The sequence below is a fragment of the Streptomyces sp. NPDC046985 genome (assembly GCF_040644415.1).
Classification (GTDB): Bacteria; Actinomycetota; Actinomycetes; order Streptomycetales; family Streptomycetaceae; genus Streptomyces.
The window spans coordinates 172051-217316 of sequence record NZ_JBEYWK010000014.1; the positions used below are offsets into that span (position 1 = coordinate 172051).

23 protein-coding genes and 5 pseudogenes (1 of these 28 running past the window's edge) are annotated in these 45266 nt (G+C 68.8%); 8 read left to right on the top strand and 20 right to left on the bottom strand.

Annotation, left to right across the window (positions count from 1 at the left end; genetic code table 11):
* Nucleotides 1-4829: the 5' portion of a DNRLRE domain-containing protein gene (locus ABZ861_RS19790; RefSeq protein ID WP_361631827.1), read on the bottom strand. Its footprint begins 1249 nt before the window's first position; 4829 of the gene's 6078 nt are visible here — the first part of the coding sequence; its start codon is at nucleotides 4827-4829; its stop codon lies off the left edge, out of view.
* Nucleotides 4830-5842: 1013 nt separating this feature from the next.
* Nucleotides 5843-6008 (bottom strand): annotated as a pseudogene (locus ABZ861_RS19795) (IS30 family transposase); the annotation flags it as partial.
* A gap of 316 nt (nucleotides 6009-6324) precedes the next feature.
* On the opposite strand from ABZ861_RS19795, the gene ABZ861_RS19800 reads away from it, so the two are divergent.
* Nucleotides 6325-6696, top strand: a complete 372-nt coding sequence (locus ABZ861_RS19800) for an NTP pyrophosphohydrolase (protein WP_361631773.1) — start codon at nucleotides 6325-6327, stop codon at nucleotides 6694-6696.
* A gap of 212 nt (nucleotides 6697-6908) precedes the next feature.
* Here the strand turns inward: ABZ861_RS19800 and ABZ861_RS19805 are convergent, their stop codons facing one another.
* The 9 genes from ABZ861_RS19805 to ngcE all read right to left on the bottom strand — a co-directional run bounded on the left by ABZ861_RS19805 (nucleotide 6909) and on the right by ngcE (nucleotide 19117).
* A complete protein-coding gene (locus tag ABZ861_RS19805) occupies nucleotides 6909-8450 on the bottom strand; it encodes an amino acid permease (protein WP_361631775.1) in 1542 nt (513 codons plus the stop codon).
* 158 nt (nucleotides 8451-8608) lie between these two features.
* The gene (gene dxs, locus ABZ861_RS19810; protein ID WP_361631777.1) at nucleotides 8609-10540 is read right to left on the bottom strand and encodes a 1-deoxy-D-xylulose-5-phosphate synthase; all 1932 of its coding nucleotides are present in this window, start codon (nucleotides 10538-10540) and stop codon (nucleotides 8609-8611) included.
* Nucleotides 10541-10738: 198 nt separating this feature from the next.
* On the bottom strand, nucleotides 10739-12031 hold the full coding sequence (locus ABZ861_RS19815; RefSeq protein WP_361631779.1) for a sugar ABC transporter permease: 1293 nt from the start codon (nucleotides 12029-12031) through the stop codon (nucleotides 10739-10741).
* Complete coding sequence (locus ABZ861_RS19820; protein ID WP_361631781.1) at nucleotides 12028-12819, bottom strand: ATP-binding cassette domain-containing protein; 792 nt, start codon at nucleotides 12817-12819, stop codon at nucleotides 12028-12030. Before ABZ861_RS19820 ends, ABZ861_RS19815 begins: the two co-directional genes overlap by 4 nt.
* A 185-nt stretch (nucleotides 12820-13004) precedes the next feature.
* Nucleotides 13005-14105, bottom strand: a complete 1101-nt coding sequence (locus ABZ861_RS19825) for a substrate-binding domain-containing protein (RefSeq protein ID WP_361631783.1) — start codon at nucleotides 14103-14105, stop codon at nucleotides 13005-13007.
* 130 nt (nucleotides 14106-14235) lie between these two features.
* Nucleotides 14236-15450, bottom strand: coding sequence for an ROK family transcriptional regulator (locus ABZ861_RS19830; protein ID WP_361631785.1), 1215 nt, complete (start codon nucleotides 15448-15450; stop codon nucleotides 14236-14238).
* A gap of 276 nt (nucleotides 15451-15726) precedes the next feature.
* Nucleotides 15727-16650 (bottom strand): carbohydrate ABC transporter permease, encoded by a 924-nt coding sequence (locus ABZ861_RS19835; protein ID WP_361631787.1) that lies wholly within the window; start codon nucleotides 16648-16650, stop codon nucleotides 15727-15729.
* 2 nt (nucleotides 16651-16652) lie between these two features.
* Nucleotides 16653-17579, bottom strand: coding sequence for a sugar ABC transporter permease (locus ABZ861_RS19840; protein WP_361631789.1), 927 nt, complete (start codon nucleotides 17577-17579; stop codon nucleotides 16653-16655).
* Nucleotides 17580-17671: 92 nt separating this feature from the next.
* Nucleotides 17672-19117 carry an N-acetylglucosamine/diacetylchitobiose ABC transporter substrate-binding protein gene (gene ngcE, locus ABZ861_RS19845; protein ID WP_361631791.1) on the bottom strand — a complete coding sequence of 482 codons (1446 nt, stop codon included), beginning with the start codon at nucleotides 19115-19117 and terminating at the stop codon, nucleotides 17672-17674.
* A 464-nt stretch (nucleotides 19118-19581) separates the two neighbouring features.
* Here ngcE and ABZ861_RS19850 point away from each other — a divergent pair, with 464 nt between their 5' ends.
* Nucleotides 19582-23385, top strand: coding sequence for a GH92 family glycosyl hydrolase (locus ABZ861_RS19850; protein WP_361631793.1), 3804 nt, complete (start codon nucleotides 19582-19584; stop codon nucleotides 23383-23385).
* Nucleotides 23386-23448: 63 nt separating this feature from the next.
* On the opposite strand, the gene ABZ861_RS19855 is transcribed toward ABZ861_RS19850, so the two are convergent.
* The 3 genes from ABZ861_RS19855 to ABZ861_RS19865 form a co-directional block, all read right to left on the bottom strand.
* Nucleotides 23449-26733: a GH92 family glycosyl hydrolase gene (locus ABZ861_RS19855; RefSeq protein WP_361631795.1), complete on the bottom strand. Its 3285-nt coding sequence runs from the start codon at nucleotides 26731-26733 to the stop codon at nucleotides 23449-23451.
* 804 nt (nucleotides 26734-27537) lie between these two features.
* Nucleotides 27538-28227, bottom strand: a complete 690-nt coding sequence (locus tag ABZ861_RS19860) for a hypothetical protein (protein ID WP_361631797.1) — start codon at nucleotides 28225-28227, stop codon at nucleotides 27538-27540.
* Between the two features lie 68 nt (nucleotides 28228-28295).
* Nucleotides 28296-34499, bottom strand: coding sequence for a DNRLRE domain-containing protein (locus ABZ861_RS19865; protein WP_361631799.1), 6204 nt, complete (start codon nucleotides 34497-34499; stop codon nucleotides 28296-28298).
* A gap of 486 nt (nucleotides 34500-34985) precedes the next feature.
* Here ABZ861_RS19865 and ABZ861_RS19870 point away from each other — a divergent pair.
* Together ABZ861_RS19870 and ABZ861_RS19875 are read left to right on the top strand one after the other, a co-directional pair.
* Nucleotides 34986-35458: pseudogene (locus tag ABZ861_RS19870) on the top strand (winged helix-turn-helix domain-containing protein).
* Nucleotides 35455-36034 (top strand): annotated as a pseudogene (locus ABZ861_RS19875) (transposase). Before ABZ861_RS19870 ends, ABZ861_RS19875 begins: the two co-directional pseudogenes overlap by 4 nt.
* 39 nt (nucleotides 36035-36073) lie before the next feature.
* On the opposite strand, the pseudogene ABZ861_RS19880 reads toward ABZ861_RS19875, so the two are convergent.
* A pseudogene (locus ABZ861_RS19880) lies at nucleotides 36074-36846 on the bottom strand (transposase).
* A gap of 304 nt (nucleotides 36847-37150) precedes the next feature.
* Between ABZ861_RS19880 and ABZ861_RS19885 the strand changes: the two are divergent.
* Nucleotides 37151-37921 carry a transposase gene (locus ABZ861_RS19885; RefSeq protein ID WP_361631801.1) on the top strand — a complete coding sequence of 257 codons (771 nt, stop codon included), beginning with the start codon at nucleotides 37151-37153 and terminating at the stop codon, nucleotides 37919-37921.
* Between the two features lie 149 nt (nucleotides 37922-38070).
* The gene (locus ABZ861_RS19890) at nucleotides 38071-38346 is read left to right on the top strand and encodes a hypothetical protein (RefSeq protein ID WP_361631803.1); all 276 of its coding nucleotides are present in this window, start codon (nucleotides 38071-38073) and stop codon (nucleotides 38344-38346) included.
* Here ABZ861_RS19890 and acnA read toward each other — a convergent pair.
* Both acnA and ABZ861_RS19900 read right to left on the bottom strand, forming a co-directional pair.
* A complete protein-coding gene (gene acnA, locus ABZ861_RS19895) occupies nucleotides 38309-41026 on the bottom strand; it encodes an aconitate hydratase AcnA (RefSeq protein ID WP_361631805.1) in 2718 nt (905 codons plus the stop codon). The genes ABZ861_RS19890 and acnA overlap by 38 nt on opposite strands.
* Nucleotides 41027-41307: 281 nt before the next feature.
* Nucleotides 41308-41505 carry a hypothetical protein gene (locus tag ABZ861_RS19900; RefSeq protein WP_361631807.1) on the bottom strand — a complete coding sequence of 66 codons (198 nt, stop codon included), beginning with the start codon at nucleotides 41503-41505 and terminating at the stop codon, nucleotides 41308-41310.
* A gap of 421 nt (nucleotides 41506-41926) precedes the next feature.
* Between ABZ861_RS19900 and ABZ861_RS19905 the strand changes: the two genes are divergently transcribed.
* Together ABZ861_RS19905 and ABZ861_RS19910 are read left to right on the top strand one after the other, a co-directional pair.
* Nucleotides 41927-42124 (top strand): DUF4236 domain-containing protein, encoded by a 198-nt coding sequence (locus tag ABZ861_RS19905; RefSeq protein WP_361631809.1) that lies wholly within the window; start codon nucleotides 41927-41929, stop codon nucleotides 42122-42124.
* A 64-nt stretch (nucleotides 42125-42188) separates the two neighbouring features.
* Nucleotides 42189-43718: a UDP-N-acetylglucosamine 1-carboxyvinyltransferase gene (locus ABZ861_RS19910; protein WP_361631811.1), complete on the top strand. Its 1530-nt coding sequence runs from the start codon at nucleotides 42189-42191 to the stop codon at nucleotides 43716-43718.
* A gap of 150 nt (nucleotides 43719-43868) precedes the next feature.
* Here ABZ861_RS19910 and ABZ861_RS19915 read toward each other — a convergent pair whose 3' ends face one another.
* The 3 genes and pseudogenes from ABZ861_RS19915 to ABZ861_RS19925 all read right to left on the bottom strand — a co-directional run.
* Entirely contained in the window at nucleotides 43869-44504 is a 636-nt protein-coding gene (locus ABZ861_RS19915) for an integrase (protein WP_361631813.1), read from the bottom strand.
* Between the two features lie 67 nt (nucleotides 44505-44571).
* Nucleotides 44572-45090, bottom strand: a complete 519-nt coding sequence (locus ABZ861_RS19920; protein ID WP_361631815.1) for a hypothetical protein — start codon at nucleotides 45088-45090, stop codon at nucleotides 44572-44574.
* A gap of 94 nt (nucleotides 45091-45184) precedes the next feature.
* A pseudogene (locus tag ABZ861_RS19925) lies at nucleotides 45185-45266 on the bottom strand (IS5/IS1182 family transposase); the annotation flags it as partial.

Below are 45266 nucleotides of genomic sequence, written 5' to 3' on the forward strand. Positions count from 1 at the left end.
CCGGTCTCGTCCTGGCCGACGGTGAGGGTATAGCCGCCGGGCAGGACTTCGCTGTCCAGTTCGCCGTCCGCGTCGTAGGTCGCAGCGAAGGCGCCGGCGGCCGAGTCGGTGCGCGAGGTCTCCAGACCACGCGGGTCCTTGGACGTGTCGTACGCGTAGGTGGTGGTCGACGGGGCGGAGTCGGTGGTCTTCACCGGTCGGCCGAGCGAGTCATAGCTCGTGGCGGCGGTGTTGCCCGCGCCGTCGTTGTAGGAGATCTGCCTGCCTAGGACGTCGTAGGTGTGGGTGATCGTCTGCCCGCTGGAGGTGACCGTGGCCACCTTGCCGGTGCTGGTGTCGTAGGTGGTGGTGCTGTCCGGCACCGCCGTGCCCACACCACCGCTGACCGATGTCGCCGTGATCCGTCCGGCGGCGTCGTGGTCGTTGGTGGTGGTACGGGTGACGCTGTTCGCGGCTTCCGTGGTCTTAGCAGTGTTGCCCCAGCGGTCGTACTCGCTGGTTTTGGTCGGCAGTTGCGTGGGGTTGGAACCGCCGCCTGTGATGGCGCCTGCCGGGCCCGTGGAACACAACAGGTCGGCCCACTCCGGCTTGCCGTTACACGCGCCGGTGCCGGTCGCGGAGTAGTACACGGTCACCGTGGCCCCGGCGTCCGAACCGGACGACTTCGGGAGGGTGGTCTTGACCACCCGGCCCTGTGAGTCGTACTGCGTGGTCTCCCTCAGTGCCAGACCGGATGGATCGGTGATCGTGGCCGTGGGCAGAGCCTTGGCCCAGTCGTACTGAATCCTGACGGTACGCACATCAGCATCCGACGGGTAGCCGTCCACGTGTGCACCGACCTGCGTAGTGGTGACCTGGTCGACGGCAGCGGCCGTGCCGTCGGTCGGCCGGCCCTCGTCGTAGGTGTTCACCGTATGCTGCCGCGCCGTCACCTGCGTGCCGGCTGAGAGGTCCGCACCGCCAGTGGCCGCCTTCAAAGCGGACGTGAGCTTCACCTGATGCAGCGGCCCGTACTCGTCCGTCTCCGTCAGCCCGTCGGCGGAGTAGACCGTGCGTGTGGACAGCAACCCCGCCCGGTCAGCCGACGTCATCTGGTCGATGCTCAGCGCCACCTGCTCCGCCAGCCCGCCACCGCTAGTGGCCAACGCCAACTCACGGTTGCGAGCGGATAGTTGACGGACAATGTGACCGAAGCGGTCATACTCGGCAGCGGTGATGTGTCCGCCCGGTGTGGCTGAGTTCACCTCGCGGCCTGAGGCGTCAGTGTAAGTGAGGGTCGCCCGTTTGTAGTCGGAGGCGGCCAGGCTTGAACCGGTGTTGGACGCTGGCACCGAGTCTGCCGGGAAGACGGCGGTAGCATCCGTCGGCACGTCCGATTGTCCCCAGGACGCGACATCCGAGGCGTCCATCGCGTTGGGCGCCTTGCTTCCGGTCAACGGCACGTCATAGACGACGCTGGTGGTCGCCGTCGTACCGTCCGGGGTGCTCTTAGTGCCCGCCGCCAGATTGGGGCGGGAAGCTTTGAGCAGCATGCCGTCACCGGCGGTGACGGCATCGCCGGCCTTGCCGTAGGCGAACGTCCAGGGAAGTTCACCTGGCGGGGTCAGGGTGGCGATGCGGCCCGCTGAGTCGTAGGTGTAGGCGATCTTCAGAGCAGGGCTGATCCGCGGGTCCCACTCCTCGCACAAGCGACCGGAGTTGTTATAGGAGTACTGCGCGACCACCGTGGCACTCGCCGCCGGGGCACCCGGATCGGTGGCCCACTCCTTGATCTGCTTCACCTGCCCGGTGTAGTCCCCCAATGCGATGGACGTGGCGGTGGTGGAGGCCGCATAGACGAACTCCATCATCCGGCAGCCCTTGGTCGACGGCGTGGTCTCACACGTCGACGCGGACACAGCCGAGGTGGGAGCGATCACGTACTTCGGGCGGGCCAGAATGCTGGTGCCCGAGGTGACCTTCTCTGAGACCACCTTGGTGGTGGAGTCGTCGGTCGGCAGATAGGTGCTGGAGACCTGCCAGGTGGTGGCCGCCGCGTCCACCTTGGCGAACGTGGTGGCCGCGCCGTCATGGTCTTTGAGCGTGAAGGAACCCGTCAGCGAGCCGGCCAGAGCCAGGTCTTCTGAGCCGGGCTCCGGTTTCCAGCCTCCGGCGGAGGTGGCGGTGAAACCGGTCGTGTGGCCGTCCACGTCCACGACGGCCACCGAGGTCGCCGACGTCTTACGGACGTATGCCCAATCGGAGTCGGTCATCTCTGCGGTGGTGCCGGAGGTCCATTGCGGTCCGAAGATCGCGACTTGGCCCTCCGCGTCGGCGCCCACCGTAGGGCGGCGAGAGGACGCCGTACGCGACACCGACATGTCGAAGCTGGAGGCGTCAGTCGCCGAGAGGCTGAAGTCACCGGTCAGTGCGTTTACCGTGCCCGGCCCGACGTCCTCACTCGGCGCCGTGCCGGCGTTGCGGTCCACGATGGTCGTGTGGGGCTGGGAATAGACGGTGGTGGTGCCGTCGGTGAAGGCTGCCCGGACGTCGATCGCTCCGTCTTCGGGCAGGCTGTCAGTGACGTTCCAGGTCAACGGTGCGGGCTGGCCGCCCGTCACGGCGAGTGGCCAGGCGGCGACCGCCGTACCGTCCGACGATTTGCTCACGTCTACGACCGGCACAGTGTTCCAGGTGTCCGTCTCACCACGCCGGTACTGGTACGTCACGCCGGTGTAGGTCGTCTTGCCGGTGGAGGTCAGGCTGACCCGGCGCGCAGCGGTGTCGCCCTCGCCTGGGGTGAGCAGGCCGGCACCGTCACCGACGCCGAAGGCGTAGGTCGTCGTGGTAGAGGAGACGTTGCCGCCGGAGTCGACGGTTTTGGCATACAGCTTGTGCCAGTCCTCGCCGGGCTTGATCGTGATCGTCAGTGGGTCGCCGTCGGTGCCGTTTCCTGTGTCGTAGACCCGATTAGGCACCGAGGAGTTGTCCAGACCCCAGTAGTAGCCCATACCGTCGGTGGAGGAGGTGTCCAGGGTGCAGGTGGCGCCACTGTCGGACTCGGCCGTCCAGGTGTCCTTGCTGTACGGGTCGCAGGAGATCGTGGGCGCGGCCGGCAAAGCGGTGTTGAGCACAAAGTTGGTGTAACTCGACCAGGCACCATAGTCGGTGCCGTCGTAGCCGCGCACCCGGAACCGCAGGTGGGTGCCCGCGGGGAGCGCTGAGGCGGAGGGGATCGCCAGCGTCGCCGTCGAGCCGGAGGCCACGGACGTAGAGGTGCCGGTGTAGGAGTATGTGGTGCCCGTTTGGTTCGGAGTGATCTCGAACTGAGCCTTGACGCTGCTCCCGTCGGCGTCGGCGACCTTCGCCGACAGGGTTGGCGTCAGTGACGTCACGTACAGGGTGCCGTTATAGGGGTTGGGGAAGTTCGGCGAGATGGCGGCCGAGGACGTGGTCGCGTACGAGTTGTATGTGACCGTCAGGTGCGGCTCGACCGAGTTGTCCCCGGAGACGTAGTTGGCGGAGCGAAAGCGCCGCCAGGTCAGGGGATCCTTCTCCGACGCGCCGGCGATCCGCAGCCCGTAGTTCGCCGAGCCGTTCGCCCATGCCTGCACGATGCCGTCGATGTCGAAGTTCATAGTGCCTGCCGGGCAGGACGAGTTGAACCCCAGCGCGGCCTTGTTGACCACAGCAGCGGTGGCCGTGGTCGCTGGCTGCGAGCCCCAGGTGATGGTGGAGGAGTCCCAGGCCGCGGTGACCTGGCGCACCTCGGTGCCAGCACCATTGGTGGCGCAGCTAGAGGAGTAGTACGAGTACAGAGCCAGGTTGGTGTCGGTGATGTGCTTGCCTGCGAACTTCGACACGTCGAACTTCAAGTACGAGCGCGCCACATCCGTGCCCGTGTCGTACGTGCCGGACTTCAGTTCCTGCGAGGAGACCTGCGAGTCCGGGTAGTCCGGGGTCTGCACCCAAGTGTCGGTCGTGACCGCCAGCGTGGACGTCGGGTCCACCGTGACGGGGTAGGTCGCGGTTGCCAGGAAGTCCTTGTCTGGGCTGAGCACCAGGATTTGAGAGCCGTCCGACGCCGACTCGATCTGCGTCGCCACCCGCTCTTGGTGCGCCGGCTCACCGGACGTCGGGTCCTTGCTCGCGTCCCACATCATCGGCGCCGGCGCTTCGGCGACCAGATCACCGTCACTGTTCTTCAGCAGCAGGTGCCCGGAGCTGGCCTGGGAGAGCTTCAGGCCGTCCAGATCGAGCGGGATCCGGTAGGAGGCCGAGTCGTTGTCTGGCTGTTGGGTGAGCCTGATGCTCTCCGAGAACCCCTGCGCCAGCGCACTCACCGACAGCGTCTGGCCGCTGCCGAGGTCGTAGGAGGCAGTGTTCTTCTTTACCGTAGGGGCGGGCAGCTTGCCCTGCCAGCCCAGTCCGAAGGACTCCTTGCCCTTGGCCACCGATGCCAACTGGCTGTCGCCACCGTCGGAGACGGCGATGTCCGCCACCGCAGCCGCAGGCGTGAGGTCGGAGCCGGTGTCGGACAGCGTGGTGTCGATGTCCGTCCATGCTCCGTTGTGCTTCACACGGACCGGACCGGCATACGCCTCGGTCTGCAACTCGCCGCTGGGCAGCGCGTATGTGGTCGAGTCCGCCGCCCGCTCCGACAGTATCTCGATTTTACGGTTCTGAAGCCGGGCCATCAGGATCGCCGACGCCTCGTCCTGCGCCTCGGCGGCCCCCGACGTCTGGGTCGCCTCTGACTGACCCGCCCCGGTCGTCACGCCGGGTGTCGTAGTGGCGAATGCAAGGCCGGAGTCCTGTGACAACAGTGCGGCTTCGGCCGCGAACACCATCACTACGCCGACGGCTATCTGCCGCAACCGCCGCGTCTGCCGCGGACGGCCCCTTCTCAATCTGCCATGCAGCACAGATCTGTGGCGCAAGACCAGCTCCCTTTCGTCAATAGACCCTCGGTCGAGCAGGGTCCAAACAAACGGAACTGATCATTCACAGTAGAGACACAAGATGCGCACATACGCGCATCCTGGAGTAAATCTTTAACTATAATATATTAAATAAATAGTAAATTTTACCAGCAGCCGACCATCGCATGATGCCCTGCCACTGGTTAGTCTGGATACATGTAACCGAAAAGCGCGATGATTCCCGCGAGCGCACGGCCGCAAGATGCCATGGGAAGAGTTTAGAAATTTTGCTTTTACTTGAAGGGATAAGTGAACATAGTTAAATGATAGCCCTTTAAGTTAGAAGTCCGTCATGGCGTGATTTTTTATGTTTTCTAGTTAATCGTCACAGAGTGGTGTAGTCGCTGCCGTGCGGCGGTGGAGTTCGGCGACGTCGCCGAACGTTCACTGGTGGGTCGCTCGACCTGCGCAGCTTCTACCCACGCCAGAATCCGTATCGCGATCGTGCCCGACGGCTTCTCTCCATACGCGACTGTGAAGACGGATAGCCGCGCCAGCTACCGGACGGCGCTCTCATCGAGTCTGACCGTGTTGGGGAAGTCCATGAGAACAGCAACGACCTGTGGTTCAGTCGGAAACACGAAACCTTCAGCGGCAATGTGCAGTTCCTGTCCGCCACGGACGGCACCCACTACGAGTTTTCGGTGTTGAGCCCGGCTCAACACCGGACATCACCGCTGCCCGCAGCCATCTCCTGCCGGGTTTGTGCAACGGCGCCGCCAACGGTCTGCCGACCCCGGCCCAAAGGGGCTACCGGTGCCGGAATCGGCATCCACATGCCAGTCCGGTGCCCGAAAGGCCAGCCCGATCGGCGACATCGCCCGCGCCGGCCTCGTTCTCAACGAATTCCAGAGATGATCGAGGCGCGCGGCTGAGGTTTCCTAGCCGAGCGTTTTGGGTGGACGGCTGTTGAGTTCGGCGGTCACGGTCGCCGGGTACTCGGAAATGTGGCCGCTCGGGTCGGTGCTCTTGAGGAAGGTATCGCCGCAGCAGACTGTTCGTGTTCTCGTTTGATCTGCGCTGCCACGGGCTGGCCGGGTCACAGAAGATGGCCGGGCGCTGATCCTCACTAAGGCCTTCACGGCTCTGAACGTAGAAGGCCTGGTAGATCGTCTAGTGGACCACGTGCATCTCCAGTTGGCCTGGAACCGGGTTCGCAAAGCCTGGCAGATGTGCTCGGAACTTCATCGGCGTTCGAGGCAAGTCCTTCCTGGATGACGTTCCGCAGTTCGGGGTTCTGGCCGCTCTTGCCCGCCTCGGGCCGGGGACGGAGTGTCGGGGCCCTCTCGCGCACCCCAGTCAGGGGACCGAGGGCCACGGCTCGCGCCTCTCCCGCCTCCGGGCGCCGTGGGATCCTCGTCTCATGGATGAGGACTCTCCCCTGCTGGTGATCGTGGACGCCGCGAACGTCGTCGGGTCGGTGCCCGACGGGTGGTGGCGGGATCGCAAGGGCGCCGCCGAGCGGCTGCGCGACCGGCTGGCGTCGCGGGGCGTGCCGAAGCTCGCCGAGCGGGCGGAGATCGTACTGGTCGTCGAGGGCGCCGCACGCGGTGTCGCCGCCGTGCCGGGCGTGCACGTCGACGGCGCGTCCGGCAGCGGGGACGACCGCATCGTCGAGCTGGTCGAAGAGGCAGGCGACCGCCCCGCCCTCGTCGTCACGGCCGACCGCGAGCTGCGCCGCCGGGTGACGGAGAGAGGGGCGGAGGTCACCGGCCCCAGCGCGATACGCGGCTGAGCCCGCCGAACCTCCAACCTCAGCGCGCCCGCCGGACCTCCGACTTCACGCGCCTCCGCGCCGCCACCGCCGGGCGGCCTCCACAACCTCACCGCGTCACCGCGCCGCCCCCCGCCGGGCTTCCAACCTCACCGGGTCCCCGCGCCGCCACCCGCCGGACTTCCCCAACCTCACCGCGCCCCCGCGCCGCCACCGCCAGGCGGCCTCCAGCCTCAGCGCGTCCCCGCGCCGCCCCCGGGCTCCGTCCCGGGCTTCGGCGTGTTCGCGGGCGCCGTGCCGTCGTCGCGTTCGGCGAGGCGGCTGTGGGTGCGGCCGTAGAGGAAGTAGACGACGAAGCCGATCACCATCCAGATGGCGAACCGCAGCCACGTCTCGGCGGGCAGGTTGAGCATCAGCCACAGCGAGGCCAGCACCGAGAGGACCGGCACGACCGGCACCAGGGGGGTGCGGAACGCGCGCGGCAGGTCGGGGCGGCTGTTGCGGAGGATGACCACGCTGAGCGCGACGACGATGAACGCGAACAGGGTGCCGATGTTCACCAGCTCGGCCAGTTCGCTCAGGCTGGTGAAGCCCGCGACGACGGCGATGATCACGCCGAGCAGGATCGTCGGGCGGTAGGGCGTGCGGAACCGCGGGTGGGTGTGCGAGAAGAAGCGGGGCAGCAGGCCGTCGCGGCTCATCGCGAAGAAGACGCGGGCCTGGCCGAGCAGCAGGATCATGCACACCGTGGTGAGGCCGACGGCCGCGCCGAAGCTGATCAGGCCCGCGAACCACGGGTGCCCGGTGGCCTTGAAGGCGTCGGCGAGCGGGGCGTCCACGGACAGCTTGCTGTACTTCTGCATGCCGGTCACGACGATCGACACGGCGACGTAGAGCACGGTGCAGATGATCAGGGAGCCGAGGATGCCGCGCGGCACGTCGCGCTGCGGGTTGCGGGTCTCCTCGGCGGCGGTGGCGACCACGTCGAAGCCGATGAAGGCGAAGAACACGACGGAGGCGGCGGTGAAGACGCCCAGCACGCCGAAGTCGGAGGGCGCCCAGCCGACCAGGAGCTGGATGAGCGGCGCCTTGAGGTTGCCGCCCGCCGCGACCGGCTGTGACTTCGGGACGAACGGACGGTAGTTCGAGCCCTTGACGAAGAAGGCGCCCGCGACGATCACCACGAGCACCACGGCCACCTTGACGGCGACCACGATCGAGGTGACCCGCGCGGACAGCTTCATGCCGACCACGAGGACGGCGGTGAGGACCAGCACCAGCAGCGCGGCGAGGACGTCGAAGCCGAACCCGGAGGCGTTGTCCCGGCCGCTGAGCGCCTCGGGCAGATGCCAGCCCACGTTGTCGAGCAGCGAGTGGATGTAACCCGACCAGCCGACGGCCACCACCGCCGTGCCGAGCGCGAGTTCCAGGATCAGGTCCCAGCCGATGATCCAGGCGGGGAACTCGCCCAGCGAGGCGTAGGAGAAGGTGTACGCCGATCCGGCGACGGGGACCGTGGAGGCGAACTCGGCGTAGCACAGCGCGGCGAGCGCGCAGACGACGCCGGCCACCACGAAGGACAGCGACACCGCCGGTCCCGCCGTGTTCTTGGCGGCCGTGCCGGTGAGCACGAAGATGCCGGTGCCGATGATCACGCCGACGCCGAAGACCGTGAGGTCTAAGGCGGACAGCGACTTGCGCAGCGCGTGTTCGGGGTCCTCGGTGTCCTGGATGGACTGCTCGACGTTCTTCGTACGGAAGAGCGTGCTGGCCACGGGCCTGCCTCCCCTGCTTGTCGTCCTCGACATGATCGAGAGGGCTGGGGAGCGTATGCCCCGCACTGGCAGGTTCACGCAATCGGGCCGCTTCCGCCACCGGTGAGGGGGGCGGAACCGGCCCGTCGGGGTCGTCCGTGCGGCGGACGGCCGGCGCGTCAGTCGCGCGCCGACTGCACCGCGGAGTCCACCTCGGCGGCCGTGCGCGCGAAGCGGCCGTCGAGCTTGGCGACCAGACCGGTCACCTGGCGGGCGATGTCCGGCGCGGTGAGGCCGATCTCCGCCAGGACCTCGGCGCGCGAGGCGTGGTCGAGGAAGCGCGGCGGGATGCCGAAGTCGCGCAGCGGCACGTCGACCCCCGCGTCCCGCAGCGCCTGGGCGACGGCCGAACCGACCCCGCCGACCCGGGAGTTGTCCTCGACGGTGACGACCACCCGGTGCCGCTCGGCCAGCGGGGCCATCGCCTCGTCGACCGGCTTGACCCAGCGGGGGTCCACCACGGTGGTGGAGATGCCCTGCTTGTCCAGCAGGTCCGCGATCTCCAGGCACATCGGGGCGAGCGCGCCGACCGACACCAGCAGCACGTCGGGGGCGGCGGCGCCGGGCTCGCGCAGCACGTCCATGCCGCCGACGCGGCCCACGGCCGGGACGGCGGGGCCGACGGCGCCCTTGGAGAAGCGGACCACGGTCGGCGCGTCGTCCACCTCGACGGCCTCGCGGAGCTGGGCGCGGACCTGCTCGGCGTCGCGCGGGGCGGCCAGCCGCAGCCCGGGGACGACCTGGAGGATCGACATGTCCCACATGCCGTTGTGCGAGGCGCCGTCGGTGCCGGTGACGCCCGCCCGGTCCAGGACGAAGGTGACGCCGCACTGGTGCAGGGCCACGTCCATCAGCACCTGGTCGAAGGCGCGGTTGAGGAAGGTGGCGTAGACGGCGAAGACGGGGTGCGTCCCGGCGTGGGCGAGGCCGGCCGCGGAGACGGCGCCGTGCTGCTCGGCGATCCCGACGTCGTAGACCCGGTCCGGGAACGCCTTGGCGAACTTGTCCAGGCCCACCGGCTGGAGCATGGCCGCGGTGATGGCGACGACGTCCTTGCGCTCCTTGCCGAGCCGGACCATCTCCTCGCCGAAGACGCTGGTCCAGTCGGCGCCGGAGGCGGCGATGGGCAGGCCGGTGTCCGGGTGGATCTTGCCGACGGCGTGGAAGCGGTCGGCCTCGTCCTGGAGGGCGGGCTGGTAGCCGCGGCCCTTCTCGGTGAGGATGTGCACGATGACCGGGCCGCCGAACCGCTTGGCGCGGGTCAGCGCCGACTCCAGGGCCTCGATGTCGTGGCCGTCGATCGGGCCGACGTACTTCAGCCCCAGGTCCTCGAACATGCCCTGCGGGGCGATGAAGTCCTTCAGGCCCTTCTTGGCGCCGTGCAGCGTCTCGTACAGCGGCTTGCCGACGACCGGGGTGCGCTCCAGGACCTCCTTGGTGCGGGCGAGGAAGCGCTCGTAGCCGTCGGTGGTGCGCAGGGTGGCCAGGTGGTCGGCGAGGCCGCCGATGGTGGGCGCGTAGGAGCGCTCGTTGTCGTTGACGACGATGACGAGCGGGCGGTCCTTGGCGGCGGCGATGTTGTTGAGCGCCTCCCAGGCCATGCCGCCGGTCAGCGCGCCGTCGCCGATGACCGCGGCGACGTGGCTGTCGCGCTGGAGGATCTGGTTGCCCTTGGCGATGCCGTCGGCCCAGCCGAGGACGGTGGAGGCGTGGCTGTTCTCGATGACGTCGTGCTCGGACTCGGCCCGTGCGGGGTAGCCGGAGAGGCCGCCCTTCATCTTCAGCCGGGAGAAGTCCTGGCGTCCGGTCAGCAGCTTGTGCACGTAGGACTGGTGTCCGGTGTCCCACAGCACCTTGTCCTTGGGCGAGTGGAACACCCGGTGCAGGGCGATGGTCAGCTCGACCACACCGAGGTTGGGACCGAGGTGACCGCCGGTCTTGGAGACGGCCTCGACGAGGAAGGTCCGGATCTCCTCGGCAAGCCGGTCCAGCTCCTCCAGGCTGAGCCGGTCCAGATCGCGCGGTCCCGTGATGCGGGTCAGCAGCGGCACCCGTGCCTCCTTGCAGTAGAGCTGATCGAGCTGTTGCCGGGCCTGACGAGTCTAATGTTCCGCCCGCGCGCCCCACGGCCGGGCGGCGGGTCGCGGCTCACGCGAACGGCCGCACCCCGGGCGGACCCGGTGAACGGCGCGACCGTGCCCGGCGCCGCCGTCGGCGCCGGGCACGGTCTGTGGGGCCTCCTCGTCGCGTCAGGCGCGACCGGCGGACTTCTGGGTCTTGCGGGTGACCGCGTCGATGACGACGGTCGCCAGCAGGACGCCACCGGTGATCATGTACTGCACCGGCGAGGCGATGCCCTCCAAGGCGAGGCCGTACTGGATCGAGATGATCACCAGCACGCCCAGGAGCGCGTTCCAGGTGCGGCCGCGGCCGCCGAACAGCGAGGTGCCGCCGATCACGGCCGCCGCGATCGCGTTCATCAGCAGGTCGCCGCCGCCGGCGCCCTGGTTGGCCGCGGCGATCTTGGAGGCGAGGAACAGGCCGCCCACCGCGGCGAAGGTGCCGGAGATCGCGAAGACCGAGATCCGGACCATGTCCACGTTGATGCCGGCGCGGCGGGACGCCTCGACGCTGCCGCCGAGCGCGAAGATCTTGCGGCCGTAGGCGGTGCGGCGCAGCACGAAGTCGGTGACGAACAGCACCGCGACGAAGATCACCACGGCCAGCGGCAGGCCCTTGTACTGGTTGAAGACGATCGCCGCCGCGAAGGAGACGACGGCCAGCAGCACGGTGCGCAGGACGGTGTCGCTCAGCGGCTTGGACGGCACGCCGGCGGCCTCGCGGCGCTTGTTGTCGTAGAAGGAGCTGACGAAGTACAGCACGGTCACCACGACGGCCAGGCCGTAGGCGGCCGCCACATTGGAGAAGTAGTACGTCGTCAGGTTGGCGACCAGGCCGTCGTCGTTCAGGTTGATCGTGCCGTTGTCGCCCAGGATCTTGAGCTGGAAGCCGTTCCAGAACAGCAGGCCGGCCAGGGTGACGGCGAACGCCGGCACGCCGATCTTCGCGAAGAAGAAGCCGTGGACGGCGCCGGCCACCGTGCCGGTGAGCAGGGCCAGCACGAAGGCCAGCACCTCGTTCATGCCGTGCGTGACGTTCAGCACCGCGAAGGCGGCGCCCGCCACGCCGGAGACCGAGCCGACGGACAGGTCGATCTCGCCGAGCAGCAGGACGAACACGATGCCGATGGCGATCATGCCCGTGCCGACCATGGCGACGGAGATGTCGGAGAGGTTGCCCGCGGTGAGGAAGTTGGAGTTCAGGCTCTGGAAGATGATCCAGATGATCGCCAGACCGAGGATGACCGGGAGGGACCCGAGGTCGCCGGCCTTCATCTTGCGCTTGAACTCGGTGAGGTAGCCGGCGAAGCCCTGTTCGCGCACCAGCAGCCGGGGGTCGACGACGGTGGCCGCGCCGACGGCCGCCTCGGGGTTCCCCACCGTGTGGCCCTCGGCGGGCGTGGAGGTGTTGTCGATGCTCACTTCTTGATCTCCCCATGGGTGCGCGCCGCGCGACGGGTGACGGCGTTGTCCGTGGCGCCCGTGATGGCGGAGATGATCTCTTCCTGCGAGGTCGACTTGACCTCGAAGACGCCGTTGTTGCGCCCGAGGCGCAGGACCGCGACCTTGTCGGCGACGGCCTTGACGTCGGCCATGTTGTGGCTGATCAGGATCACGGCGTGGCCGCGCTCCCGCAGCCGCTCCACCAGGTCGAGCACCTGGGCGGTCTGCTCGACGCCCAGGGCGGCGGTGGGCTCGTCGAGGATCACCAGCTTGGGCGCGCCGAGCATGGACCGGGCGATGGCCACGACCTGGCGCTGACCGCCGGAGAGCGAGGCGATCGGGATGCGGACGCTGGGGATGCGGATGGAGAGCTGGTCCAGCAGCTCTCGCGAGCGCCGCTCCATCTCCACCTCGTCCAGGACGCCGCCGCGGGCGAGCTCCCGACCCAGGTAGAGGTTGCCGACCACGTCGATGTTGTCGCACAGCGCGAGGTCCTGGTACACCGTGGCGATGCCCAGGCTCTGGGCGTCGTGCGGCTTGTTGACCTGGACGGTCTCGCCCTGCCATTCGATGACGCCCTCATCGATGGGGTGCACGCCGGCGATCGTCTTGACCAGCGTGGATTTTCCGGCGCCGTTGTCGCCCACCAGGGCGACCACCTCACCGGCGTGGACCTCAAGCTCTACGTCGGTGAGCGCCTGGACGGCACCGAACCGCTTGGAGACCCCGCGCAACGCCAGCACGGGCGTAGCGGACACGTGAACCATCTCCTTCGCCGCCTGACCCGGCGGGAGGTTATGCGGAAGAGTCGGGGGGATGCGTCCCGTCCGGCGCCCCGCGACGAGCTTGCGGGGCCGTCTGATGCGCGGGGCGCCGGCGGAGCCTGGGGCGCCCGCGTCCCCCGGCGGAGTTCAGAGCGAACTCCCCCCGGGGGCCGGGCGCGTGCCGTCGGTTACTTGAGACCGATCTTGTCGCAGGCGGCCTTGTACTGGCCGGTGCAGATCTCGGGGATGGTGTAGACGCCGTCCTTGACGACGGTGTCGTTGATGTTGGCCTTGGTCAGCGACTGGACGGCGACCAGGACGGACGGGACGGCCTTGGTGGTGGGGCTGTCGACCTTGTCCTTGGCGACGGAGTCGAGCGACTTGCCCTGCGCCAGGTCCACGGCCATCTCGGCGGCGGCGGCGGCCTCGGGAGCGTACGGCTTGTAGACGCTCATGTACTGCTCACCGGAGACGATGCGCTGCACGCCCGCCAGTTCGGCGTCCTGACCGGTGACCGGGACGGAGATGCCGGCCGCCTTGAGGGCGGTGATGATGCCGCCGGCCATGCCGTCGTTGGCGGAGTAGACGCCGACGATGTTCTTCTTGCCGATGGCCGAGATGGCGCCCTCCATGTTGGAGTTGGCGTTCTCCGGCTTCCACTCCTTGGTGTCGTACTCCTTGCCGATGTTCACCTTGCCGTCGAGCACCTCGTGGGCGCCCTTCTTGAACTGCGCGGCGTTGGGGTCGGTGGAGGAGCCGTTCATCATGACGATCTTGCCGGACTTGGCCTTGGCGCCCAGGGCCGTCAGCAGCGCCGTGCCCTGGGTCTTGCCGACGGTCTCGTTGTCGAACGAGGTGTAGGCGTCGATCGGGCCCTGCGCCAGGCGGTCGTAGGCGACGACCGGGATGCCGGCGTCCTTGGCCTTCTGCACCGAGTTCTTGATGGCCGCGGCGTCCACGGAGTCGACGATGAGCACGTCCACCTTGTTGGTGATCATGGTCTCGACCTGCTGGTTCTGCAGGCTGGCGTCCTGCTTGGCGTTGGCGTAGACCAGCTTGCCCTTGTTGTTCGTCAGCTCCGCGATCTTCTTCTCGATCAGCGGGCGGTCGAACTTCTCGTAACGAGCGGTCTGGTTCTCCGGCAGGAGCAGGCCGACCTTGATGTCGTCGCCCTTCTTGGCGGCGCCGGAGGACTTCGCGGCGCCGCCGCTGGACTCCTTGGCGCTGCCGCAGGCGGCGAGCGAGACGGCCATGGCACCAGCAGCAACGGCGAAGGCCGCACGACGCATACGCGTGTTCACTTCTTCAAACCTCCCTGACGAGGCCGCGTCGTTGCGGCCGAGGTGGCTGGAAGTCAACTCGGCCGCACGTGCGAGGTCAAGAAGTAAATCCTTAACGAGATGGCAACGATGCCATCCGTTATCTAAGTGAAGGCAGAGCGACGGGCTGGAGGGTGCCCAGCGCACTTCCGTCCAAAAGGGTCGAATCGCCCATCTCGCTGAGCGCCAGGGCGAGCGCGCCCAGCACCTCGGCGCGGCCGCCGAGCGCCCCGGGGAGCACCGAGAGCCTGCGAGCCGCGCTGGGGATGGCGTAGCGGCTCACGGACTCCCTGATGGGCCCCAGGACCAGCTCACCGGCCTCCGCGAGGTCGCCGCCGAGGACCACCCGGCTCGGGTTGAGCAGGTTGCAGAGATTGGCGACGCCGCTGCCCACGTGCCGGCCGACGTCGGCGATCACCCGGCGGCAGCCCGGGTCCCCGTCCCTCGCCAGCCGCACCACGCCCTCCATCGTCAGATCGGCGCCGTGACTGGCCTGGAGCAGCGGCAGCACGTACCGGGCGGCGGTGAAGGTCTCCAGGCAGCCCCGGTTGCCGCAGCGGCAGACGGGGCCGCCCTCGTCCAGGGTGATGTGCCCGATCTCGCCCGCCGTGCCCCCCGGGCCGCGGTAGATCCTGCCGTCGATCACCAGCCCCGCGCCGACCCCGCTGGCGATCTTGATGTAGGCCAGGTCGCGCACCCCGCGCCCGCTGCCCCACACCAGCTCCCCCAGGGCCCCCAGATTGGCGTCGTTGTCCACGTGCACCGGCACGCCGAGGCGCCCCCGCAGCTCCTCGGCCGGCCTGATGCCGGTCCAGCCCGGCAGGATGGCCGTGGAGCCGAGCGTGCCGGACTCCACGTCGATCGGGCCCGGCACGCCGAGGCCGACGCCCGCGATCTTGGCGCGGTCGACGGCGGTGGCCGCGATCAGCCGGTTGACCAGCTCCTCCGCCCGGTCGAAGCCCTCGCTCCAGGAGGCGTCCACGTCCAGCGGCTCGGACTCCTCGGCGAGCACCTGGTGGGCCAGGTTGCCGATCGCGACCCGCAGGTGGGTGTGCCCGAAGTCGACGCCGATGACGATCCCGGCGTCCCCGCTCAGCGACACGCTGCGCGCCCGGCGGCCGCCCGCGGACGTGGGCGTGACCTGCACCGTTCCGCCGTCCTTCAGCTCGCGCACGATGTTGGAGACGGTCGCCGCGGACAGACCGGTGGTCCGCGCGATCTCCGCCTGCGTGAGGGATCCGGCAAGGCGCACGGCGCGTACGACCCGCTCCAGGTTGGCTCGGTGCAGCGACGACTGCGAGCCTGGAGTCTCCACGACGACCTCCTGAGCGCGGGGCCGCTTCGGCGAGGCCCCGTCCATGTCCAACTAGTGAACTCTAAGATGAGCCGTTAGGGTCGCCTCCCGTCAAGAGGTTGAACCGTATCGAGAGCCTTCCCGACCGCTGACACCGCGGCGGGCGCGTGGTAGAGGCGGGACGAAGCCGCCCCCGGCGACCAGGAGCGGCTTCCGCCCGCGGGCACGGCGTGCGTCGCCGTGCGGACCCCAGGGCCTCCCCGGCGCTCCCCGGCGCCGCGCGGGCCGTCCCGGCCGCTACTTGAGAGCGCCCGCCGTGAGTCCCTGCACCACCTGGCGCTGGAAGATCACGTACGCCGCCAGCACCGGCAGCATCGCCATCACCAGGCCGGCGAAGAGGCCGGACCAGTCGCCCTTGTAGCCCTGGCTGACCGCCAACTGGACGAGTCCCTGGGTGAGCACGTGCTTGTCCGGATCGGTGTTGAGCACCGTCGGCAGCATGTACTGGTTCCACTGCCCCAGGAAGTTGAAGATCCCCACGCTGATCAGGCCCGGCTTGGCCATCGGCAGCATGATCTGGAAGAACGTCCGGGTGTGCGAGGCGCCGTCCACGAAGGCCGCCTCGGCCACCGACGTGGGCAGGGTGCGGAAGAACGCCGTCAGGAAGAACACCGTGAAGGGCAGCGAGTAGGCGATGTAGACCAGGATCAGCCCGTGGATCGTGTTGAGCAGCCCCATGTTGTTGACGACGTAGAACAGCGGGACGAGCGCCAGCATGATCGGGAAGCTCATGCCGCCCACGAAGAGGTAGTAGACGAACCGGTTGCCGGGGAAGTCGAACCGGGCCAGGACGTACGCCGCCATCGACCCCAGCACCAGCGTGCCGATCAGCGAACCGCCCACCACCAGCACGGTGTTGAGGAAGTACTCGCTCATGTGGGCGTCGTTCCACGCCCGCGCCCAGTTGTCGAAGTGCAGCTTGTCGGGCAGCGACCAGGGCGAGCCGAAGATCGCGCTGTCGCTCTTGAAGGACGTCATCACCGCCCAGACCAGCGGCATGACGACCATGATCGCCCAGATGACCAGGATGCCGTGCGAGAAGCCGTTGAGGACGCCGCCCTCCGGCTTCCGGCGGGGCGCCGGGGCGGCCGGGGCGCCGATCCGGGCGGCCGCCGCCCGGGGCTCGGCCGGGACGGGGGCGGGGGGCTCGGTCGTTTTCATGGTCAGAACTCCAGCCGCTCGCGCCTGCCCAGCCGCATCACCGCGGCCGCGAAGGCCAGCGTGACGACGAGCAGGGCGACGCCGATCGTGGTGGCGTAGGCGGCCTGACCGTCACGGAACGCCTTCTGGTACACGTACAGGACCATGACGGTGGTCGAGTAGTCGGGGCCGCCCGGTCCGGTCGTCATGATCTGCACGACTGCGAACGACTCCGCGCCGAGGGCGAGGATGCCCATGTAGACCCAGCCGGACTGCACGGTGTCCCACAGCAGCGGCAGGGTGATCCGGAAGAAGGCGGTGGACCGCCCGGCGCCGTCGAGCAGCGCGGCCTCGTACAGGTCGGCCGGGATGGAGGCCATGCCGGCGGAGAAGAGGACGACGAAGAAGCCGACCGTCGACCAGACCAGCACCGCCATCACGCACCACAGGGCGAGGTCCGGGTCGCCCAGCCACAGCGGCTGCACGCTGTCGAGCCCGATCCCGCGCAGCACCGAGTTCACGGCGCCGCTGTCCGGGTTGTACGCGAAAGCGAACAACAGGGCGACGATGGCGATGGACAGCACCTGCGGGAAGAAGTAGACGATCTTGTAGAAGCCGGAGCCGCGGACGCCGGTGATCACCGGCCCGCCCCTGCGGCGCCGCCCGCCGACGTTGATCATGAAGGCGAAGAACAGCGCCAGACCGAGCGTCACCACCGGCAGCACCAGGGCGAACAGCAGGCTGTGCTGCAACGACTTCCAGAAGATCTCGTCGTCGAACATGCGCCGGTAGTTGTCGAACCCGACCATCTTGAAGTCGGGGCTGAGGCCGGTCCAGTCCGTGAACGAGTAGTAGATGGACTGGACGAACGGCCAGACGACGAAGAGCGCGTACAGCCCCAGCGGCGCCGCCAGGAACCCCGCGATGAACCGGTACTTGCCGTGCTGCATTGCCAACTACCCCGATCTGGAGGGCGGGCGATGCCGCCAGGGCCCGCCCGGCGGCCGGTCCGGCCCGGCGGGCAGGCCCTGGTGACGGGCCCTCACTGGTGCTTGTAGTGCTTGATCGACGTGTCCTTCGCGGTCTCGTCGGCGAAGCCCTGGATCTTCTTGACGGCCTCCGCCGGGGTGAGGCGGCCGGCCATCATCTCGCCGAGGCCGGCCACACCGATCTTCTCCTTCTGGAGCTGCACGTACCAGTCCTGGAGGCGCGGGTTCACCACGTTGGACCCCGCCTTGGCCAGCGCCGCGACGCCCGACTTCAGACCCGGGGTCAGCTCGATGCCGTCGGTGCCGCCGTTGTAGGCGGTCAGCGACTTCACCTTGGAGGTGAAGTTCTTCGAGGACGCCTCGCTGAGCATGATGCGGAGCTGCTCCATGCCGCCCGGGGCGTTGGCGGCCTTGGCCGGGACGATGAAGGGCTCGCCGCCGGAGGCCCACATGGTGCCGAACGGCATCTTGTCGGAGCCGTCCAGGCCGCTGGGCGCGGAGACCGCGAGGCTGTAGTCCTTCGGGATCACGTTGGCGGACTCGTTCTCCACCCAGGAGCCGTTCGGGATGAACAGCGCATTGCCCTTGGCCCAGGCGGTCTGCGACTGGATGTGGTCCAGGCCGGGCGTGCCCTTGAGGACGTAGCCCTTCTTGTACAGCTCGTAGTACGCCTCGAGACACGCCTTGACGGCCGGGTGCTTCCAGGCGTTGGGCTCCAGGTTGTCGATGGCGTCCAGGACTTCCCGGCCGCCGACCTTGCCGATCATCGGGTAGAGCGAGAAGGGCAGGTAGTAGGGGTACTTGCCGGCGTACGTCCAGCCGGCCATGCCCTTCTTCTTGGCCTTCTCGCAGACCTTGAGCATCTCGTCCCAGGTCTCGGGGTACTTCTCGTCCAGCGAGTCCAGGGCCTTCTGCGAGTACCAGACGCCGTAGACGGTGTAGGCGTAGTAGAAGATCCAGACCGGCTTGCCGTCGAACTGGCCCATCTCCACGATGCCCGGCCGCAGGGTGTCGCGGACCTTCTTGGCCGGGTCGTCGTAAGAGGGCGCGTCCAGCAGCGGAGTCAGGTCGGTGAGCTGGTTCTTTCCGACGAGAACGCCCATGTCCATCTGCTCGGCGCCGGAGTTGTCGATGAGGTCCGGCGGATTGCCCTGGTTGAATCGCGGCTGGAGCGTCGACTGGATCTTCTGGGTGGCGGAGAACTTCACCGTCGCCTTGGGGAAGTCCTTCTGGTAGATCTTGGTGGCGTCCTGCGCGTACTCCTGGCCGAAGCCGCCGTCGAAGAGGACGAATTCCATCTTCGCGCTCTCGTTGACGCCGAGCGGGTTCTTCGCGGTCTTCTTGCCCTCCTTGGCCTTCCCCTGCCCGCCGCCACCGCCGCTGGCGCACGCGGACAGCAGGCTCATCGCGGGTACGGAGGCCAGACCGAGGGCCGCGGACCGCTTGATCAGGTCGCGGCGGCCGACGCCCCCGTGGTTCTCGGCGGAAGTGGATCCCATGCGCAAGTCCTCGCCTTCTCCAGGACTCAGGCGGTGAACCGGATCCTCCCGGGCACCGCGGTAGGCCAAGCTGGTTCGTGCAGAAAGTACTCGGTGCGTCTTCTACCGGGATCGCCGGGAAAACAAGGAGGCCGACGCGTTTCGCACGTCACACCACCTTTCCGGCTCCCCCCAGGCCCGCTTCCGGCCGATCGCACGGCTTCGCGGACGCCGACAGGTATAGTCCACTTCCCGCAGGCGGAGCAAGATCGAACGCAAGGTTCCCTGTCGGTCTTATCCGAGTTGAGACCTCACGGAAAACGCGAGCCCGCTGTGAGCGCCTTGACGGAATTATCCAGGACGTCCCGCCCTCATGCCGCACCCAACACCCTTGACACCACTGCGCACTTGACTCCCTACTGGAGCTTGCGTCGGGATTGACAACGTTGTCCGACGTCATGGAGAACCAGGGAGGGTGCCCTCGTATGCAGCGCAGAGCACGGCACAGATGGACTCCGGCGGTCGTCCTGGCGGCCGCCTTCGTCATGGCCGCCGGTTCCCAGGGGGCGGCGATCGCGCTGCCCGGCAAGGCCCCAGCGGCCCAGCGCCAGTTCGCGTCCTCGTTCGAGTCCGGCGACCCGGCGCCGGACTGGCTGAACACCGTCGACACCGCGCCGGACGGCGGCAAGCGCGCCTCGGGGGTGGACGGCGGCTACAGCACCGGCATCCCGGGCAACGTGGACGACCACGTCACCGACCTGCGGGCCAGCGGCGAGAACACCGGCGCGGGCGAGGTCAAGGAGAACCTGGTCGACGCCGAGCCGAGCACCAAGTGGCTGACGTTCAAGCCCACCGGCTGGGTCGAGTTCGACCTCGACAAGGCCGTACGGATCACCCGCTACGCCCTCACGTCCGCCAACGACCACGCCGAGCGCGACCCGAAGGACTGGACCCTCCAGGGCTCCGCCGACGGCGCCGACTGGAAGACCCTCGACACCCGTACGGGCGCCTCGTTCTCCGAGCGGTACCAGACGACGACGTACGACCTCGCCCAGCCCGCCGAGTACCGGCACTTCCGGCTCGACGTCACGGCGAACAACGGCGCCGCCGACGCGCTCCAGCTCGCCGACGTGCAGTTCTCCACCGGCGACGGCGGCGGCACCGTGCCGCAGGACATGCTGTCCCTCGTCGACCACGGCCCGAGCGGCTCGCCGACCGCCAAGGCGGGCGCGGGCTTCACCGGCGCCCGCGCGCTGCGCTACGCCGGGCGGCACACGACCAAGGGGCGGGCCTACTCCTACAACAAGATCTTCGACGTGAACGTCAAGGTCTCCCGTGACACCCGGCTGTCGTACCGCCTCTACCCGTCGATGGCGGACGGCGACCGCGACTACGACGCCACGAACGTCGCCGTCGACCTCGCCTTCACCGACGGCACCTACCTCAGCTCGCTGGGCGCCGTCGACCAGCACGGCTTCCCGCTCAGCCCGCGGGGGCAGGGCGCGTCCAAGGCGCTCTACGTCAACCAGTGGAACAACGTCGTCTCGCGAATCGGCTCGGTCGCGGCCGGCAAGACCGTCGACCGCGTCCTCCTCGGCTACGACTCTCCGAGCGGCCCGGCCAAGTTCCGCGGCTGGCTGGACGACGTCTCCCTGGACCGGGCCGCGCCCGAGAAGCCGAAGGCGCACCTGTCCGACTACGCGCTGACCACCCGCGGGACCAACTCCAGCGGCAGCTTCTCACGCGGCAACGACTTCCCCGCCACCGCCCTGCCGCACGGCTTCAACTTCTGGACGCCGGTGACCAACGCGTCCTCGCTGAGCTGGCTGTACGACTACGCGCGGGCCAACAACGCCGACAACCTCCCCACCATCCAGGCGTTCAGCGCCAGCCACGAGCCGAGCCCCTGGATGGGCGACCGGCAGACCTTCCAGGTGATGCCGTCTCTCGCGTCCGGCGTCCCGGACCCCGGCCGCACCGCCCGCGCGCTGCCCTTCCGGCACGAGAACGAGACCGCGCGCCCCTACTACTACGGCGTGCGGTTCGAGAACGGCCTCAAGGCCGAGATGACCCCGACCGACCACGCGGCGGCGCTGCGCTTCACCTACCCGGGCGACGACGCGAGCGTCGTCTTCGACAACGTCACCGAGCAGGCGGGCCTCACCCTGGACAAGGAGCACGGCGTCGTCACCGGCTACTCGGACGTGAAGTCCGGGCTGTCCACCGGCGCCACCCGGCTCTTCGTCTACGGCGTCTTCGACAAGCCCGTGAAGGACGCCTCCAGCAAGAGCGTCACGGGCTACATGCGCTTCGACGCGGGCTCGGACCGCACCGTCACCCTGCGCCTGGCCACCTCCCTCATCAGCGTGGACCAGGCCAAGGACAACCTGAGCCGGGAGATCCCGGACGGGACCTCCTTCGGCGCCGTCGAGGCGCGCGCCCAGCGCACCTGGGACCGGCTGCTGGGCAAGGTCGAGGTGCAGGGCGCCACGCCCGACCAGCTCACCACGCTGTACTCCAGCATGTACCGGCTCTACCTGTACCCGAACTCGGGCTTCGAGAAGGTCGACGGGAAGGACCGGTACGCCTCCCCCTTCTCGCCGATGCCCGGCCAGGACACCCCGACCCACACCGGCGCGAAGATCGTCGACGGCAAGGTGTACGTCAACAACGGCTTCTGGGACACCTACCGCACCACCTGGCCGGCGTACTCGCTGCTGACGCCGTCGAAGGCCGGCGAGATGGCCGACGGCTTCGTGCAGGGGTACAAGGACGGCGGCTGGACCTCCCGTTGGTCCTCCCCCGGCTACGCCGACCTGATGACCGGCACCTCCTCGGACGTGGCGTTCGCCGACGCCTACGTCAAGGGCGTGCCCATGGACGCGAAGGCCGCCTACGACGCGGCCCTGAAGAACGCCACGGTCGTGCCGCCGTCCTCCGGGGTGGGCCGCAAGGGCATGAGCACCTCCCCGTTCCTCGGCTACACCACCACCGACACCGGTGAGGGCCTGTCGTGGGCGATGGAGGGCTACGTCAACGACTACGGCATCGCGAAGATGGGCGAGGCGCTGTACCGCAAGACGGGCCAGCGGCACTACGCGGACGAGTCGCGGTACCTCCTCAACCGCGCCCAGGACTACGTCAAGCTCTTCGACCGCCGGGTGGGCTTCTTCCAGGGCCGCGACGCGCAGGGCGACTGGCGCCTGGACCCCTCGAAGTACGACCCCCGCGTGTGGGGTTACGACTACACGGAGACCGACGGCTGGGGCTACGCCTTCACCGCCCCGCAGGACAGCCGGGGCCTGGCCGGCCTGTACGGCGGTCAGAAGGGTCTCGCGGACAAGCTGGACGCCTACTTCGCCACCCCGGAGACGGCCTCGGCGCAGTTCGTCGGCTCCTACGGCGGCGTCATCCACGAGATGACCGAGGCGCGCGACGTGCGGATGGGCCAGTACGGCCACTCCAACCAGGTGGCGCACCACGTCGCGTACATGTACGACGCGGCCGGTCAGCCCTGGAAGGCGCAGCAGAAGATCCGCGAGGTCCTCTCCCGGCTCTACCTCGGCAGCGAGATCGGGCAGGGCTACCACGGCGACGAGGACAACGGCGAGCAGTCCGGCTGGTACCTGTTCTCCGCGCTCGGCTTCTACCCGCTGGTCATGGGCAGCGGGGACTACAGCATCGGCTCGCCGCTGTTCACCAAGGCGACCGTCCACCTGGAGAACGGCCGTGACCTGGTCGTGAGGGCGCCGAGGAACAACGCGCGGAACGTGTACGTCCAGGGGGTCCGCTTCAACGGGCGGCCCTGGAACTCCACGAACCTCCCGCACGCGCTGCTGTCCAAGGGCGGGGTCCTGGACTTCGCCATGGGCCCGCGGCCCTCGCGATGGGGCACGGGGCGGAACGCGGCGCCGGTGTCGATCACCCAGGGCGGCGCGGCGCCCACCCCCCGGGCGGACGTGCTGAAGGGCGACGGCGCGCTGTTCGACGACACCTCCGCCACGGACGCCACGGTGACCTCGGCCGACCTGCCGGTGTCCGGCGCCGTCAAGGTGGTGCAGTACACCCTGACCTCCTCGGGCGACCGGACCAAGGCGCCGACGGGGTGGAAGCTGCAGGGCTCGTCCGACGGCACGCACTGGAAGACGCTGGACCGACGCTCCGGGCAGTCCTTCGCCTGGGACCGGCAGACCCGGCCGTTCACCGTCTCCGCGCCGGGCGCCTATGCCAAGTACCGGCTGGTGCTGGACGGCTCGTCGACGCTGGCGGAGGTGGAGCTGCTGGCCTGATCCACGCGCCGCACGACGAAGGGGCGGGCCCGCTGGGCCCGCCCCTTCGCGTCGCTCAGCCGGTCACCGCACCGCGAGCGCGAACACGTGCAGGTCGGCGTCGTCCGGCAGGGTCACCGACGCGATGCGCTTGCCCGCCGGGGCCTGGAAGGGCCGGGTGGCGAAGACGTACGTGGCCACCGGGTCCTGGCCGGCCCCGGACACGTTGCGGTACGGCGTCCTGGCCACGACCTCGTTGCCGTACTGGACGGCGCCGCCGCCCCCGCCGACGGTCCAGTCGGTGAGGGACGCGTCGGCGCTGCCGGCGGTGCCGTCGGTGTATGTGACGGTCGCCTGGGCCCGCTGGTCGCCGTTGACCGCGCTGCCCACGAAGGACAGTGCGGACGGGGAGTCGGGCAGTGTGATCGTCTGCCCGGCGGCGGCCGCGTTGTCCGGGCGGCCGCTGGGCGAGTCGGGCCAGGTGAAGGCGAGGCCGTCCACCGCGCCCCGGCCGCCGGGGGCGAGCCCGGCCGCCGCGAGCGCCTGGCGGGAGTAGCTCCAGCCGCCGCCGTCGTAGTCCGCCTCGGCGTGGTCGCCCGTGTCGTCGGAGACGCCGGTGTCGTCGTAGGCGGCGAGCAGCGAGCCGGGGGCCGCCACCGTCAGGGTCACCGGCTGCGTGTACGAGACGCCGCCGTAGGCGACGGTCACCTTCACGTCGTAGAAGCCCTGCGCGGTGTCCCGGCCTGCGGTGAGGGCGATCTCCTGCGCGCCGCCGGTCACCGTGCCCTCGGCGGGGCTGGCGGTGACGCCGGGCGGGGTCTGGACGCGGAAGCGGACCTCGGGCCCGCGGCCGCCGCGCAGCGACCGCGCCCGGACGACGGTCTTGGCGCTCTGGCCGGGCGCCAGGGTCGCCGAGGTCGGGCCGACGCCGATCTGGTAGGGCTGCTCGCCCCGCCGGAAGGAGGGCGGAGCGGCCGAGCGGGCGCTGCCCCAGGCGCGGTCGGGGGCGGCCGACAGGGTGTAGTCCAGCCGCCCGCCGTCCCGGACGAAGGAGGCCGGCAGCCACGGGCGTTCGCTGACGCGGCCGTTCACCGTCAGCGACCGCACGTAGGGCGCCCCGGCCGACGCTCCCCGGGCGCGCACGGAGATGTCCCGGCCGTGCGGGCGGTGGATCTCGGCGCGGGGGAACAGCGGTGAGGCGAGCACGAGTTCGGCGCGGGAGGGGACCTGCGGGTACATGCCGAGCGCGGAGAAGACGTACCAGGCGGACATGGCGCCCAGGTCGTCGTTGCCCGGGATGCCGCCCGGCTGGGTCGACCACAACTGGCGCATGGCGGCGCGGACGGTCTCCTGCGTCTTGTACGGGGCGCCCGCGTAGTCGTACAGGTAGGGGACGTTGAGGGAGGGCTCGTTGTCCAGTTCGGACTTGGTCCCGCCGCTGCCGGTGAACGCCCAGCTCCCGTCGGCGTTGTGGAAGAAGGAGTCCAGCCGGGCGAGGGCCGTCGTGCGGCCGCCCATGGCCGCGAACAGGCCGGCCGGGTCGTGCTGCACCATCCAGGTGTACTGGGCGGCCGTGCCCTCGACGAAGCCGCTGCCGGTGTCCGGGGTGAAGCCGCGGGCCCAACTGCCGTCCGCGGTGCGGTCGGCGATGTAGCCGCCCGAGGGGTCGGCGGCGACGTCGAAGTTGTTCTGCCACCACTGGGAGCGTGCGGCGAAGGCGGCGGCAGTGTGCTTCTGCCCGGCTGCGGCGGCGAGTTGGGAGAGGGAGAAGTCGGCGGTGGACATCTCCAGAGTCTCGGCGGCGCCGCCCCAGGCGTTGGAGACGGACGGCATGTAGTGCAGCTTCAGGTACTTGTCCAGGGAGGGCCGCTGCCCCGCCGACAGCACCGGCTTGCCCGCCGCGGAAAGGTCCTGCGCGGTCGGCACGGTGGCCGCCTTCACCAGGGAGGCGAGGGCGCCGCGCAGGTCGAAGTCGGCGCCGCCGAAGGCGCGGATGCCGGCGAGCGCGGTGGGCGACGGGTCGCCGTTCATGACGTGGGTCCCGCTCGCCCCGTGCAGCCAGCGGTCCCAGACTCCGCCGTTCTCCCGGGACAGTTCGTACAGCGACTGGGCGACGTCGGAGCCGGTGCGCGCATCGAGCAGGGTGAGGAGCTGCACCTGGTCGCGGTAGACGTCCCAGCCGGAGAAGGTGCCGTACTGGGCCCGGTGGCCGCGGGCGACGGCGTGCACCCGGTCGTCGGGGCCGCGGTAGCGGCGGTCGGCGTCGCTGATCACGTTGGGGTGCAGCGAGGCGTGGTAGAGCGCGGTGTAGAAGGCGGTGCGCTCCTCGTCCGTGCCGCCGCCGACCCGGACGGCGGCCAGCCGGTCCCGCCAGGCGCGGCGGGCGGCGTTCTGGACGGACGCGAAGGAGCGCTTCGGCGGGTTCTCGGCCGCCAGGTTCGCCGCGGCGCCGGCCGGACTGACATAGGAGATCCCGACCTTGACGCCGACCGGGCCGTCTCCGGGGGCGAACTCGACGTAGCCGCCGGCGCCCTTGCCGGGCACGGGCCGTCCGCCCTGGGCGAAGCCGCCCGTGCCGCCGGACGCGGAGGTCGATCCCGGGGTCAGCCGGTCGTCCTGCCAGGTGCCGGTCGCGGTGAACGCGCGGTCGAAGCGGGCGGTGAAGTAGAGGGTGTAGTAGGCGCGGCGGCCCTCGGGGTCGAGGTAGCCGCAGAAGTCCCCGGAGGTGACGGAGCCGGAGACGGTGCGCCGGGCCGGGTCGATGGCGACCGTGGAGGCGGTGGAGCCTGCTTCGGAGTCGGAGGTGCGGATCAGCAGCGAGGCGGGCTTGCCTGCCGGGTAGGCGAAGCGGGCCGAGCCGGTGCGCGCGGTGGCCGTGAGGTCGGCGGTCACCCCGGAGGCGAGGCCGACCTTGTAGCGGCCGGGCTCGGCGGTCTCGTCGGAGTGGCGGAAGTCGGAGGCGTAGACGGCGTTCTTCGTGTCCGCGGCGGGCGAGGCGGTGACCTCGCCCGGGTACGGGAAGAACGGGACGTCGCCGCTGCCGCCGGCGCAGCCGGTGCCGGACATGTGGGTCAGGCTGAAGCCGCGGACGCGCGTGGCGTCGTACTGGTAGCCGCCGGGCGCGGCGGTCCTCGTGGCGTCGCCCCGGGTGTTCTCGGGGCTGAAGGAGAGCATGCCGAACGGCACGACGGCGCCGGGGAAGACGTTGCCGCCGTTCTTCGTGCCGATCAGCGGGTCGACGTACGGGGTCGGATCCGCGACCAGGGCGGGCGCGGGTCTGTCGGGCGCGGCGGTCGCCGCCAGGGCGGGCGTGGCGCCGCCGGCCGCGAGCACCGCGGCCAGCAGCAGGGACAGGGGACGGAAGCGCATGACGCGGCCCCTCCTCGGGACGGGGTCGCACCACGGGTCGCACAAGCCTCGGGGAGGCTAGCGCGCACCGGCCGCGGAGCGGAAGACCGCGTGCCGCGCCGCCCGGACGGCTGCCGGCGCGAGCGGGAGCGGACGCGTCGACTGGGTTGACATCGTTGTCCGTCTCGCCGGTACAGTCGGGGGCAGTCCGTGCAGACAACGTTGTCGTGCCCCGGTCGCCACAAGCCGGCACCACCCGGGCGGATTTCCCCGGGCGCCACCCGGGCGGACTCCCCCGCGCGCCACCCGGGCGGACTCCCCCGCCGTTTCTGCCTCCCCGCACCCCCTGCACCTGCGCGCCCCTGTGCTTCCCCGTCGCCGGGGCCCTCCCCGTCGCCCCCGCGGCCGGGACGCACGACGCGGGCCGCGCCCCCCTCGTGGGGGACGCGGCCCGCGTTCTGCACGGCCCGGCTGTCGCCTGCCTCCGGACCCGGCTGTCGCCCGCGTGCGGATCAGGCTGCCGCCTCCTCGCGGACCCGGCTGCCGTCTGCTTGCGGATCAGGTTGCGCAGCACGTACTGCTTCTCCGCCGTGTCGAGCAGTCACGCATTCAAGGTCAGTAGCATCTCCGCCGATAGCCGCCCAGTCAGTCCTTGGGCGCCTCAAGCCCTGGTGCGCACAAGGCGGGCACAGCCACGCACCTGCTGCATCGACTCGTCCAGCAGTGCGAGCCCAGTCCGCCTGACGCGGGAACGCCGACGCCCCAGGCCATCTGCCTGGGGCGTCTTAAAATCCGGGAAAGGCAACGTCCTCGTGCGGCCCAACGTCACTGCTCCACGTTGTGCAGGTCCAGTACGCCACCAAGTCGTCTCAGCGACGACTTTTCTCGGCGCGCCGTGTGGACGCGCATGCGTTCACCGGGCAGCAGGACGAGAAGCATCAAGGGGCCTGTCACCTCTCGGCTGATGAATGCCGGAGTAGGAGAGGCAGGCGAGAAGCACTCGATCTCGATGAGTTCGGCGTTGCTGCTAATCAGCAATTCATAGATCTTGACCCGCTCGCCGTCATCAGCGTTCGGGGCGCGTCCGGTGTAGATCAGGGACTCGGAGTCGGCGACCACGGACATCGACGCCCCGGCGAGTGCGTCTTCGACAGCGGGGGTGTCCCACCCGACGATGCTGCCACTGAGGTGGTCGGGTCGGTCCCAAACGCCGTCCTCGCTGCGTAGGGAGTAGTACAGCTCTTCGCCCACGAGACCGTCATGCCTCCGGTGCAGGAGAAGAACGAAGCCGAGCCGTCCGCTGATCCAGACATCGGCGACAACTGGAGAGCAACAGAGGATAGTTGCCGGCCGCTTGGCCGTTTCGTCGGAGATGACCGCGCGCCCCTGCTGAAGGGCAGATCTGGCGATGTCAGCCATGGCTTGTGTCATGATCATGCACTTTCTCGTGTTTTCGGCTTTCTCCGTGCCGTTCAGGGCGGTGCCGGTGCGGCGCGCCGAATAGGCGCGCCACACCGGTTCTACGAGGTTGAGCTGATGGACGGCTGGCTCACATGGTCCGGGTTAGCCGCCCTCGTATTTCGTCAGCTCGCAGCCGTGCAGGAGTAGGACATGTCGGCCGCATATCCGTTCCAGCCGGAGACGAAGACCGCTCCGTAGGTCCAGATGCGGGTGCCCGGCTTCACCTGGATGTTGTAGTGGACGGCCCAGCCCAGCTTACCCAGATTCATCCAACTGCCCTTTGACTGGAGCTTGCGCATCTTGCCGCGCTTGCCCGGAGGCGTTCCCCACGTCTCCGCGTAGGTGGCGTTATAGAACGCGAGATAGCGATTTGCGAAGCCCGTGACCTGGACGTTGATGTAGTAGCCCATGTAACGGTAACCGTTCTTCGCGACACCGCCGCCACGTCGGCTGACGATGATACGCATGCCGTAGCCGTTCTTGATGCGGCGCTTGCCGCACTTGGGGCTCATGCCGTCGGTGTCGGTCGAGTTGCACGGGTCCGCGTTGGAGTAGTCGTACGCGTTGGCGGAACCGCCCGGAATCGGGTCAGGCTGCAGGAAGCGTCCTCCAGCCGGATCGTAGAGGCGCACGCCCATCAGCGTGAGACCGGTGAGGGTCTCCGTCGACCGCTGCTTCTCGCCGAGCCAGCCGTACCGCGTGGCGGACTGTCCGCCCCGTGGATTGCCGTACTCGTCGTTGTCCAGCACCACCGGGGCCGCGCTGGCGTCCAGTGGAAGCTGCAGCGCGACATCCCCGTGAAGGTCCGTCAGCTGCAGAACAGTGTCGCCGGACGCGCCCGTGGTCGCCGCCAGACCGCCGGTGGCGACCTGGATGTTGCGGGTCACCGCTCCGGTGGACGTGTCCTCGACGATCCAGCGCGGGGTGTCGTCGTCACTGTCGTAGTGGTTGACCTTGGACGCCGTCTGGGTCCAGGACGTGCCGCTGCCCTTCTCCACCTTCCACGACCGGAACCTCAGGTCGGCGTCCAGTTGCCAGGTCTGGCGCTGGCCGTTCGCCGTCTGCTGGTAAGCCAGGTTGTTGGCGTAGTAGCCGAGCGTGCCGTGGCCGGGGACGGACGTCGCGCGGCCGAGCGCGTCGTAGGTCCAGCCGGTGCCGACGACGCGGTCCGCGCTGTCGTAGGCGGTTGTCCGGGCGGTGCCTCCGGTGCTTGTGCAGTCCAGTCCGGGTGCTGCGACGGCGGTGGTCAGCGTGGTCCTGTTGCTTCGCTTGTCGAACCCGTAGACCCGCCGTGTGCAGACGGTGTCGGCGGTGTCGTCGACACTCGTGAGACGGCCCGGCGCGTCGTAAGTGTAGGACTGCTCGGACCAGCCGGCCTGGCTGGTCACCTGTCCGTGCACCGATTCCGTGGTCCGGTTCGAGTAGACGACGGTGCCGTCGCTGTCCCTCGTGTAGACACGCGAGACAGCCGAGCCCGTCGGGTCCTTCTCCTGGTTCAGGGAGAAACCCCCCGGCAAGGTCTCGCGGACAACGGATCCGTCGGCGTCGTACGACGTGCGGAACACGCCTGCGACGGAGTCCGTGAAGGAGGTTGCGAGACCGCGGGGTTCGGCAGCGTCGTCATAGGTGTAGGTGGTCGTCGAGGGAACGGAGTCGGCCACCTTGACCGGGCGGTCCAGCTTGTCGAACTCCACCGTAGTCACGCCGCCGTCGGCGTCGGTGTACGAGATCTGGCGTCCCAGCTTGTCGAAGACACGCGTGATCGTGCCACCCGTGGTCGACACCGTCTTGACAGGACGGCCGCTGTCCTGGCTGTACTCCGTCGTGACCTCCGGGAGCGCAGCGCCGAGTCCGCCAGTGACCGTCGACTTGACCGGCCGGCCGCCACCGTCGTAGCTCGTGGTGGTGGTGCGCGTTACGCCGTTGGCCGTTTCCGTGACCTTGGCCGTGCCGCCCCACCAGTTGTATTCAGTGGTGGAGGTGACCAGTTCCGCCGGGTTCGAACCGCCCCCGGTGACCGTGCCGGCCGGACCGGTGGAGCACAGCAGATCCGCCCACTCGGGTCGGCCGGCGCAGGAGCCACTGCCACTTGCGGACCAGTACGTCGTCACCTGGGTCGCGGCGTCGGTCCCCATCGCTGCCGGAGGAATCTCCTTGCGGACGCGGCCCTGGCTGTCGTACTCGGTGACGGTGGTCAGGGCCAGACCGTCGGGGTCCTGGATGCTCTTGACCGGCAGGCCGATCACCCAGTCGTAGACAGTCTGCGTGATGCGCTGCTCACCCTGGACCGAGGGGTGCTCACGAACCTGGACACCAGTGATAGTGCGGGTGACCTGGTCCTTGACCGTGGCCGTGCCGTCCGTCGGGCGTCCCTCGTCGTACACGTTCACGGCCCAGGACCGGCCGAGTACAGAGGTACCGGCGGACACCAAGGTCGTGGTGCCCGACTTGAGATCGCTGGTCAATTCCAGCCGGTGCAGAGGGGCGAACTCCTCCAGCTTGCGGGTGCCGGCGGCATCGTAGATCCGCCGCGTGGACAGCAGCTCCGCCCGCTCGGCGCCGGAGAGCTGGGCGATGCCCAACTCCGCCTGGTCGGCCCGGTCTGCCGCAGTGAGACCCAGCGCCAGGGAACGGTTCCCCGGCGTCAGTTCGCGCACGATATTGCCGAAGCGGTCGTGCTCGCTAGTACTGACATGGCCGCCGGGAGAAACGGAGTTGACCGCCTCACCCGAAACACCCAGGTACTGGATGGATGCCCGCCGGTAGGTTCCAGCGGTCAGATCGCCACCCGTGTGCGAAGCAGGCGTAGCGTCGGGCGGGAAGATGGCGGTGGCGTCGGTGGGCGCGTCGATCTGTCCCCATGCCTTTACATCAGCCGCCCCCATCGCGTACGGGGCATTGGTCCCCGTCAGCGGAACGTCGTAGACGATGCTGGTGACGGCCTCGCCTTCGATCACGTCGGCGGTGCCCTGCTTGAGCGAGGGCCGTGCCGCCTCAAGGAGCATGCCGTCACCGGCTGCGCTGCCGGAACCGGCCTTACCGTAGGTGAAGGTCCACGGCAAGTCGCCGGGCGCGTTGTACTTGATGACGCGGCCGGTGCTGTCGTAGTCGTAGGTCGTCTTCAGAGCGGGCGAGATCTGCGGGTTCCAAGCCTGCCGCAGCCGACCGGTGCTGTCGTACGCATACTGCTGCAACGCCTTGTATGTCGCTGCGGAGGCCCCTGGCTCGGTGGACCAGAAGCGGATCTCCTTGACCCGGCCCGTGTAGTCACCGAAGGAGTCGAGCGTGGCCGTCGTCGAGACGGCGTAGACGAACTCCATCACACGGCAGCCCTTGGTCGCCGGGGTGGCGGCGCAGGTGGCGGACGCCACCGCTGAGCTCTGCGCGACGATCCGCTTAGGCCGGGCGAGCTTGGCTCCATTGACGCTGACGGTCTCGGAGACCACCGTCGTGGTCGAGTCACTCTTGCCGTCCAGCATGGTCGACGAGATGTTCCACACCGGCAGGGCAGCGTCCAGCTTGCTGAACACCGTGACCGAGCCATCCGTCTCGGTGAGCGTGAATTGACCGGTCAGACTGCCCACAAGAGTGAGCTTCTGCGCGCCGGGCTCAGCGATCCAGCTTGTCTTCGCAGCGTTCGCCGTAAAGTGCACGACGTCGTCGTTGTTCGTCACCACATCGACGGCGGTGTCCGACACCTTACGAACGTAGGCGTAGTCCGACCCGCTGGTCTCCGCCGAAATGCCCGAGGACCACTCATTGCCGAAGATCGCGACCTGACCGTCGTCCTCCGCCCTTGAGTCGGGCTGACGCGAAGACGACGTACGGGAGACAGACAGACCGAAGTAGGACGCCTCCGACTCGGAGAGCGTGAAGTCGCCCGTGAGCAGGTTCAGCGCGCCCGGACCAACTCGGGTCGGTGCGGCACCCTGCGCATTGCGGTCGACGATGACCGTGAGCGGCTCCGTGCTGCCCGACGCACTGTTCGGCCCGGTGAAGTCTGCCTTGATCTCGATGCTGCCGTCCGGGTCGACGGTACTGGTGGCGTCCCAGACGAGCTGAGCGTTCTTGCCACCGGTCAGAGCAACCGGCCACGACGCCAGCGGCTGGCCGGCCTGCGTCACATCCCCTGCCGGGATCGTCACCCAGGCATCCGCCTCGGAACGACGCCAGGAGAAGGAGACCTTGTCGTACTTGGCCGCATCGGCCTCGGCGACCAGCGCCAGACGGCGGGCGGTGCGCTCACCGTCAGCGGGCTGCACGAAGCCACCGGGACCGGCGTGGAAGGTGTACTCGATCGCCTCGGACTTGTTGTCCGCCTTGTCGACGGACCGCACCTGGAGAGTATGAGTGCCGTTCTTGGGCGGAGTGATGGACACTGCCTTGTCGGCACTGGAGCCGCCGGTCGCGACCTTCGTCCAGGTCACGCCGTCCAGGGACCACTCCAGCCAGTTGTGGTCGGTTCCGGCGGGCGGGGTGATGGTGAAAATGCCCGCCTGCCCGACTCCCTTGACCCAGGCAGTCGTCGGGTAGCCGGTAGAGGTGACGTTCGCGGGGGCGGAAGGAGCGGTGGTGTCGACGGTGAACGTCTTCCACGCCGACCAGCCGAGGTTGTAGTGCGTGCCGTCGTAGGAGGTGGTGCGGAACTTGTACGTCCTGCCGTTGGTCAGCAACCCGGCAGGGACGGTCACCGAGGCCGGCTGTCCGGCCGGTACGAACGACGAAGAGAGGTTGGAGCCGACCTGGGTGCCAGTGGCGTTGTCGGCGATCTGGAAGAAGCCCTGGACCTTGTCGTTGTCCGGGTCCGCGAACGTGTCCCGCAATGTCGGCGTGGTGGTGTTGACGACGTACGCGCCGCTGTAGGAGAAGTACGGCGGACCGGCCTCCTGCTTGGTGCCGGTGCGCGGCCGGTAGTTGTAGTTCACGACCAGGTTGGGCGGGTAGGAGGCGGCGTTGGCAGAGTTCACGCGCTTCCACTGGGCAGCCGCGGCCTCGTCGGAGGCCCGCAGACCCAGGTGACTGCGCGTGGCCTTGGCCGACGCCCACTCCTGCACCAACGTCGTCACATCGGCGTTGATCCAGCCGTCCGGCTGGGTGGAGCACCCGGCGTTGCCACGGGTCTCCGTCGAGGTCGCCTTCTTCGCGATCCACGAGGGCTGCGCAGTCCAGCGCGACGACGTCGAGGCAGCGCCAGTGGACCAAACTTCCCACGGGTAGAGCTTGCAGTCGGTGTTGCTCGAGTGGAAGTTCCACAGCGACAACTTGGCGTTCAGAACCAGGGCGTCCTGGATCGGTGTGGTGTTCCAGGAGATGAAGGACCGGGCGATGCGCGGCGTTCCGTCCGCGTTCTTGGTGCCCGGGTTGCCCAGGTCAAGCTCGGTGTCCGCCGACCAGTCGACCGTTTCACCCTGCTGCACATAGGTGTCGAAGACGTTGGACAGCGACGAGGTGGACGGGTCGACCGTGACGGGGAACACAGTGTCCGGGTCGGCCAGGAACTGGGCGTCAGGAGTGACTACGAGGTCGACGGATGAGCCCTTCTGCACCACCTTCAGACCCACCTTGGCCTTGCGGGTGTGCTCACCGGACCGCTTGTCGACAGACGCGTCCCACATCACCGGTGCGGGCATCACAGCCCGCTTGGTGTTCTTTCTGTCGGTGAACAACACGCTGCCGTCGGCCAACTGCTTCGTCTTCAGGCCCTTGGCCTTCAGAGGCAGGGTGTATGAGTAGCCGCCCGAGCCGGGGCGCTGCTTGATCTCGACGTACTGCTCGAAACCGGTACGCGTGGCCTCAACGACTACGTCGGCGCCGGGTACGGCATTGACGTACTCGGCCCGCGTCCCGTCGAGCTTCGGCTTGGGCAGCCCGCCCTTCCACTGGAGGGTGATCTGCTGATCTCCGTCTCCGAGCGTCACCAGGTCGGTGGGCTGGGCGCCGCGGGCGGTCGACAGGGAGGCCGCAGGCTTGCCAGTTTCACCAGCCAGTTTCAGTCCGCGCGGGTGTCCCTTGGGCTCAACAGTGCCGTCGCCCGTCTGGACCAGGTCGAGGGCGACATCACGCCAGTTCCCTGTGACCTTGTCCCTGAACCGGACCGGTCCAGCGGTGAGTTCGGTCGTGAGCGAACCGTCCTTGTTCACCCACGTGATAGAGGTCTCCGTACGCTCGGAGAGCGCCTCGACTCTCTTACCGGACAGACGGGCGGCCACGCGTGCTGACGGGATGTCTGCGGCCTGAGTCGGCGCCGCCGCCTTGTGCGGCGCGTTCAGCGCCTGAGGCTCGACGGCGGTTGCGAGATACGCACCGTCGAGCACGGTCACAGCCAAGGCCAGTGAGAGACCTCCGGCTATCCAGCGAGCGCTCTCTCGCGACCATAGGAGTCTGCGTCTGTCTGACGCAGGCTTGCGAACCATCTTGATTCTCCGGTTCCTTCACTTCATGCATACATCACACCCGTGATGGTCATGTGAAGGTATCTCAGGTAAGAAAAAGGTAAATGCGACACATAGGCATAAGGGGAGTGACGCGAACGGCAAGGTGATGTGATGTCCGTCACCTGGCGTGCGACATCCAGCCCAGCTACCCAGCCTGGCAGGAGGAGCTGAGGCGACCAGATTGGCCGTCGAATGACAGGTGGTCAAGGAGAGGCTGGTCTCACAAGCCAGGCCGCATTCCTGTGTAGTTACTGACCTTCAAAGCGTGGTGTCGGAGGGGCTGACGGTCCTTGATCCCTGCGGTATGCCGATTGCAGGAGGTATGCGCAAGGGGGCGGGCTGACCGACGAGCGGCGGGCCTTCCGGGAGAAGGTGAGGATGGAGGCGGCCGAGCGGTTCGTCCAGGGTGATGAGACCGCGGTCGCGCACGACCTGCGGGGCAGCGTCCGGTCGGTACAGCGCTGGCGCAATGCCTGGTTCCAGGGCGGGCCGAGAGCCCTGACCTCCAGAGGACCGGCCTCGTTGCCGCTGCTCAGTGACGAACTGTTCGCCGTGCTGGAGCAGGAACTGGCCAAGGGACCGGTGGCGCACGGCTGGGCGGACCAGACTGGACCCTGTCGTGGATCAAGACGCTGACCGGACGCCGCTCCCACAAGAGCTGCACCGTGCAAGGGGTGGCCACCCTGCTCAAGCGGCACCGCTGGAGCTGCCAGGTCCCCGCCCGGCGGACGATCGAGCGGGACGAGACCGGGGTGACCGGCTGGGCGAAGGAGACCTGGCCGAGCGTGGAAGAACCATGGCGGCGCTCGACGCCTGGCTCGCCTTCGAGGACGAGGCCGGATTCTCGATGACGCCGCCGACCACCCGCAACTGGTCCCACCGCGGCCACGCCCCGGTGATCCGCGTGCGGGGCCGCTCCCGCCGCCGCTTATCGGTGGCCGCCCTGGCCTGCTACAAGACCGGCAAATCCTCACGGCTGATCTACCGGCCGCCCCGCCCAGGCACCCGGCCCGACGGGCGCAAGAGCTTCTCCCGGAAGGACTACCGCGACCTGATCCAGAGCGCGCACCAGCAGCTCGGCGGCCCGATCGTGCTGGTCTGGGGCAATCTCAACACCCACCAGCCGGCCGGGATGCGCCGCTACATCGCCGACCGCGACTGGCTCACCGTCTACCGACTGCCGCCCTACGCACCCGACCTCAATCCGGTCGAAGGCATCTGGTCCGTCCTGCGACGCACCACTAGCCAACCGTGCCTTCGCCGACCCCGACGACGCGATCAGCGCAGTCCGACGCGGCCTACGCCAGCTCCAGTACCGCCCCGACGTCCTCGACGGCCGCCTCACCGGCACCGCCTCCGACGCCAGCCATCATGACGACATCACGCATTCAAGGTCAGTAGGACGTCGGCTGGGCGTTGTCCCGTAATGGTCCACGGCATGCCAGTTGACCAGCGTCGTTTCCCGGTCATCCGGCGAGGGTGAGGTTGTGCGGGCGGGCGATGCCGAGCATGGCGTGGTGGACGCCGTCGCCTTTGAGGCGGCAGTCGCGGAGGATCTTCCAGGTCTTCATGCGGGCGAAGGCGTGCTCGACGCGGGGGCTCGGACCTTGCGGTGCGAGGCGTTGTGCTTTTCTTTCCAGTCCGGGAGGTCGGCCCGGCCGGGTTCGCGGCGGTGCGGGATGACCAGGCCGGTGCCGCGGTAGCCGCCGTCCGCGATCACCGTGGTGCGGCCGACCGCGCCCTTCGCTCTGGAGAGCTCCCATGCCTTGCAGTCGTTGCGGTTGCCGGTGCACGGTCGGCCGACAGCGACGACGAGCCGGGTGTCGGCACCGATGACGACCTGGTGGTTGGTGGAGTACCGGTAGTTCTTTGACTGCTCGGCGATAGTGTGGTCACGGGTGGGAACCAGGGTGCCGTCCACGATCAGCACGGTGCCCTCGCGGAACCGCTGCCGGGGATGGAGCGCGAGCAGGGGACCGAAGTGGTCGATGATCCGGTCCGCGGCCGACTTCGACGCCCCGAACAAGAGCGCCAATTGCCGCAGGGTGAGGTTCGTGCGCCAGTACGCGGCGACCAGCAGAACCCGACCCTCCAAGGGCAACGACCACTGCCGGCCCTTACGGACCGGGTCAGCACCCTCGCGCCGCAGCGCGGTAATCAGCTTGTTGAACTGGCGCGGGCTCAGCCCGGTGAACAGGGCTATCCAGAAAGTCTCCGACGCCGTGATCACACCAGCCATGCGGCAGATCATTTCAGTTGCCCACGCCTCGACCTGCGACTGATCCCGTGCACCAGGCAAGCGAAGGGAGACACGGTGGGGCTCATGCTTTTCCCAGGGGACGGCGACGTGACCAGCCCTGACGTCTCCTGGTTTTACACCGGCTTCCACTTCGGCTGACCGCCGCAGGCGGTCTCCTGTCGGAGAGGATCTGCAGTTACGGCAAGCAGCTTCCGCAGTGGCAGATCGAGGTCACCGGCGGCGGCCGACTCTGGTACCTAAGGGCTGTCCCGTAAGTGCTGGTCGCGGATGGGATGATCTTGATGTGGCTGGTGTGATCACGGCGTCGGAGCCGTCCTGGATAGCCCCGTTCACCGGGCTGAGCCCGCGTGCCTTCGGGAAGCTGGTGACGGTTCTGCGGCGCGAGGGTGCGGACGCGGTCCGCAAGGGCCGGCCTTGGTCGCTGCCGCTGGAGGACCGGGCCCTGCTGGTCGCGGCGTACTGGCGCACGAACCTGACCATGCGGCAGCTCGCCCCACTGTTCGGGGTGTCCAAGTCGGCGGCGGACCGGATCATCGACCACCTCGGGCCGATGCTCGCTCTCCAGCCCCGCAAGCGGTTCGCCAAGGACACTGTGCTCATCGTGGACGGCACCCTGGTCCCCACCCGCGACCACACCATCGCCGAGAAGTCGAAGAACTACCGGTACTCCACCAACCACCAGGTCGTCATCGACGCGGACACCCGCCTGGTCGTCGTGGTCGGCCGGCCTCTCGCCGGGAACCGCAACGACTGCAGGGCGTGGGAGGAATCCGGTACCAAGGCTGCCGTGGGCGACACCGTCACGATCGCCGACGGCGGCTACCCGGGCACCGGACTCGTCATTCCGCACCGCCGAGAGCGCGGCCAGGCCGAACTCCCGGCCTGGAAAGAGGAACACAACAAGTCACACAAGAAGGTCCGCGCCCGCGTCGAGCACGTCTTCGCCCGCATGAAGACGTGGAAGATCCTCCGCGACTGCCGCCTCAAAGGAGACGGAGTCCACCACGCCATGCTCGGCATCGCCCGGATGCACAACCTCGCCCTCGCCGAATAGACAGCGGGCCGAACGGCAGCCCGCCATGCCCGAGACGACTCGAAGATCACTAACGGGACAGCCCTTAGTCGACGAAGAAAACCGAAAGGTGTGGCTGGTCTACGCAAGCCTCCGGCACCCGGAAGCCACGGATTAGGGGCGGCTAAGGGATGTCCGAAAATCTTCTGCACCACGTCCGCGACCGCACCTTCCGCGAGGACGACTCCGAGATCTATGTCGGCCGCCTCCCAAGCATCATGGCCGGCCTGCGCAACCCCGCCATCGGCGTCCACCGCCAGGACCACACCAACATCGCCGCCGCCCTGCGCCACACCGCCCGCGCCCCCTCGCATGCGAGCGCCCTGCCCCCGCGCGAGATGCAGGGGCAGGACGCTCGTTCACATCAGGTCAAGAACCGACAAGTTGGCGCAGCACGTACTGCATGATGCCGCCGTTGCGGTAGTAGTCCGCCTCGCCGGGGGTGTCGATGCGGACGACCGCGTCGAAGTCCAGGCCGGTGTCGGTGGTGACCTTCACCGTGCGCGGGACGGCGCCGTCGTTCAGCTCGGTCACGCCGGAGAAGGAGAAGGTCTCCTCGCCGGTCAGGCCGAGGGTCGCGGCGGTCTGGCCCTCCGGGAACTGGAGCGGCAGGACGCCCATGCCGATCAGGTTCGAGCGGTGGATGCGCTCGTAGGACTCGGCGATGACGGCCTTGACGCCGAGCAGCGCGGTGCCCTTGGCCGCCCAGTCGCGGGACGAGCCGGAGCCGTACTCCTTGCCCGCGAGGACGACGAGCGGGACGCCCTGCTCGATGTAGTTGCGCGAGGCGTCGTAGATGAAGGAGACCGGCCCGTCGGCGCGCGTGAAGTCGCGGGTGTAGCCGCCCTCGGTGCCCGGCGCGATCTGGTTGCGCAGGCGGATGTTGGCGAACGTGCCGCGGATCATGACCTCGTGGTTGCCTCGGCGCGAGCCGTAGGAGTTGAAGTCGCGGCGCTCCACGCCGTGTCCGGTGAGGTACTGGCCGGCCGGAGTGTCGGCCTTGATGGCGCCGGCCGGGGAGATGTGGTCGGTGGTGACCGAGTCGCCCAGCTTGGCGAGCACCCGGGCGCCGGCGATGTCCTCGACCGGCGTCGGCTCCATGCCCATGCCCTCGAAGTACGGGGGCTTGCGGACGTAGGTGGACTCGGCGTCCCACTCGAAGGTGTTCCCGGTCGGCACCGGCAGCGACTGCCACTGGGCGTCGCCCGCGAAGACGTCGCTGTAGGACGTGGCGAACATGTCCTCGCCGATGGCGCTCGCGACGACCTCGTTGACCTCGGCCTCGGAGGGCCAGATGTCCTTCAGGTAGACCGGGTTGCCGTCCTGGTCCGCGCCGAGGGCGTCCCGGGTGATGTCCACCTTCATGGAGCCCGCGATGGCGTAGGCGACCACCAGCGGCGGGGAGGCCAGGTAGTTCATCTTGACGTCGGGGTTGATCCGGCCCTCGAAGTTGCGGTTGCCGGAGAGCACCGAGGTGACGGCGAGGTCGTGGTCGTTGACGGCCTTGGAGACCTCCTCCGGCAGCGGGCCGGAGTTGCCGATGCAGGTGGTGCAGCCGTAACCGACGAGGTTGAAGCCGAGCTTGTCCAGGTACGGCGTGAGGCCGGCCCGCTCGAAGTAGTCGGTGACGACCTTCGAACCCGGGGCGAGGGTGCTCTTGACCCACGGCTTGCGGGCGAGGCCCTTCTCGACCGCCTTCTTGGCGACCAGGGCGGCGCCGATCATGACGTACGGGTTGGAGGTGTTGGTGCAGGAGGTGATGGCCGCGACCGTCACCGCGCCGTGGTCCAGCTCGTAGCTCGTGCCGTCGGGGGCGGTGACGGTGATCGGGTTCGACGGGGTGCCGTTGGGGGCGACCGCCGGGGAGTCGGAGGCCGGGAAGGACTCCTTGCCCGCCTCGTCGACCACGTCGACGTAGTTGAGCACGTCGAGCGCGAACTGCTGGGCCGCCTCGGCCAGGACGATGCGGTCCTGGGGGCGCTTGGGTCCGGCGATGGAGGGGACGACCGTGGAGAGGTCCAGCTCCAGCTTCTCGGAGAAGTCGGGCTCGGTCTTCGGGTCGAGCCAGAGGCCCTGCTCCTTGGCGTACGCCTCGACGAGGGCCACCTGCTGGCCGGAACGGCCGGTCAGGCGCAGGTAGTTGAGGGTCTCGTCGTCGATCGGGAAGATCGCGGCGGTGGAGCCGAACTCCGGCGACATGTTGCCGATGGTGGCGCGGTTGGCCAGGCTGGTGGCCGCGACGCCCTCGCCGTAGAACTCGACGAACTTGCCGACCACGCCGTGCTTGCGCAGCATCTCGGTGATGGTGAGCACGAGGTCCGTGGCGGTGGTGCCGGGCCGCAGCTCGCCGGTGAGCTTGAAGCCGACGACGCGCGGGATCAGCATGGAGACCGGCTGGCCGAGCATGGCGGCCTCGGCCTCGATGCCGCCGACGCCCCAGCCGAGCACGCCGAGGCCGTTGACCATGGTGGTGTGCGAGTCGGTGCCGACCAGGGTGTCCGGGTACGCCTTGCCGTCGCGCACCATGACCACGCGGGCGAGGTGCTCGATGTTCACCTGGTGCACGATGCCGGTGCCCGGCGGGACGACCTTGAACTCGTCGAAGGCGGTCTGGCCCCAGCGCAGGAACTGGTAGCGCTCCTTGTTGCGGCCGTACTCCAGGTCGACGTTCTGCTTGAAGGCGTCGGCGGTGCCGAACTTGTCGGCGATGACGGAGTGGTCGATGACCAGCTCGGCCGGCGCCAGCGGGTTGATCTTCGCCGGGTCGCCGCCCAGCTCCTTCACGGCCTCGCGCATGGTGGCGAGGTCCACGACGCAGGGGACGCCGGTGAAGTCCTGCATGATCACGCGGGCCGGCGTGAACTGGATCTCCTGCGACGGCCGGGCCTGGGAGTCCCAGCCGCCGAGGGCGCGGATGTGGTCGGCGGTGATGTTCGCGCCGTCCTCGGTGCGGAGCAGGTTCTCCAGCAGGACCTTCAGGCTGTAAGGCAGTCGGGCCGAGCCCTCGACCTTGTCAAGCCGGAAGATCTCGTACGACTCGTCGCCCACCTGCAGCGTGCTGCGGGCGTCGAAGCTGTTCGCCGACACGACAGTCTCCTTCATTGATGTGCGCGTACTACCACGATCCTGCCGCCACGGCGATGAGGCCGATCCGCTAAGGTAAGGCTAAGTTAGGTAACCCTTATCCAGGGGGGCGGCTGTGGTGCTCCTCGGCAGATATCTCGATGTCGAGATAACTCTAGTACATAGGGGCGCGATGGTCATGCCCGGACCCGGGCCGACCCTTGCGCTGCGGGTCCTCGGGGGCGGTACGGAGCCCCTCGGGGGACGTCAGAGAACCGGCTGGCCGGTGCTGTGGCCAGGAAGGCTCACCGGCTCGCGACGCCCGGCACGGCGCCTCGCCGCGTCGTCGCGCGGCCGACGGAGGAGAAGAGGTCCGGCGGCGCCGCTGCCGCCGTGCCGCGCGCGGCGATGAACCACTCGCGGCCCAGCAGCAGCCCGAAGAGGGGCGCGGGCAGGCGGATCGGCGCCCGCAGCACCGGCGCCAGCCGTCCGGCGCCGGTCACCTGCGACCGATGAGCGGCCAGGGGCGCCTGCTTCTGGCGCGCGGACGCGCGGACGTCGACCCGGACCGTCCGGGCGGGTCGGGCGGGTCGGGCGGGTCGGGCGGCAGGACGGGGCCGCTGCCGCTGTCCGCGCATCCCAGGCGCACTGCCCTGGCGGCCCCGAGGGCGGCGGCCCGCAGTTCGGCCAACCGAGGCGCGCCGCCCGGCGGAACCGGGCCCACCGCCCCGTCCGTCGCCGTCACGATCACCACCCGGCGCCCTTCGGCGGCGGCGCCCGGCGACACCGCCGCCCCCGGAGAACGGGGCCTGCCCCCCAACTCCCCCTCTACGCAGGCTCATCAGCAGGCGGGTTCGGGGTATGCGAAGGAGACCTTACGACCGGCGCGGCACGCGCCACCGCACGCAGAAGGAGCGGCACGGCATGCCCCTCACGTTTCGCAAGAGCTTCCGGATCCTGCCGGGAGTCCAGTTGAACATCAACAAGCACTCCTGGTCGATCACGACCGGCGGCAAGCACGGGCCGCGGCACACCCACAGCAGCACCGGGCGCCGTACGACGTCGATGGACCTCCCCGGGCCGTTCGGGTGGCGCCGGACGCACACGAGCAAGCACGACTGACGCCATGTCACTCCAACGGACCCCCCAGGAGGTGCCATCTCATATCTGAGATAGCCTCGTCCCCATGGCAGACGACTACCTCGTACGCATCGGCAAGCTCATCCGTGACGCCCGGCAGCACCGTGGCTGGACGCAGGCACAGCTCGCCGAGGCGCTGGGCACCAGTCAGAGCGCCGTCAATCGCGTCGAACGCGGCAACCAGAACATCAGCCTTGAGATGATCGCCCGAATCGGTGAAGCCCTGGACAGCGAGATCGTGTCGCTCGGCTACGCGGGCCCGATGCACCTGCGGGTCGTCGGCGGCCGTCGGCTGTCCGGGGCCATCGACGTCAAGACGAGCAAGAACGCGTGCGTGGCGCTGCTGTGCGCGTCGCTGCTCAACCGGGGGCGCACATTGCTGCGCCGGGTGGCCCGGATCGAGGAGGTGTACCGCCTCCTGGAGGTGCTGAACTCGATCGGCGTCCGCACCCGGTGGATCAACGACGGGGTGGACCTGGAGATCGTGCCGCCGGCCGACCTCGACCTGGATACCATCGACGCGGAGGCGGCCGTCCGCACCCGCTCGATCATCATGTTCCTCGGCCCGCTGCTGCACCGCATGGACCGCTTCCGGCTGCCCTACGCGGGCGGCTGCGACCTCGGCACGCGCACGATCGAGCCGCACATGATCGCGCTGCGCCGGTTCGGCCTGGAGGTGGCGGCCACCGAGGGGCAGTACCACGCCGCCGTGAACCGCTCCATCCGCCCCGAACGCCCGATCGTGCTGACCGAGCGCGGCGACACCGTGACGGAGAACGCGCTGCTGGCGGCGGCCCGCCACAACGGCGTGACCGTCATCCGCAACGCCTCCTCCAACTACATGGTCCAGGACCTGTGCTTCTTCCTGGAGGCGCTGGGCGTCCGGGTCGAGGGCATCGGCACCACCACGCTCGCCGTGCACGGCGTCCCGGTCATCGACGCGGACGTGGACTACTCGCCCTCCGAGGACCCGGTGGAGGCGATGAGCCTGCTGGCCGCCGCGGTGGTCACGGAGTCGGAGCTGACGGTGCGCCGGGTGCCGATCGAGTTCCTGGAGATCGAGCTGGCGGTGCTGGAGGAGATGGGCCTCGACCACGACCGCACGCCCGAGTACTTCGCGGACAACGGCCGGACCCGCCTGGTGGACCTCACCGTGCGCCCCTCCAAGCTGGAGGCGCCGATCGACAAGATCCACCCGATGCCGTTCCCGGGCCTGAACATCGACAACGTCCCGTTCTTCGCCGCCATCGCGGCCACCGCCCAGGGCAAGACCCTGATCCACGACTGGGTCTACGACAACCGCGCGATCTACCTGACCGACCTCAACCGCCTCGGCGGTCGCCTCCAGTTGCTCGACCCGCACCGCGTCCTGGTCGAGGGCCCCACCCGCTGGCGCGCCGCCGAGATGATGTGCCCCCCGGCCCTGCGCCCCGCCGTCGTCGTCCTCCTGGCCATGATGGCCGCCGAGGGCACGTCGGTCCTGCGCAACGTGTACGTCATCAACCGCGGTTACGAGGACCTCGCGGAGCGGCTGAACTCGATCGGGGCGCAGATCGAGATCTTCCGGGACATTTGATGTGACGGTGCCGCCGCGCCCCGTCTGAACTGCTCTTTAGCGGGTCAGGGAGGGGTGCGGCGGCATCTCTGGGACTTCTCTGGGACTTTGGGCCCCGCAGCGGGCTACGAGCCGCACTCCACAGGCTCTACCGAACGGCCACGGCCGCAGCTACGCGAAGATTGCGTCGATGGCGGAGCTGCCTCGTGCGCCAGCTCGGGGCAGGAAGTGGGAGTACTTCCGCAGTGTGAACCCGGGGTCGGAGTGCCCCAGCCAGCGTGCCAGGGAGACGACTGATTCGCCGGCCTCCAGTTCCTCGGAAGCGTAGAAGTGGCGCAGGGCGTGGAAGCCGTGCTCCCGGGACGGCTCCCACACGCGAGCGCCGTCGGTACTGCTCTCGTCCAGCGGGGCAATCACACCCGCCATGGCCAGAGCGGGCTTCCACACGTACGAGTTGAAGTAGTTCCGGTCGATGGCCTTCCGCTCGCGTCCCGTCACCAGGAGGCTGTAAGTCCTCGGCCGCCGGTGCCTGGCTTCCACCGGCGTCTCTGCCGGAGTCGGGTCGTCCCAGGGCAGCGTGACCGGCACCGGCGCGAATTGTTCCCTGTGCTGCCGGATGGCCCAGGCCGCGCTTGACGGCAGCGGCACGTCCCGGACCTTGCGTCCCTTGGGGAGAGCGAAACACAGCTTCGCCCGCACCATCTTGATCTGCCGCCGGACGTGGACGACTTCCTTCTCGAAGTCGATGTCGTCCGCTGAGAGCCCGAGCGCCTCCCCTTGGCGGAGCCCGAGACCTGCTCCGATCACGAGGAGGAGCCGGTAGCGATCCGGCAGGGCCTCCCGTACGGCCAGGACCCGTTCAGGCGGCCACGCCTCAACCCTGCCGGGGGTCGCGGGCGGGGGGCCCGACCGTGCTGGACCGACATGGGTTACGTCCGAGGCGACGATCCTCGACGGCGGCCTGGAGGACGCTGGAGAGCGTTGCCCAGACCAGATGGATGGAGGTCGGACCGAGGTCCTTCTCCAGGCACTTCTTCCAGTGACGCAGGACTTCCGCGCCGATGGCGTTGAGCGGCTGAGCACCGAGATGGGGAACGATGTGCCGCCGTACCCTCTGCTCGATCCGCTCGATCGTGGACGGGTCGCCGCTCTGGGTGGGCCACCAGTGGATGGCGATGTAGTCCTTGAGGGAGATGGCCCCGTCGCGGGGATCGACGAACTCGCCTCGGCGTGCGTCAGTCTGGGCCTGGGCGAGCCGGGTCTTGGCATCCTGGAGGGCGTCGAAGGAACGGTCCTTGACACCGGGGATGCCCTTGACGCGGTACCGGGTGCACTTGCCGTACATGGCGGTGCGGTCGCGTTTGCCGGTCTTCGGGTTCGGGCGCCTCTTCAACCATCGGTCTTCTATGTAGCCGGCCAGGTGGAACTCCTTTATGACGAGGGTGACGGCGGCGTTCTATGGCGCAGGAGACCGTGAGCCTTTTCCATCATCGGTCTGAGCTGGCCAGATGCAGGGTCACGACGGCTCGGACGAGGCTTGTGACGCGAGTGGTCGAGCACCGCAGCTTG

Excerpts from the sequence above, each read along its gene's own strand:
- ABZ861_RS19800 (WP_361631773.1), top strand. The coding sequence starts at position 6,325 with ATGGATGAGGACTCTCCCCTGCTGGTGATCGTGGACGCCGCGAACGTC.
- ABZ861_RS19820 (WP_361631781.1), bottom strand. The coding sequence starts at position 12,819 with ATGGTTCACGTGTCCGCTACGCCCGTGCTGGCGTTGCGCGGGGTCTCC.
- ABZ861_RS19825 (WP_361631783.1), bottom strand. The coding sequence starts at position 14,105 with ATGCGTCGTGCGGCCTTCGCCGTTGCTGCTGGTGCCATGGCCGTCTCG.
- ABZ861_RS19835 (WP_361631787.1), bottom strand. The coding sequence starts at position 16,650 with ATGAAAACGACCGAGCCCCCCGCCCCCGTCCCGGCCGAGCCCCGGGCG.
- ABZ861_RS19840 (WP_361631789.1), bottom strand. The coding sequence starts at position 17,579 with ATGCAGCACGGCAAGTACCGGTTCATCGCGGGGTTCCTGGCGGCGCCG.
- ngcE (WP_361631791.1), bottom strand. The coding sequence starts at position 19,117 with ATGGGATCCACTTCCGCCGAGAACCACGGGGGCGTCGGCCGCCGCGAC.
- ABZ861_RS19850 (WP_361631793.1), top strand. The coding sequence starts at position 19,582 with ATGCAGCGCAGAGCACGGCACAGATGGACTCCGGCGGTCGTCCTGGCG.
- ABZ861_RS19855 (WP_361631795.1), bottom strand. The coding sequence starts at position 26,733 with ATGCGCTTCCGTCCCCTGTCCCTGCTGCTGGCCGCGGTGCTCGCGGCC.
- ABZ861_RS19890 (WP_361631803.1), top strand. The coding sequence starts at position 38,071 with ATGTCCGAAAATCTTCTGCACCACGTCCGCGACCGCACCTTCCGCGAG.
- ABZ861_RS19905 (WP_361631809.1), top strand. The coding sequence starts at position 41,927 with ATGCCCCTCACGTTTCGCAAGAGCTTCCGGATCCTGCCGGGAGTCCAG.
- ABZ861_RS19910 (WP_361631811.1), top strand. The coding sequence starts at position 42,189 with ATGGCAGACGACTACCTCGTACGCATCGGCAAGCTCATCCGTGACGCC.